The organism is Blautia sp. AM47-4, assembly GCF_003479865.1.
GTDB lineage: Bacteria > Bacillota > Clostridia > Lachnospirales > Lachnospiraceae > Fusicatenibacter > Fusicatenibacter saccharivorans.
In genome coordinates, this window is record NZ_QUHY01000009.1 from 57672 (window position 1) to 114146 (window position 56475).

Here is a 56475-nt window from a genome sequence, read left to right on the forward strand (position 1 = left end):
CGATCAGGCCGCAAAGAACGACAACATCTCTACCATCTTTGTTGTCAATGCGCAGCAGAAATTTTACGGAGCGATCGATCTGAAAAACCTGATCATCGCAAGACGCGACGAGACGCTCGAGGATCTGACCGTAACTTCTTACCCGTACGTATATGCAGAGGAGCCGATCAACGAGTGTATCGAAGAACTGAAGGATTATTCCGAGGATTCTATTCCGGTCCTCGACAATGACAACCGCCTGCTCGGTGTCATCACATCATCAAACATCATCGACCTGGTTGATGATGAGATGGGTGAGGACTACGCGATGTTCGCAGGTCTGACCGCAGAGGAGGATTTAAAAGAGCCGTTAAAAGACAGTATGAAAAAACGTCTTCCATGGCTGATCATCCTGCTCGGTCTTGGCATGCTGGTTTCTTCTGTAGTCGGTATTTTCGAACAGGTTGTCACAACCCTTCCGATCATCATGACCTTCCAGTCCCTGATCCTTGACATGGCCGGAAACGTTGGTACCCAGTCCCTGGCTGTTACCATCCGTGTCCTGATGGATGAGTCCCTGACCGGAAAACAGAAATTACAGCTTGTTTTCAAGGAAATGCGCATCGGTTTCTGCAATGGTCTTCTGCTTGGTGTTCTGTCCTTTGCTGTCATCGGACTTTTCATCTTCTTATTCAAGGGAAAGACCATGATGTTCGCATTTTCCGTTTCCGCCTGCATCGGCATCGCACTGCTGCTGGCAATGCTGATTTCCAGTGCCGTCGGCACCTGCATTCCGCTGTTCTTCAAAAAGATCCACATCGATCCGGCGGTTGCTTCCGGTCCGCTCATCACGACGGTCAACGACCTTGTCGCTGTCGTTACATTCTATGGCCTGAGCTGGCTGTTCCTGATCGAGATGCTGCATCTCGCAGGCTGATCTTTTGATACGACTGAAAAATTTTTAAGAGGCAGATATCAACTTTTTCTGGTTTCGGAAAAAGCTGATATTTGCCTCTTATCTTTTCTCTTCCCTTCTTTACATTCCAAACAGAAACCGATATAATAGCAGGTAACGGTGCTTTTATGCTTTGACGTTTCACAGTGCCGCAAATATTTTGAAATGAGGGTTTTTGAAAACATGATTGTCAATCTCATCACCACAGTCTACAACTTTCTCTGGGGCGATCTTTTTACGATTCCGCTCCCGGGCGGCGGCAGTCTCGGAATCTCCCTTTTGATTCTTCTGCTGATCCCAACCGGCATCTATTTTACGATCCGGACACGTTTTCTTCCTATCCGTCTGTTCCCGGACATGATCCGTGCCCTGTCGGAAAAGAAAAATGAAAAAAGCAGCCTTTCTTCTTTTCAGACACTGATCGTTTCCACCGCAACGCGTGTCGGTATGGGAAATCTGGTCGGCGTTGTCGCTGCAGTCTCCGCCGGAGGCGCAGGTGCTGTGTTCTGGATGTGGGTGACGGCTATCATCGGCTCGTCTACCGCGTTTATCGAAGCTACGCTCGCACAGCTTCACAAAGAAGAAGATCCTCTGTACGGCGGCTACCGCGGCGGTCCTGCTACTACATTCACGATCTGGTTGAAGACCACCTCAAGAAGAAAAAACGATACGTTCTGCCGGCTGTTCTGTTTGCCATTGCCGGTCTGGTCTGCTGGTGCGGTATCAGTCAGGTAATCAGCAACTCCGTGGCTTCTTCTTTTAAAAATGCATTTTCCATTCCGCCGCTTTACACCAGTATCATGCTGGTGATTCTTTCTGCAATCATCGTACTGCGGAAAAATGCAACCGTAAAGGTGCTGGATTTTATAGTTCCTGTCATGGCAGTCTGCTATTTCTTTATCACACTGTTTATCATCGCAGTCAACCTCCGTCAGATTCCTTCTGTGTTTGCACGCATTTTTGAGGAAGCCTTCGGACTTCGTCAGATGGCAGCCGGCGGTTTTGGTGCTGTTCTGATGAACGGTGTAAAGCGTGGTCTGTTTTCGAATGAAGCCGGTTCCGGCTCCGCTCCATGCGCCGCTGCCGCCGCAGAATGTGACCGCCCGGCCAAAGCAGGCCTTGTACAGGCGCTCGGCGTTTTTGTTGACACAATCGTCATCTGCAGCTGCACCGCAATGATTATGCTGCTTGCACCAAAGGATCTGATTAATGGCCTTTCCGGCATGGATCTCTTGCAGACCGCCATGCAGTATCATCTGGGAAAATTCGGTGTGATTTTCATTGCACTTACGCTGTTTTTGTTCAGCTTTTCCACGTTCCTCGGCATTTTGTTCTATGCCAGAAGCAACGTTGCCTACCTGTTCGGTGACAAGTGGTGTTTCCAGACCGCTTACAAGGTTCTTGCACTTGTAATGCTGTTTATCGGCGGTATTGCCGCTTACACATTTGTGTGGGATCTCGGTGATGTCGGTATCGGGCTGATGACAATTTTCAACATTATTGCACTGTATCCGCTTGCCGGGGAGGCACTTTCCGAGTTAAAATCATATGAGGAGTCGAAGAAATCGTAAATCCTGTGGATTGCTGTTTCGGACCGAAAAATGGGTTTTTGAAAAAGGAGGTTTTTACACATGATCATTGAACCATCAAACTACACGTATGAGACAATGCCGGACTACACAGACGCGGTAGACGGCGCCGTGGAAATTCCGGTGACCGGAGAGGAAATTGAGATCCGCTATGCGCATGAAGTTGTCTACGACGAGGCGCACAATCTTCATCTGGAAATTTTCACACCATTCCAGATGGCGCACCCGGAGCGCACCTGGCCGTGCATCACATTTATTCAGGGATCCGCCTGGATGAAACAGTATGTCTACCAGAAGGTCGGCATGATCGCCCGTCTGGCGCAGCGCGGCTACGTTGTTGCAATCGTCGAATACCGTCACAGCGGAATCGCACATTTCCCAGCGCAGATCATCGACGCAAAAAATGCGGTACGTTTTCTGCGTGCGCATGCGGAGGAATACAAGCTGAATCCATCGCAGATGTTCCTGATGGGAGATTCTTCCGGCGGACAGGTTTCTTCCGTTGCCGGCATGACCGCAAAGAGCGGAAAACTTGACGAGCCGATCAATGAGGAAAGCTGCGAGGTATGCGGTATTATCGATCTGTACGGAGCTGTTGATGTGACACTGCCGTACGGCTATCCGATAACGCTGAACCATCAGAAACCAGACAGCCCGGAGGGCATGCTGATGGGCTATGACATTACCGAGCATCTTGAGGAGGCTAAGGCAGCCTGCTCCAAAACATACGTGAACGAGGATTTCCCGCCGATGCTGATCGCACACGGCACCAAGGACACGATGGTGTTCTGCCAGCAGAGTGTCGATCTCTACCACGCATTAAAGGATGCCGGAAAAGATGTACAGCTGTATCTTCTTCGCGGCGCAGACCACGGCGGTGCCGCATTCTGGACCGAGGAAATGATTACCGTTTACGATAACTTCTTCAAAAAATGTTTGGGTGAATAACATGAGAATTGCTTACTGCGAAGATGAACCGGCGCAGCGTTCCCGGATGGAACTGCTGCTCCGCACCTTTGCGGAGCGAAAAAGGCTTCCTCTGACCGTGGAAGCCTTTTCAGACTCCGCCGCTTTTCTGTTCCAGTATCCCGGCTCGTATCCGTTTGATCTCATCTTTCTCGATATTGATCTCGGCGGAATGGACGGCATGGCGCTGGCGCGGAAAATCCGTGAAACGGACAGTGAGGTGCCGATTCTCTTTCTGACGAATCATAAAGAATATGTTTTCGAAGGATATGAGGTGCAGGCGTTCCGGTATCTCTTAAAGCCGGTGACAGAGGATACACTGTTTCCGCTGCTCGAGGAGCTGCAGGCGATGCGCGGACAGGAAAAGCCGCATCTGCTGCTTTCACTTGGCGGGGAGACGCAGAAGCTGTTTCTCTCCGACCTGCTTTTTGTGGAATCCGATAATCATTATCTGACGCTGCATACAGCCGCCGGAATGGAAACTTTTAAGAAAAATCTGTCGGAGTTCCGCGAAGAACTTTCTGCCGCATGGCAGGCTTCTGGTGAGACGGGGGAATGTTTTGCGGCCGCACACCGGAGTTATCTTGTGAATCTCGCTCATGTGGAGCGGATCACGCGGACGGAATGTCTCTTGTCGGACGGAACAAAAATTCCGGTCAGCCGCGGATGCTATGCATCACTCAACCAGGCATTCCTGCAGTTTTACCGGCCGAATGCGTTTTAAAGGTTTTGCATTTTTTAATTTCCAATTCCGAACGAACCGAGGTGATGTTTCATGGCGCACATTCCTTTTTTATCCCATTATCTGGAACGCAAAAATATCGAATACCAGAACCAGCTTCTCGCCCGCCAGGTCGAGGAAGTGCAGAATATCTATCTGACAATGCGCGGCTGGCGCCATGATTACCACAATCATCTGCAGTCAATGAAGGCATATGTTGAGATGGGACAGTATGATAAGCTGCAGGAATATCTCGGGCTGCTCGAAAATGATCTCGATCAGGTCAACCAGCTCTGCGACTCGGGGAATGTGAATCTCGATGCGATTTTAAATTCCAAAATTTCACTCGCCGAAAAGAACGGCATCCGCGTGGATTACAAGGCAGCCTGCCCGGCCAATCTTACGGTGAGTGATATTGATCTCTGCGCGCTGATCGGAAATCTGATTGACAATGCGGTGGAAGCATGTGAGGGCCTTGCGGATCCCTATATCCGGCTTTATATTGGTGTGCTGAAAAACCAGCTGTATATTTCCGTTACGAATGCAACAAAGGATACTGTGCGGAAGCTGGACAGCGAGTATATCACCACGAAGCGCGGAAATCACGGGCATGGGCTGAAACGGATCAATCTTGTTGTGGAAAAGTACGAAGGATATATCAACCGGCAGAACGAGCCCGGCGTTTTCGTGACGGAGATTATGCTGCCGCTGTAAAAAGCTCTTTCCAGAATTTTTTGATTTTGTCCGATGATTCTACAGAAAAATTTTGCAGAACGTGAACACTTTTTTTGCTGTTCGCGTTCTTTTTTGTTCCATTTACGTACTTTTCCCCCGTGTTTTGCATGAATATGGTAGGATAACTACAGTTCACGAAAGACATGTGACAGAGGAGGTCTTTATGTATTCATTATGGTCTAACTACATTTATATTCATCGGGAGCTGTGGCATTACAGCAAAAAGCCGTTTCTCTTTCAGGCACTCGAAATCGTCTCACAGGTGCTCACCGGCTTTTTCGGGATTCTGCTTCCTGCCGGGATTCTCCTGTTTCTGGAACAGAGCAGCGGCTTTTCCGGATTTGCACTTGGAACGCTCGTTCTCTTTCTTTGCTATGCCGTTGTTTTTGTCAGCCACACCTTTCTGCAATCGCGGAACACCTGGCAGTATACCGAATTCCGGACCGGCTTTTTTACGCGCCGCCTTCTCTGTCATTTCATGCAGATAGATTATGCGGTTCTGACAGAACCAAAAACGCTGCAGCTCGCCGAAAAAGCCGTCGGAGCCACCTGCAGCAACTGGGTCGGCGTGGAAGGCATGTTCCGATACGATGTCACAATTTATTCTTCGTTTCTTGGGCTGATTCTCTACGCAGGACTGATCGGAACCGTCCATCCGGCTATCATTCTTCTGCTGCTTGTGCTCTCGGTTCTGCAGTTTCTCAGCTACCGCCGCGCGGCTTCTTACGAAGTCCGCCGCAGAGACGATCTGTCTGAAATTGAAGTATCGCAGCGCTATTTCCAGAAACAGTCGTACAACACATCCGCCGGAAAGGATATCCGTCTGTATCAGCTGAACGGATGGCTCGATGGTGTTTATCGCCAGCTCAACAAGCGGTATCAGAAAATTCTGTTCCGCATCCGCAGCGCCTACTTTGCAAATGATCTGCTGACACTTACACTACAGCTTCTGCGCGACGGAATCTGCTATGGCTTTCTGATTTACCGTCTATCCCACGGCACGATGACCGTATCCGGCTTTGTGCTTGCGCTCGGTGCCGTCTCCGGTTTTTCTTCATATTTTAACGAGATCACCGCCGCGCTCTCCAAATCCGTGCTCTGTCTCGAGCAGATCCGCTGGCTGCGGGAATTCTTCGATCTCCCGTTCCCTGCAGGCCACACGCTGCCGTTCCGGCCGGAACTTGCGGAAGAAAAACCGCTGGAAATCTGCTTTTCCCACGTCTCGTTTTCCCATCCGGGCGGCGATAAAAGGATCCTCGATGATGTCAGTTTTACACTCCATGCGGGCGAGCATACGGCACTTGTCGGCATCAACGGCGCCGGAAAATCCACCATTGTCAAGCTGATCTGCGGGCTATATCAGCCAACGGAAGGGAATATCACCATCAACGGCATTCCCCTTGGCAGTCTGAATCCGGCACAGTATTACAAAGCAATCGCGGCGGTCTTTCAGGACCCGTTTGCACTCTCGTTTTCGATTGCAGAAAATGTGAGCTGCTCCCCACTGGAAGAGACCGATCGTAACCGTTGCCGAGAAGCACTCATCCGCGCCGGACTCTGGGAAAAAATTGCAAGTCTGCCGCAGAAAGAAGAAACCTATCTTGGCAAGGATATGGCGGACGACGGCATTACGCTTTCCGGCGGTGAAATGCAAAAACTGATGATGGCGCGGGCACTCTATAAAAATTGCCATCTGCTCCTGCTCGATGAGCCGACGGCTGCGCTCGATGCAATCTCGGAAAATAAAATGTACGAAACCTACAGCACACTGCTGAAAAATAAGACTGCGCTTTTCATCTCGCACCGTCTTGCATCGACACGCTTCTGCGATACGATCCTGTTTCTCGAAAACGGAAAGATCAAAGAATGCGGAACCCACGATGAGCTGATTGCCCTTGGCGGATCGTATGCGCATATGTTTGAGGTGCAGAGCCAGTATTATCAGGAAACGGAGGAAGATATCTGATGAAAATGAAAGAACGGTTTCATGCCATCTGCCGCTTTTTAACTATGGTGAGCCAGGGCAATCACCGCGTGCTGTTCTGGCTTCTCGGAAGCGCTTTTGCAGCTGCAACGCTGCCGTATTTCTCCTTGTTTTTCTCGGCGCGAATTTTGAATTTACTGCTTGCAAAGTCGTACCGCGCCTGTCTGTATACTGTTGTCGTCTTTCTGCTTACGCAGTATGGGCTGGGATTGTTTGAAAAAATCTGCCGTCAGTATCTCGACGGCCAAAAAGAACTCTGTCTTGCACGCACGGAACAGAAAATCACCGCAAAGGCGCTGGAGCTGGAGTTTGAGAAATTCGAAAAACAGAGACGATGGATGCCATCCGGCGCACCAACGTCTCCTCCATGGGATCGGGAAATGTGGGTGACCAGCTCATTGTCATTCATACGCTGATCACTTCCCTGCTCTCGGTTCTCTATGCCCTGTTTTTCCTGCTCCGTCTGTTTCTTCTGTCCGACAGCAGCAGGAATAACTTTTTCACCTCGTCGTTTTCGATGCTTGCACTGCTCCTGCTCTGTGGTGTGCAGCTTGCACTTTCCTCCCGCATCAACCGCAGGAGTACGCAGAAAAAGATAGAGCTGAACCAGGGCAACGACCATTCCAACTCGGTTGCCAATTATCTCGTTAATGTGATGCTTGAAGAACGGCGCGCGGACGATATCCGCATCGGTCATCTCGATCATTTTCTCGACGTACAGTTTGGAAAAGCCATGGAACACTTTCTGCCGATGTACCTCGACTTCGCCCGCTTCTCCGCCATCACAGACGGAAAAAACGCGCTGCTTTCGCTCCTTTCCAATTTCGCTGCGTACCTTGTGATCGGCGCCAGGGCTCTGTACGGCGTTCTCCCCATTGGGGATGTTCTTCTGTATGCCGGTTCCGTGACACGCGCCATGAGTGATCTTCAGACATTTCTCGCAACCGGATCGGAGTTCGACTATATCAATTCCTATCTCTCGACCTATGAGGATTTCATTGCGCAGCCGTCTATGGCCTACGACGGTACACTGCCGATTGAGAAACGCGACGACGGCCAGTACGAATTTGCGTTCCACGATGTCTCATTCTCTTATCCCGGTACGAATATTCCGGTACTCGAACATGTGACACTGTCCTTTGCCGTCGGCGAAAAAACCGCCCTCGTTGGCCGTAACGGAGCCGGAAAGACAACACTCATCAAGCTGCTCTGCCGCCTGTATGAGCCAACTTCAGGTTACATCACCCTGAATGGCATTGACATCCGCAAATATAGCTACAAAGAGTACACACAGGCATTCTCCGTCGTTTTCCAGGATTTCCACCTGTTTTCCCTCCCGCTCGACGAAAACATCGCCGCCGGAACCGAGATTGATGAAGCTGCTTTGCAATCCTCTCTTGCAAAAGTCGGTCTCACCGACCGTGTACAGCAACTCCCGCAGGGCGTCCGCACCCGCCTTTACAACAACAACGGCTCCGGTGTCGACCTTTCCGGCGGCGAGGCCCAGCGCACCGCCATCGCCCGCGCCCTCTACAAGGATGCCCCGTTCGTCATCCTCGACGAGCCGACCGCAGCCCTCGACCCGATCGCTGAGGCTGAAATCTACGAACAGTTCAGCCAGATGACCGCCGGCAAAACCGCTGTCTACATCTCCCACCGCATGAGCAGCTGCAAATTCTGCGACCGCATCATCGTCCTCGACCACGGCCGCATCGCCGAAGACGGAACCCACGACACCCTCCTCGCAAACCACGGCATCTACGCCAATCTTTACGAAACCCAGGCCCAATACTACACCTGAGTCCTCACCCTCCCGTCCCCCACAACGTAAATGGGAGTCAGAAAAACACAACCCCTGGCAGTTCGTGCTAAGAACTTCCAGGGGTTGTGTTTTTCTGGCTCCCCCCACTTATTTCAGGAATGCAAACGGCTCCTCATCATGAATAAAATGCATCAGATGATAAGAACACATAATCGCTACATTTTCTTCCTTTAAGATTCTCTTTGCCTCCTCGCGGTCAGCAAGGACAACTTCGATCACTTCGCTCTCTTCGAGGTATTTGCGGCTGATCTCGCCCTCGCACCAGCCGTAAACGGCAGAGCATGCTTCATCGGTCAGGCCGATTGTGGTGAAGAACGGTTTCTCGTAGCAGGGATCTACTTTCAACGGGTGAAACGTAAGACCAGTCTCCTCATGCATCTCGCGCACGGCGGCCTCGTGGAACTCCTCGCCCGGTTCTACCAGCCCTGCCGGGAATTCATAGATGTAGTCGTCAATAGAAACGCGGTACTGGCGCACCAGAACAATTTTGTCGCGCTTTTCCCCGTACAAACTGTACATCAGCACGCCGTCCGGCGTATTTTTTCTTGTTTTGATCTTCATCTGCTCGATGGATTTTGCGCGGGAAGCCACATAATAGCGGAAGTGATGGTTTACTTTGTTTGTTCCTTCCACCAGGTAAAGATTTACGAACGGATTTTCCGTCTGTTTTGTGATTTTTTCAACATTCGGCATAAGTAACAACCTCTTTCTTTTCTCTTTTACTGGTCAAAATCAGCCTCAAACACGCCCTCCGGGGTGCGCATCGTCAGCACGCCGAGGTTGAATTCATCATCCATCACCGTGATGTGGTACTCGAAAATCACATCATCATCAAATTTCGATAATACCACATAGGAACCGTTCTCTTTTCCCTCGATCTGGTCGCAGATGTCATCGTAAACATCGCTTCCCGAAATCGGCCGCGGATAGCCGGATTCTTTAATTTTCTTTTCAATCATTTCATATAATTCGTTCATGTTCTGCCCTCGTTTTTCTTTTTATCGGTTATGTTTCATTGTACCACGAAAAGACCCGCGGGGACAATCCATTGCGGCGATTCACCGTGAACTTTTTTTATTTTCATACATCTTCTGGTCCGCCTGTTTCATGATGACGGATTCCGAGATTTCCATGTTTTCCCGGACCATTCCGCCGACGGTGCCGTTGATTCTGTTGTACGCCGTCATGATGCCCTCTGCACCGCTCTCCTCAATACATCTGCGGAACGGCTCGAGATACAGCTCATATTTATTCCGCGGGTCAATCGAAGAGTTCTTCCAGCCGCGGCCGACCTCGGTGTTGTTTCCATAGAAGTGTTTCAGGGTTGATGCACAGCGCAGATATTTTGGATCATCGCCCTGCATTCCCTCGATGTAAGCGCCGGCCATTTTTCCGGTCAGCACAGGGTCCTCGCCGTAGCCCTCCTCGTTTCTTCCCCATCTCGGATCACGCTCGAGGTCAACGGTCGGTGCCCAGCGGCTGAGGGAAGGATGTCGTCACGTCCGGCTTTCCTTTACGATCTCAACCGCCTCTTTCACCAGCTCTTCGATGCGGTCGAATTCGTTGTTTTCAATCATCGTATTTTTTACCATCCAGCTTCCGCCGCATGCTGCGATGCGGTCGTATGCCAGGTATTCTCTTACATTCTGCGGGTTGATGCCGCCGGTCGGCATGAATTTCATCATGGTGTACGGTGCTGCGATGGCACGGATGTATTTCAGTCCGCCTGCCGGTTCTGCCGGGAAGAATTTCACCATGGTGAGCCCAAGACCGATCGCCTGCTCCATCTCAGTCGGGGTCACGATGCCCGGGATCACTGGTACTTCGTGTGCCTGACACCATTTTACTACCTCCGGGTTGAGACCCGGGCTGACGATAAATTTTGCTCCGGCTTTTACGGCGCGGTCCGCCTGCTCGGTTGTGAGCACAGTTCCGGCTCCCACCAGCATCTCCGGGAATTTTTCACTCATAATGCGGATGGATTCTTCTGCCGCATCGGTGCGGAAGGTCACCTCGGCGCAGGCAAGTCCGCCCTTGCAGAGAGCTTCGGCAAGCGGCTCTGCTTTTGCTGCATCCTGTAAAACGACAACCGGCACAATGCCGTATGTTCCAAGCTGTTCGAGAATCTGATTCATGATAGCTGTTCCTCCGTTTTGATCTTTATCTGAAATTTATTCTGCATTCTGTTTTTATTTTATTCCCTTGTATCATAACCGGACAAGTTGTTTTTTTCTATTGTGCGGATTGCCGAATACATTGTAAAACTTGCTGTTTTGTGATATGCTGGGAATTGTTGTTATGGTTCAAAAATATCATTTTTTTGCAAGGATGCTTTTATTATGAAAGAAAAACTGCAGACGAAATTTGCCACCCGGCAGTACATGATTTCGGATACGTTTGAGTTATACTATTACAGCACCGACGATGTGCCCGGCGTAAAAGAACATACGCATACGCATTATGAGTTCTATCTCTTTCTCGAAGGGGCGATCTCACTGGAAATCGACGGAGTGCTCTACACACCGACGCCCGGCGATCTTCTTCTGATTCCGCCCGGCGTGCCGCATCATCTGGTGATGCACGACCTGTCTGTGCCGTACCGCCGCTTTGTGTTCTGGGTCAGCGCCGCTTTTGCAGAGCAGCTCCGCGCCCGTTCCGCCGACTACGTTTACCTGATGGAATACGCTGCCGAAAATCAGAAATATCTGTTCCCGCTCGATTCCGTCGAGTTCAACACGATCCAGTACCGCACCATCCGCCTGATCGAAGAAATGCGGTCCGATCATTTTGGAAAAGAGACGCAGATTTTTCTCTACGTCAGCGACCTGCTGATGCAGATCAACCGAACGGTGTATGAGCAGCATCACCCGCTCACCCGGAAAGCACAGCTCTCGCTGTATGAACAGCTCTGTTTCTATATTGATGAGCACCTGTCCGAGGATCTGTCGCTCGAACGGCTGGCGGCGGAACTTTTTGTGAGCAAATATCACATTGCACACGTTTTCAAGGATGAAATCGGCATGTCGATCCACCAGTACATTTCCAAAAAGCGGCTGGCAAGGTGCCGTGAAGCGCTGCTCGGCGATGTACCGGTCACGAAGGTGTATCTGCTGTTCGGATTTCACGACTATTCGAGTTTTTACCGCGCGTTTAAAAAAGAGTACGGGATCTCGCCGAAGGATTTTAAAGAACTGCATACCGTTACCAGCGATTAACACGGTCGTTCCAAATGCACTGTTTACTTTGTACTTTTCAGGAGGATTTTTAATATGTTTCAGATGTGGGGAAAATTAGTGGAAAACCATCATATTCTTCAGGATCTTACCGTCTGCATCGACGATGAGGATACCAGAACGCACAAGGTCTTCCGTGCGCTCGATGAAATCTGCGATGCCTGGAATCTGGCGAAGCCGATCTGGCTCGATACGAATATTTCGGAGTTTAAACGGAGATCGAAAACGCGGTTCACACAGGATAATTTTATTGAATCGCTGGAGTTTGATTATCTGGAAATTCAGATTACAGAGGAATAATGTTCTCTCGTTTTTGCAGCAATAAAGCAAATGCAAAAGCCGGGCATCCGGCGGAACTTGGGAGTGGCTGTTCTTACAGTCCCCTCTGCGGTTCCGTCGGATGTCCGGCTCTTTTTATGTATTTTGTCCCTGGCTTTGTATCCCTTTTATACCACGCGGTTTTCCATGCCGCCTTCCAGGTACGAAGCAATATTTTTCTGCACCAGTCCGATCAGGCGCGTGCGGGCTTCCTTCGATGCCCAGGCGATGTGCGGCGTGATGTACAGGCGGTCGGCGTCCGCCATTTTCAGCAACGGACTGTCACTGCGGATCGGCTCGCTGGAAAGTACATCGAGCGCTGCTCCGGCGATCAGGCCCTCGCGCAGGGCACAGCAGAGGTCACGCTCATTCACGATCGAGCCGCGGCCGACGTTGATCAGAATTGCGTTCCGCTTCATGTTGGCAAACGTTTCGATATTCATCAGGTTCTCGGTCGCCTCATTTAACGGGGCGTGGATGGAAACCACATCAGAATCCTTCAGCAGACGATAGAGATCGACCCGCTCGTAGTCCGGATCGTCGTGTGCACCGGAGGTGGAGTAATAGATCACACGGCAGCCGAATGCCTGTGCAATCGAAGCCACTTTTCTGCCGATCGCGCCAAGGCCGATGATGCCCCACGTCTTGCCCTCCAGCTCGGTGAACGGTCTGTCCATGCAGGTGAAAAGACTGCTGGCGGCGTAGCTGCCGTTTTTTACGTAATCATCGTAATAACGGAGTTTTTCTGCCAGATAGAAGTACATCGCAAAGGTGTGCTGGGCCACGCTGACGGTGGAATAGCCGGCGACGTTCGTCACGGCGATGTTGTGGCGCTTCACATAATCGAGATCGATGTTGTTGATGCCGGTCGCGGTGACGCAGATCAGTTTCAGGTTCTCCGCGCCGGACAGGGTGCGGCTGCACATGCGCACCTTGTTGCAGATGACGATATCCGCCTCCCGCACACGCTCCGGGCATTCCTCCTCCGTTGTTTTTTCATATACTGTCACTTCTCCAAAACGGGAAAAGCCGGACAGATCCATGTCCTTTCCCAGTGACTCTGCCTCAAGAATTACAAGTCTCATGTTGGTTCCTCCTTTTGCAGATGATGATTCTGCTTTATCCGGGAAAGCAGTGCCGCCTGTCTGTTTTGAAAGACAGCACTGCCTGAAATATTTTTATCTTAGATACCTGCGGACTGCCGATTCGGAAATATGGTCATGTCGATATGCCATGCTCCCCGGCCTGATCCCCTGGTATTTACACGTATTCGCTGATAATTTCCCTCATCAGCTTCTCTTCCTCGGGCGTCAGCATTCCGGCAAACCTGCTCTCGGCCGCGGCGGTCTGGCGGATGCCCTCCCTGACTTTCGAAATCCTCGCTTCTTTTTCCGGGTCTGCGAACAGTTCATTCCTCTCTTTGGCGGACTCGCTTCCCGCAGTCTGCGGTTTTGCTTTCGCCGCTCCGGTTCCTTCCTGAGCCATGGTTTCCGCCTGCACCGGCTGCCATTCGGTCTGCTGTACGGTTTCCAGCACCGCACTCTGTTTCGTCGCTGCAAACTCATTTTCCAGATAGTCTGTCCAGCCGTTCAGCAGAATTTCCTCTTTTCCGCCGAAATCCAGACAGAGCCGGAAAAAGACAAGGCCTCCGGCGAGCGCGGTGCCCGTTCCGAGGTAGCGCATCAGCTCCGCCTCTCCATAACGGTATCGGTAGATCGCCCACAGCGAAAGAATCGACAGCGCCAGAACCGTGAGGATCATATTCTGGCTTCCGCGCAGAAGCGTCGGGACTGCCATTCCCGCTGACCTGCCCTGTGCAATCTGGCTGCGCATAAACGCCCCGGCATTCGAAAAGGGATGCGCTTTTCTCTGACACGTTTCCAGCACCGACCTGGTCCATTTCGACTTTGGTTCCTTCAGCCTTCCGAGATCGCGGATGGCCCGGGTGTAGAAACGGTTATTCCAGAACAGGCACCACACACCGGCGATTCCTGCTGCTATCATTGCGTATAAGAACACATTTTGTTTCACACAAAACTCCAGCATTCTTATTCCCCCTGATGATTTTTGAATTTGCCTGTCATGATCATATGCCGGTGCTCCCGTTCCGTTGCGGTGCATCGGCGGATGCCGCGGCAGAATTTGCGCGCACAGGATTCTTCCGCAGACATATCGGCAGTGGAGACGTGTTACAGTTCCCAGGTACCTGTGAACTATAACATTCGCAGCCCTCATTGAAAATTTTGCTTCGCAAAAGGAGGGCTGCTCACACCTGAATCACTTTCTTACGCAGCAAAACAGCAAGTGTTTTACTGCTGAGCAATCCGTAGTGAGCATCTTCTTGTTCCGATGTGCCACAGTATAGCACTGCCGGAAAAATTTGGAAACAAAAAACGTTCGTCAAATTCTTTGTGATTCTGTGCTTTTTCGCGTGAATTTTTATTTTTCGTTCCTTCAGGGGACTGCTTTCGTGCCGGTTCGCGTGGTTTCGCTGGTTTTCGCCTGTCCGTTTGTCGATTTTTTCTTCTTGCTTTTTTAGATTACAGGCGTTTTACCATTTCCTGCAGCAGGTTGACACAGTGGCGGGCTGCCTCGCTCTCAAAGGTCGGGTAGTCCATCGTTGCGCTGTCGTCTGCTTTATCGGAGATGGCGCGGAGTACGACGTATGGAATCTTGTTCAGATAAGCGCCCTGCGCAATCGCAGCGCCTTCCATCTCGGCGCAGGAACCGTTGAATTCCTCGATCAGATGGTTTTTCACTTCTTTGCTGGAAATAAACTGGTCACCGCTGACCACGCGTCCGCGGAATACCTGGATTTCCGGATTGACTTCCTTGCAGACTTCCTCTGCCACCTCTGCGAGGTGCTCGTCTGCCGGGAAGCTTAAAACACCCATCTGCGGAATCTCGCCGAGCGGGTATCCGAAGATGCGCACATCCATGTCGTGCTGAACAGCATCGGTCGAAATGACGATATCGCCGATGTTAATTTCATTCCGCAGGGAGCCTGCAATTCCGGTGTTGATGACACAGTCCACGCCGTAATCATCTACAAGAATCTGGGTGCAGATACCGGCGTTTACTTTGCCGATTCCGCTGCGCACAACAACCACTTCTTTTCCGTTCAGGTAACCGTGGTTGAACTCCATGGATGCCTTCGTGCTGATTGTAACATCCGTCATCATTTCCTTTAAGCTTGCAACTTCAACTTCCATTGCACCGATAATTCCGATTAACTTCATGTTTATGATATCCTCCAATAACTTTACATGTACTCCCCGATTCTTTCTGTTCTTGCTTTTATGAAATCATTTTTGTCAGCGGTCAGCCGCTAAAGTAAGAACGGAAAACTCCGGGAGTCCATTTTCTTTTCCTTCTGGTTTCTTTGTAATTCCTGTTACAGTATACAATAAATTTGGGATCTGTGGTATCTTTTTTCTTTGCTGTTTTCGTAATCTATGATATAATAGCAGGAACCGAAGAATTATCGTGGCTGAAGTTCACGATAATGTTCTAATTTTTTATTCACAAAGGAGGATCCTATCGATGGAATATACAACAAAAGGTACCTGTTCCAGAAAAATTCTGTTTGAGGTAGAAGACGGTAAAGTACACAACGTGCAGTTCGTAGGCGGATGCAACGGAAACACACAGGGTGTTGCAAGACTCGTTGAGGGCATGGACGTAAACGAAGCCATCTCCCGCATGAAAGGCATCGACTGCAACGGACGCGGAACATCATGTCCAGACCAGCTTGCAAAAGCACTGGAACAGGCTATTCAGAAATAACTTTTTTTACGCTTGCTCTTTTTTATTATAATAACTCCCCGGGGAATGCTCACCCCGGGGAGTTTGTAATTTATCCACTTCTGTTTTTTCTTTTCTGATGCAGCACAGCTTCCCTGCCGCCTGCTTTCTTCCGGTTTTTCTTCTATATTAATAGCACAGTCTTTCTTCCAGCCACCGGACTGCTTTATCTGTCCCATTTGTCGCAGAGACTGTTGATCTGATCGGCAAATTTCGAAAGGTCTTTGTTAGCACCGCCTTTGTTTCTTGTAATGACGGTGAGCAGCCGCTGACCAGCCGCAACGAGACGATCGAAGACGGCATTTCCGCTGCTTCTCGTGCGCAGTGTTCCAGCGTTTGCCGTTGTTTCCTTCTGGATCGGAATGCCAACGGTTTTTTCGATGAATTCATTTTCTTTCAGGTCAAATACCGTGCCGGAGAACGGAGCCATCGCCGGGTAGCGGAATTCGTCCCACAGTTTTTCTGCAAAAATTTCCGTCACTTTATCTTCGCCGTGCGTTACGAAAACGCGGTCCGGTTTTGCCCGCAGACTGCCCGCCCATTTGAGCAGTCCTTCCTGATCTGCGTGGCCGCTCATGCCCGGGAACTGGATGATGTGCGCGTTCACATGAACCTCTTCCTGGAACAGTTTCACCTCCTTCGCGCCTCCGATCAGCGCCCGTCCCAGCGTGCCGACGGCCTGATAGCCGACGAAGAGAACCGTACTCTCCTGCCGCCAGAGGTTGTGTTTCAGATGATGCTTGATTCGTCCTGCATCGCACATGCCGCTCGCGGATATGATGACCTTCGGGGTTTCGTTGAAGTTGATGGCTTTCGACTCATCGGATGTAATCGAGAGCTTTAAGCCCGGAAACAGAATCGGATTAATGCCCTGCGCAAGGAGCGCAGCTGCATCGGAATCGTAGCACTCTTTCTGATGATCGCGGAAAATATTGGTTGCCTCAACGGCAAGCGGACTGTCCACGTAAACCGGGAATTCGCCGTGGCCGTGAACCAGATGCTCTGCCTTAATTTCACGAATAAAGTACAGCATCTCCTGCGTTCTTCCAACAGCAAACGACGGGATCACGAGGTTGCCGCCGCGGTCGAGCGTTTCCTGAATGATTTTTGCCAGCTCCGGTACATAATCCGGTTTCGGACCGTGGCTCCGGTCACCGTAGGTGGATTCCATAATCACGTAATCAGCGCTCTCTGGGTACTCCGGGTCGTTGATCAGCGGCTGATGGATATTTCCAATATCGCCGGAGAAGAGCAGTTTTTTCGTCACACCGTCCTCTGTCAGCCACAGCTCAATGGATGCGGAGCCGAGCAGATGACCGGCATCGAGGAAACGGATCTGAATGCCGTCCGATAGTGTCACACGCTGATGATACGGAATGCCCTCCAGTAAGCGGATCACGCCGAGGGCGTCCTCCATCGTATATGGCGTAACGTAATCTTCTTTTCCCGCCCGGCGGTTTTTGCGGTTCCGCCACTCGGCCTCGGCGAGCTGAATGTGTGCGCTATCGCGGAGCATGATGTCCGAAAGCGCTACCGTCGCCGGGGTCATATAGATTGGACCGCGGAAGCCGTGTGCATACAGCAGCGGCAGATTTCCGGTGTGATCGATGTGCGCGTGCGTGATCAATACAAAATCCAGCTGGGATGCCGGGACCGGAATCGGCTTGTTTTCATAAATATTCGGTCCCTGCTCCATACCGCAGTCCACTAAAAACTTCTTCCCGGCAGCCTCCAGATAATAACAACTGCCCGTCACTTCATGTGTTGCTCCAAGAAATGTAAGACGCATAAGATGCCTCCTGTTCTCCCGTTTTGTTCGGGGACAAAATGTTGTCACTGCGGGTCAAATCACGCGTTATACGTTTGGCCCGTTATCGCGGCCAGCAGTCGTCAAGTTCCCATGCCAGCATGGTCTTTGACGCGTTGTCCGCGAAAATAATCTGAAATTCCTTTTGTATTTTATGCTTATTCTCTCTTTTTTGATTATTATAGCATAATATCTGGCAGATTCCAACGGAATTTTAAGGCAGATTGCACAACAATCTTGATATTTTTGTTCAATTATGGGCATCGGCCGCCGGAAGTGCATAGAAAAGAGGCACCGGTATTCCTGCAGTAATACCGATGCCTCACTTATCGGGGCCAGCCGATGTTCCGTATGATCACTCACACGCTGAACATAGTAACACATGATGACTCAGATCTGTGTTGTGGTTGGAAAAAGGAATTTCGACGCGTTGAAAATCCTGAAAGATCTGCGTTTTCGTCTTAATATATTCATTGTTATAAGGTTTCTATAGGGGACTGGCCCCGAAAGGGGATGAAAGGAGCTTGTGAACTGCCGGATTAAAAATCATTCCCGTTCGTTTTCGTCACCTCTCCTGTGCCTATATAAATAACAATACGTTCGCTCGCTTTAAATAATTTTAATACTAATTGATTTTACGTTTGGATTAGCCAATATAGATACCGTTAGTTGAACTTCCACCATTTTCAGTAACACCACTCTTAGTACATGAATGATATCCTCTTAAACGATAGTAGTAACCTTTTTCTACTTTCAATTCCTTACTCATGTATAAAGATGCAGTATTATAATCCACATTTTCCCACTTTTTATAGCTATAAAAGTCTTCTGGTCCACTCGAACGTTCCAGGTAAATATTCAACTTTACGGTATTGCAAGTAACATTACATTCTGTTCCGCCAAATATTCCAATATATCCATTTCCATTATTGGTAATTCTTACAAACCCTTCTAACAAATATTTACTTCTAGCAACGCTTTTATATGTTCCTACTGCTTCATTTTCATTTGTTAATACAGACCCGTCTATCGTATTACCCAAATAATCTAATGCTCCTGCTTGTACATTTACTGTATTAAACGCCATTACAAAAATCATCATGAAACAAAAAAACATATTTTTAAGACTAATATACTTTTTCATATACCCCTCTTTCTCTCGTTTTCACCACTCACATTATATATACGTACATACTTTAAAGAAATTACATATTATACTGCATTTCATTTAATATTTTTATTATTTCCTCTTTCTCAATATTCCCACCTATCTGATAATATGCATCTTTGTACTTCCATGCTGCATAATAGCATTCCTCATTATTTTCTAACAAGTTCCCCATCTCAACATCAATTTCTTCGTCTAATGTTTCGACTTTTATCTGTTTTCTATCCTTCCAACTTCCTTGTGATAAGTCTTTTTCATTTGCTGCCAAATGAAAATATACAAAATGATTATTATACTGATATCTAATAATCGCCATTTGTGTTACTTCTGAGACAATCACATTGTCATATTGCATCCCTTTCGGGACATAATAAAACTCCGGAACCGCTATATGTATAGTATCCCGTATTTCCTTTTGGGCTTCATCTAAACTGCCTTCTGTATATTTTCTTTCCTCTCCATTATCTACCCATGTAGTGTCTCCCGTATTCCGAACCCCACTAATCGTCTCCACCAACCGAATCCGATTCGCCTCACTCGTCATACTAGCCCCAAAGATGCACGCCCCCACAACCAACACAACACCAGCCGCCTTTGCCGTCCGTACCCAGTGTTTTGTTGTTTTCGCTCTCTTCGCAATCTTCTTCTGTCTCTCCGCCTGCTTCTCGCGTTCTGCCTTTTTCTCCACGATCTGGCGGCGGATCTCCAGTGTTTTTTCTGTCGGGTTGCCTTCCGCGTCCGCGAGTCCTTCCTTCTGGAGTCGCTGCTGGAAGCGCTCGTACATTGCGTTCAGTTCTTCCTCTGAAAGCGCAGGCGCAGCCTCCTGTTCTGTTGCTGTGTTTCCTTCCTCTGCCTTTACAACTGCCGATTCCCCTTCCACCGTTTTCGAATCCGCAGCCATTTTTTCTTCCATCGTCTGCTCCAGTTTCTTTTTCAGCTGTTCTTCTTTTTCTATCTTTTTCATCTTCTTCCGTTCCTCGGCATTTTCCATGTTGTAACCGCTCTTGACTTTTTTTCTTCTTGAGGGGATAATAAAAGCCAAATGATATTATCAAATTCCAGGGAGGAATTCTCATGAAGCATATTGTTCTGACAGGCGGAGGTACCGCCGGCCATGTTACCCCGAATATTGCCCTGATTCCAAAATTAAAGGAAGCAGGTTATAAAATCTCTTATATCGGTTCCTACGACGGTATGGAGCGCAAGCTGATCGAAGATCTCGGCATTCCGTATTACGGAATTTCATCCGGAAAGCTGCGCCGCTACTTCGATCCGAAAAACTTTTCCGATCCATTCCGCGTCGTAAAAGGCTACTTTGAAGCAAAAAAACTGCTCAAAAAGCTGAAACCAAACGTTGTCTTCTCCAAAGGCGGCTTCGTTTCGGTACCGGTTGTCCTTGCCGCCAAAGCATGTAAAGTCCCGGCGCTCATCCATGAATCGGATATGACGCCTGGCCTGGCAAATAAGCTGTGTATTCCGTCCGCTGCAAAGGTCTGCTGTAATTTCCCGGAAACCGTTAAATGTCTCCCGGAAAACAAAGCCGTTCTGACCGGAACGCCAATCCGCCAGGAACTGCTGTCCGGCGATGCACGGGAAGGCCTGAAGTTCTGCGGATTCAATGCCGCAAAACCGGTTATTCTCGTCATCGGAGGAAGCCTCGGTTCCGTCGCTGTCAATCATGCGGTCCGTTCTATTTTACCAGAACTTCTGAAAGATTTCCAGGTGATTCATCTCTGCGGTAAAGATAAACTGGATGCATCCTTAAATGGTACCGAAGGTTACGTTCAGTTCGAGTACATCAAAGATGAGCTCCCGGATCTCTTCGCCGCAGCAGATCTGATCATCTCCCGCGCCGGCGCAAATGCGATCTGCGAAATCAGTGCTCTGGCAAAACCAAACATTCTGATTCCGCTTTCTGCCAATGCCAGCCGCGGAGACCAGATTTTAAATGCGCGTTCCTTTGAGCGTCAGGGTTACAGTAAAGTTCTGGAAGAAGAATCCGTGAATGCGCAGACTCTTCAGTCCGCAATCCGTGAGGTTTACGAAAACCGTCAGACCTACATCAATGCGATGAAGAAGAGCGGCCACACCGATTCCATCGGCCGCATCCTTTCCCTGATCCAGGAATGCGAACGCAAATAGTAACTACAGAAATCCCCTTTCTCTGGCTTTGTCAGCAAAGTGCTGGCAAAGCCATTTTTTCGTCCGAGTCATTTTCACCCGCAGATTTCCGATGGTGATACCCATTTCGGATGCTACTTCCTTTTCCGAACGCTCATGCACCTTGATTTCACGCGTAATATAATAACCCGATTCATCATGATCTTTCAGTGCATCCATCACTTCCTGAAAAAAATGATTTCTCTCCTGCTTTTCTTCCTCTGCAAGCGTCGGAAGTTCCATCTCTTCCGCCCGAAGATCCTCATCCAGTTCGTTCCAGTCAAAACGTTGTGTTTTTCTTTGATAATCAATTCCCAGATTCTTTGCAGCGACACGGACCCAGCCTTCTACTCTGTCTTCATCCAGCGCATCAATATTCAGGTACAGTTTCACCATCGTTTCCTGTGCGATATCATCCGCATCGGCTTCATTGTGCACCACCTGCATTGCGGCTGAATAGGCTGTCATTACATACTTTTTATATATTTCTGAAAAGTTATTTTTGTCCATTGTTCTCCGCCCCTGTTCGTCTGTCATTGATTCTTTTTCTGGCTGCTGCCAGCCTTTTCTCAGGCCTTCAGCTCTGCCGTCACGCTCTCAATGATCTGCTCTTTTACCGCATCCTCGAGAGTTCCCTGCTTCCATGCAGCAATACCGGCATTGTCACCTTCATATCTTGGAATCAGATGCATATGGAAGTGGAATACCGTCTGTCCTGCTGCCTCACCATTGTTCTGTACCAGATTGAAGCCATCAGAATGAAGCGCTTTCGTCATGGCCGTCGCCATTTTTTTGCCGAGAATCATTGCTTTCGCTGCGGTTTCATCCGGAATTTCATAAATGTTTGCAAAATGCTGTTTTGGAAGAATCAGCGCATGTCCTTTCGTTGCCGGTCCCTGATCCAGAATGACACGGAACTCATCGTCCTCATACAATGTCGCGGTTGGAATTTCTCCGTTTGCTAATTTACAAAAAATACAATCCATGATCTTTTTCTCCTTTACTTTTTTTAATTCTTCTGTTGTTCCGAATCCCGTTCTGCACGGTTCCGAACAACTCTATTTTCTCACTATTTGTCGAAAAATGTCAAATAATGCAGAACGCTTTTTGTTGCGCGCTCCCCCTTTTCAATGCTAAACTTTTGCCTAATCAAAAATCATTACCTACGCATCATAAGGAGGATACGGCTATGTCAAAAGAACCAACAACCAATTCACAGGGCTTATCGGAAGAATGTCACGCTATGATTTCCCGGATTTCACATGAGGTTCGAAATCCTGTTGCGGTTATCCACAGCTTTCATCAGCTTCTTCTTTTAGCGCATCCGGAGCTTTCCAACGATCTCTATTTTCAGAAAATCCAGGAAAATATGGCTTTTCTGAACTCCCTGCTCGATGAGCTCTCCTGCTATAATCATTCATATCGGGCGGTACGCGCTTACGTGAATCCTTATCTTCTGCTCCAGAATCTCTGTGCCGATACCGGCGTTCTCCTCGAAAAACAACAGGTTTCCATTGAACTTGTCAAGGAATCTGCCATTCCGCGCTTTGCCCTTGATACCACGCAATTTCGTCAGCTTTTTCTGAACCTGATCCGAAATGCGGCGGAAGCAATGCCTTCCGGCGGAACGATCAAAATCTCTCTCTGTTTCGACGGTGACTTTCTGACCATCCGTGTGCAGGACACTGGCTGCGGAATCCCCGCCGAGGATCTGCCGACTCTCTTTGACCTTTTTGTCACACATAAGAAAAACGGAACCGGCCTTGGACTTGCCATCTGCAAGGAAATTGTAACCGCACACGACGGCACGATTTCCGTTTCTTCCGTTCCCGGGGAAGGAAGCACCTTTACGGTCGTTTTCCCCTTTTCCTGATCCTTGCCATTCCCGGATAGAGAACCGCCATCAGGACTGCACCTGCCAGAAAACCGCCGATGTGTGCGAAGTTGTCCACATTTGAAGACTGGAATCCGACCAGCAGCGAAAGGACAGCCATGACGGCCATCCGCCGGAAGGTGAGATCCTCCAGCCTTCCTTTCCGAAATGCCAGAAGAACAAGCATCGCTCCGACTGCAGAAAAAATCGCTCCCGAAGCGCCGGCGGAAACTGCCGGTGCTTCCCCTGTTTTCATCAGGAACAGTTCATGCAGATACGAGCACAGATTTCCGACAAGTCCGCCACCCAGATAGATGACCAGATAACGGATCTTTCCAACTGCGCGTTCCAGGTAATCCCCAAGGAACAAAAGAAGCAGCATGTTGTTGATCAGATGCTGGATGCCAAAGTGAAGAAACATACTCGTAAACAGGCGATAGTATTCTCCGCTCTCAATCAGCGGCGCATACGCCGCACCGCAGTCCATCATATGTCTGGAGCTCTCTGTCCCTCCGGTCAGTGTGACTGCAAGGAATACCAGAATATTGCATACGACGATGACCAGATTGATGCTGTTTTTTGACCTCTTCCACATACGGTCCACGATATCTTCGTTCGGATCGTAACTGTTTTTCCTTTGTTCTTCCATTACATCATTTCCTTATCTGTGCTATTTTTTTATTATAATTTAATTCACTTGTAAATGCAAGAAATCGTCAAATTTTTTTCTTTTTTGATAAACGTTTTTCGACAATTATTGACGCTTCACGACGGCTTTCGACGTTTTATGACATTATTTTTTACATTATTTCTTTTTTTAATTTTATGCATAATTTTCTTTTCTATAATATTTTTGTTTCATTCGCATAACTTTTTTCTTTGATCATTCTGCCATATTAAAAATAACGCATCCAGCGCTTTCTCCAAATCGAAAAAGTGTAATGCGTCATTTTTCTCTAATTTCTGTTTTTCTCTCCCGCCTTATACCGGTATTTCTTCCCGGCAAATGAGATATCGTCTCCATCCTCCAGCTTCTTTTTTGTCTCGCCCATCAATGGAACGCCATTCACCGTTGTTCCGTTCCGCGAATTCAGATCCAGCAGATAATCTCCCTCTTCTGTACTGACCAGCTTTGCGTGAAGGCGGCTTACCGTACGGTATGGCAGAATTACATCTGCCGCCGCTGACAGTTTTCCAATCAATGTGCTTCCGCGTTCAATCGGAATCAGCGGAAGATCAATCGGATCTATCGGAATCAGATATGCCCTTCCCTCATCCTCCGGGCTGGTCAGCAGTTCCGTTTTTCCAAACAGATCCTCTTCATGCCCCTCCAATTCCATCAGGCTGTGCATCTTTCTGTTTTCCTGTTCTTCATTCTTTTCCCATGTTTTCTCTTTTTCGACTGAGGAATCCCTTTTCCATCCCTGCTGTTCTGTATCGCTTTTCGGATTCCATGTTCCATCTTTCTGTTTTAAGCCCTTCCGATTCTGATATTCCGAAAATACATCTCCTGTTTCTCCTTGTTTCCGGATTCCTGCGGCCTTCCCATAGCTTCCTGTTTCTGTTCCCGACTGCCGCTTTTCCATCGGCTGGCAAGTTCCAATGCCAGACTTACAATTCCTACAACAGCCGCCGCTCCTCCCAGCACCAGATACCAAACAGTTTCGGCCTGTGTCCACCGCAGTGCCAGCACACCTCCCAGAAATCCGATGCAGATCACTGCTTCCACAATATTTTTCCAGCGTCCTTCATCCTTTTCTTCCTCCGCTTCCACAAAAAAATTTTCCGCCGCTTCCGCTTCTTGTTCTCCCCAAAGTGTTTCCTCCATCTGTACAGGCGGATTTTCTTCCCTAGGACGCTCTTTTCCCTCCTGCTCCGTCGTTTCTTTCTTCTCTTTCCCTGTCTGATATAAGAGTGCCTGAATCATCTCAACCGAAAAGATCTCCGCCGAAATCTCCCGATACAGTCCATACCCGAGTACCACCGCATCCTGCTCCTGGTGATCCAGCTTCGGCAGCAGATATTCCATCAGCTCCCGGATCTGCTTCTGAAAACAGCCTGTGTGTCCCTGCTTTCCCGGCAGATAACAGAAGGAAAAGTTCTCCAGATTTGCATCTGCAAAAACCAGCTCCGGCTGCAGAACGAGACCGTCCGGTGCAAGCAGGTACTGCCCCAGTTCTTCGAGAAGATCCAGCAGCTGTTCAAACAGTTTCCGCAGCGCCTCCGCCCCAATCGAGCGCTGTTCAAACACACTCTGAAGCGACTGCTTTGATGTCACCTCATAGTAAAACAATGTTTTATCATCCATTTTCCCGATTTTGCAGTCCAAAAGCCCTGGGATTGTGTTTGTCAGCAGCATACGGATCTGATACGACGCCGTGTCCGGCTCTTTTTCCTCCTGTAAAATAACATATGTATGATTCAAATCTCTTTTATAATCAATCTGCATTTCTCCGCTTCCGTCCTTACTTCTGGTTCCAGATCTGTTTTACTGCCCGTATCTTCCGGATCGTTTTCACCGGATTGTTTCTCCTGCTTTCACTCAAAACCGAATATTCCCACGCGTTCCGGCTCCAGATTGGCAGAATGTTTCCTTCTGCTTTTATCTGAATCTCTTTTTCTCTGCATTCCGTCTGTACAGTCACCGGTTCAGCCGGAAGCGGTATCTGGGAAATCCACCATTCCATCCGGCTTTGGGCGGCTGCCTCTCCTTTTTCCACAGACAGACGGCCTTCACTGGCGGCAAGCATTGTGCTTTCATATGCCGCAAATGTATACCAGCTCCGTGCGTGTACAAAAAAGGTCAGCGACAGCAGAAGAAAAATCACCATCAGAACAAGCGGCACGACCAGAACTGCCTCTACCGTAATACTTGCTTTTCTCATTTTCACTTTCAAAGCATTCCGCACCTCCCCACAAATCCAAGCAGCAGAAACGGCACCAGCGGTATGGAATCCTGTTTCCGTATTTTCTTCCGCATCAGAAGGACTCCGCAGAGTACCGAACAGAGAATGAGTCCCAGCGTCAGAACGCCGAACGTCTGCCCAAATCCCAGCCAGATTCCAACCGTCAGAAGCAGAAGGCCGTCCCCGTATCCCACCTGTTCCCGTGATATATAACTGAGCGTCAGAAATCCTGCTCCCGGCAGCAGGGACAGCAGCCATTCCAGCCACGATGTCTGTTCCACCAGAATCTGCCATCCAATGCCTGTAAGGAATAAAACACCGGTCAGGACAAGGCTGATCTGCCGTTTCCTCACATCCATTCCGGCAAGAATCCCCAGATACAGCAATATAATTGCACTCTTTACTTCTTCCTGATACACAGCCGCGGCCTCCTTTCCGCAAACCCGAGTTTCTGTTTACCGTCCTTCTTTCCGGTCTCACCCGGAAAGAATACACCTGCTCTGCTCATATCCGGCTTTCTTACGCCGCCTTTTTCGCGCATTTCGAGCACTGCGGCAGTCCATCCGTCTGTTCCAGTGCTACAAGTTTTACTTTACGTTTCAGCCCTTTGCAGGAAAGACTGTTATGATACCGGTTTCCGTATTTCGTATAGTAAACTTCCGCACCCGCAGCGCCATTTCCCACGCACTGTTCGCATTCCTTATATTTTTCTCCATCCTGATTCCGTTTCCACGCAAGCGCACCCGGTGAGGAAACCTGGATCGAAAGATTGATATGACTGCACGACGAATCGGTATGATACACACTGCCGTTCTCAGTCACCCACACCATCTGTTTTGCTTCGCCCTCTTCTTCATCCGCCTCCTCTTCTGTCTTTCCGCAGAACAGATGCACTTTCGCACACGCTGCAATTCCCCGGTTCCGCACCGGAACGAGGCGGTTTCCCATTTTCGGCCAGTAAATCGCTTTCAGTTCCAGCCATCCATTTTTCACACGGCTTCCTGCCAGTGTCACCGTTCCATTTTCGCGGATTTCTTTTGGAATCTTTGCTTCTGCATAAGCAATGCACGCGGCCGTTTCTGGTATTTCATACGTTTCTTTTCCCGTCTCATCCACCGCGTAGGCACAAACGGAAAGATACCGCGCGGACTCCTGCAGAGATACCGTCAGCATTCCATGCAGCCGGTAAAGATCCACGATTTTTAATAACACAAGAACCGCGATCAGAAAAACAGGAAGTGCCAGTGAAGCTTCCACCGTCAGGCTTGCCCTGTTCCATTTTCGTTTTACAAAAGGCTGCTCTCCTGATCCGGATTTATAAAAATTCCCGGAAGAGTGGATAAGTTTTTTGATAAGGTTCCAGAAATAAATGTGCCGTTCAGAAGAACACCCTTTTGTATCCCTGCCGGAGTCATCCCATTTTTCAGGCTGCTCCCTGCATCTCATATCCATAATTTCTCGTAATCTCATACTCTCGTTTCCCAATTACCGCCGTAAAACCGGCTTCCAGTTCATCGACACAGCAATCCAGTCGGAAACCCGGCTGCTGCTGTTCTGTCCGCATATTGTATTCCACCAGATCCATCGCTCCAAACGTTACCGCTTTTCCCGATTTCTGCATCAAAAGCAGCCGCAGATAATCGGAATACTCCATGCCGCCCGGTGCATTTTTTCTGCTCTGATCCCCTGTTTCCAGCAGTTTCGGAAGCTGTTCCAGAGAAAGCTGCCACGATTCTGCCGTTTTGAACAGCGCTACTTTTCCACCATCCAGCAGTTCCCGCAGATCCAGAATGCTTTCTGCAAATGCCCAGCACACGGCAAGTGCCATTTTCACAACCGGCATCGCCGCCGGAACTCCAAACGACGCGGCAATTACCCCCGCCATTGCTTCCATCTCGCCCTGCTTCTGCGCATCTTTCGCCAGATACACCAGATTTGCCGCCTCCCGCAGCGCCAGCAGACGGTTCACGGTTCCCGCCAGATTATCCTGATCACTGTTTTTTCCGCAGAGCACATATTCCACCTGGCACTGCAGCTCTTCCTTCTTCTCCTTGCTGGTATAGCACGGAAATTTCCACAGAATATATTCGGACGAAAGCATCTTATCCACAAAGCTCAGTTCTTTTCCACACTCTGCCATGCCAAACCCGCTCTGCAGCTCCCGTTTTGATGCAAGAAACGATACATCCGTTTCCCCCTGCGACAGTGCCTGCCCTTCCGGGAGGACCAGTCCTAAAATTCCCATTTTCATTACTTTTTGAATGACCTCAATCGGATTCACAAAATCTTCCGGTACCGGCTGCTTCTGATCCGGTTCCGAAGGCGTGCCGTTTCCAGATTCTCCTTCACCTTCTGTTTTTTCTGTTCCCTCTTCTGGCTGTTTGGATTCTTCATACTGTTTTAAAACCTCCTCTTCCTCGTAACCGCTCTGTCCGTCCTCCTGACGTTTCACGGTTTCCTGTTCTCCTCTTAATTTCTGGGAAAGCTGCTGTATTCCATAAGTTCCAAGGCTGGCTTTCATTGCCTCACAGATCTGACGGGAGAAAGCACTTCCCTCCTCGTCTGTCGCAAGACGATAGCCGCCGAGATAAACTTCTGTAACCTGTCCGCCAGATAAACTGCCTGATAGAATTCCCATCCCCGATGCAGTGGGGGACAGAACTTCTCCCGCAGTTTCTGCGACTTTTCTGCTCATGGTTTCAGGTTTCCAGACACCGCTCTTATCCCCGCCGTTATAAAAAAACAGCTCGTACTGTCCCAGCAGTGTTCTGTCATACCCGGCAAACAGAGAATACAGTCCCTGTTCCATTGCGCAGGCCGTCATCACCCGTGCATGGGCATTTCGCACCGACGCAATTGTCCCGGAAATCAGGGAAAGCATCAGTATCAGAACGAGACACAAATATGCTGTTATGCTTCCGGCTGCCCATCTTTTCTGTCTTTCTGTTTCCCTCATGGGATACAGCTCCTTCCACTTTACTTTTACTTTTTCGAACTTTAGATGCCGTGGATCGGATAAAGGATATACCGAGACACAGATATGCAAATGACATATAGGTCCGTACCGGCTTCTAAATTTTTCTTTGGAGTTCCGTATTGGACATTTTCCCGTTTATACGGTGTTGCTCTGGTTTGTGACCTTCTCCATCAGACTGTTGACCAGACTCACAAGCTGCTTTTTAAAGATTAGTACGAGTCCGATCAGCACAACGAGAATCAGAATCACTTCCACAACCCCCACCGCATCTTCCTCTTTCCAGAACTCCGATATCAGCTTCATAATTCCCACCTCCTCTCTTTACCAGCTGTTTGTTGTGGGGATAAAAACATCCCCTATGCATAAAAGGACAAAAATGCCGGAACCGTGAGTATGACCAATACAACCGCAAGCATCATGCCCATCGGAAGAAGAAGCTTTGTCGATGCCTTTTCTCCTGTTGTTTTCGCCTGCCTTCTTCTCTCCTCAAAGGCCTCCTGCGATTCCTGTTTCAATAATTCCAGCAGTCCTTTACTGCCTTTTTTCAGATTCTGCGTCAGCAGAACAGCAAGGGAACGATACGCTCCGGTTCCCATACGCATTCCCATGCGCTGGTACGCTTCCTGCTCGGAAACACCGTTTTCCATCTCCTGGCAGGTAAATACAATCTCTTCATAGGCAAAACGTTTCTGCCCGCCAAGCGCCAGATTTTTCCGGTAATCCACTGCAATCCGCTCGAGTACTTTCCGCATCCCAAGCCCGGCACCCAGAAGAAGAACCATTTTGCTGACAATTTCGGGATAATCCCGCAGCATCTGTTCTTCTCTTTTCTGCCTTGCTTTTTCTTGTTCCCTTCCTTTTGCCGCCCAGCAGACTGCTCCTGCCGCCGCGGCAAGTGCCATAAGTTCCAGACCTGTCAGATCCGGCACTTTTGACCATGTTACAGTTTCTCCGTTCAGTGTCTCCGGCAGATAATAGGCTGTTTCTTCGGGATGCGCTTCGTTTTCTTTTTCCACTGCTTTTTTCAGTGCCCTAAAAACCGCATCCCGCCCTTTTATCTCCGGTGGATAGACCTGAACCTTCCGTATATATTCTGTTGTTTCCCCCTGAAGTTCCAGTTCCGCTTTCAGCGTAACCTCCACTCCTTCTTCGGGAATCTCGTCTGACAGCAAACCCCGGCTGTCAATCAACAACGGCCTGTCTGTTTCCCAGCTAAGCGCCACCGGGCTTCCCGGTATTTCCGTAACCAGATCCATGTTTCTGTTTACCGTATGAAAAGACAGATTCTCACCTAAGATGATTTCATCCAGCGCCTCTATCGCCGCACTGAACGCCTCTTCTATCTCTTCTGCGCTGTAAGCTCTTGCAGGTACAGACAGTGTAATTCTTTCCGGTTTCTGATTTCCAACAGAAACCTCAAGTTTTTCCTCTGTCGGTTGGCTGCCTAAGGCACCCCGTTCCAGTTGAAGTTCCGCTTTTTCATCTCCTGAAACTTTTCGCACTCCGATCGGAAGGCAGAGTGCAGTGCCCGCTATAAACCCTGTCGCTGCAAGGCAGAAAATCCGTCTCACCAATTTGTGATCTTCCGCCTTTTTTCTCATCCGGAAATACCAGATGAACAGCCCCGCCCATGCGGTCAGACAAATCCACAACATTTGATTCCTCCCCTTTTTTGCGGACGAATCGTTATGATTCGCAGTCTTACTTTTTAAACTTCAATTGCTTCTTAAAACTCAATGTCCAGAATCTTCTTTCCAAGCACCCATGCCGCCAGATACACGGCAAGGCATCCGCTCATGAAGAAAACCCCGATTACATTCCCATACATCACACTTAAGAATTCCGGAAAGGAAAGCTGTACATATCCCAGAATTCCAAACGGCACAACACTCATAATATTCTGCTCGAACCGCCGGGAAGAAACGCCCGCACGGATTTCCCGCATCGTGTCAATTCTCGTACAGAAAATATCCCACGTATTCTGAAAGATCTCGCAGACATTTCCTCCTGTCCGCTTCGCAATCACCAGTACACTTGCAAACGTCGCAATATCGTCAATGCGGCTTCGCACCGCAAGATCCTGAAACAGTTGTTCCACCGGCACGGAAATCATCATTTTATGACGCATCCGGCGCAGTTCCTGTACCAGAATGTTTTCTTTTCCCAGCGACTGTTCCAGCTGTCCTGCCGCCTCCAGCACTGCATTTTCCATGGAATAGCCGGAACGCAGTGCCGTGTGCATCCACGCAATCAGATCCCGGAAGCTGTCGTACAGCTCCTCTTTCCGTCTCTGAATCCGGTTTTTCCGATACGTGTGAAAACATACGATTCCAACCGGAACCACAGCAATGCATGCCCACCACGCCCGGTAACAGAGCAGGTTCACAGCGGCGGCAATCCCAAGACTGATTCCCGCTATTTCGAGATATTCCCGACCGGTAAATTCCCAGGTCTGATAGTCGATCCCCTTCGTCTCCTTCTCCTCTGCCATGCCCGTCTTTACCTGGCTTCCCTCACGTATTCTCATCCTGTTTTCCCCTCCAGTTTTTCTCTGTGTACCAGTTCGCCTGTCTTTTGCAGGCCTCTCCCATATTCTCTTCGAAACAAAGAAACCGTTTTGATTTCGTCCTCCTCCATCCCTGTGATCTCTGCGATCTCCTCCACCCGACGGCTTCCATCCTCCCCGCGTCCTAAATGCACGAGAATTTCGATTCCCGATGCAATCTGGCGGCGGATTGCTTCCAACGGGAGCTGCACTCCCATCAGCACCATCGTTTCCAGACGGGAGATCATATCTTTCACGCTGTTTGCATGTGCCGTGCTCAAAGATCCCGCATGCCCGGTATTGAGTGCGGATAATAATTCAAACGTTTCCGCTCCGCGCACTTCGCCAATAATTACGCGGTTCGGCCGCATACGCAAAGCTGCGCGGATCAGATCGCGGATCGTAATTTCTGTTCCTGATTCCAGATTTGCCTCTTTTGCTTCCAGCCGCACCAGATTCTCCACACCCTGGATCTGCAACTCTGCATTGTCTTCGATGGTTATGATGCGCTCGCCCTTTGGAATGTAGGCGGAAAGCGCATTCAGAAATGTCGTTTTGCCAGATCCGGTCGCCCCGCCGATCATCATGCTGTAGCGGGTCCGGACGAGAGCCTGCAGAAACTCTGCCGCCTCTTTTGTAATACTCCCGATGGAGACCAGAAATTCCATCGTCACCGCCTGCTCCGGAAAGCGGCGGATGGTCAGAATCGGCCCATTTAACGCGACCGGTTTCATGACAACGTTGACACGGTCTCCATTTTCCAGCCGTGCATCCACAATCGGGTTCTGTTCATTCACCACGCGGTTGCACCGGCCTACAATCTGCTGAATCACATCCTCCAGTTTTTCTGCGGAGGTAAAGCTTTTTCCATATCGTTCGATTCTGCCGTTCCGTTCCACGAAAATATGCTGATAACCGTTCACCATAATTTCTGTAATTCCAGTATCTTCCAGAAGTTCCTGCAGTACATCCAGCCGCCGCACACTGTAAAACAGCTGCCTGCGCAGCTCTGCTTTCTGTGACACCGGAAGATACCTTGTTTCTTCTTCTCCCAGGATCAGACGGTCAATCTCTTCCAGCACTTCTCCATCATCCGGCTCGGATGCAATATCGATCCGTTCCATCAGTTTTCTTCGCAGAATTTCTGACATTGTCATGTTTCTTCTCCTCTTCTGCCATCCCGCAGAATCTGACGCACATAGTCGCCCAGCTCGCTCCAGACGAGTTCCTCAAAATATGCTTTTCCCGTCCTGTTTGCCGTGTGAAACGGAACGTGAATTTTCCGCATCTTGTCCAGCACCGACTGGCAGTCCCACCGGCGCAGCAAATTTTCAAACTGCTCCATTTTTGCTGCAGAAATCACATCATTCCTTGTCGGAACGTAAATTTCATTGCAAAAATCCAGGATCTGATACAGATCCGCCACGCCATCCCCCAGGTCGAGAATCAGCACTTCATAGCTGCTGTTCTTCTCAATCTCCTGAAACAGCCATTTCCATTCTTCATATTTTGCAGTCTGAATGTCCATCGGCGATGCGGCGGGCGGCAGATAATCCAGGTTCTGCATTGACTGGACCATTCCGCCCAGTTTGTAGATGATGCCCTGATTTTCCTGTCTCGCATAATACAGAATATCGCTCATTCCCCTGTCGTAGCTGCATTCCAGCAGCCGTTCAAATCCGGAATAGCTCTCCATATTGAGATACAGCACTGCCCGCTCCTTCGCCAGAATCTGCCCCATCGTCAGGGCAAACGAGGTCTTCTGCGTCCGTCCGACCGGCGAATAAATGCCGATAATACGCATTTCCTTTTTCGGCAGCAGTGCAGGCGATGTATCGACACCATTTTCTACGCCGTAGCACGCCATGACCTCGCGGATCACCTTTTCCGACGACTGGTATTTGTAGACCGCCGGATACTGATCCAGCACCGGACTGTGTACGCCCTCAGACAGAATGATAATCTGACGAATCGGATACCGGCGGATCTCTTCTTTCATCGCTTTATCCGAAATCAGAAGAATCTCTGTTTCGTTATTCTTTGCGAACTCCAGAAACATCTCCGCACTGGAAAACGCATGCACTTCGAACGGAATATTTCTCTTCTGGTTCAGATATTCCATAAAATTGCGTGCATATTCCATTTCCGTGTCACAGACTGCAAAAACACTCTTTTTCTTTGCAGTATTCAATAAAATCCCCCAATCCAGAGCAGCACTCCCATCAGCACGGGAACGGAAAAATGGATGCACTCCATGCCCCACTTCCCATCGTAATAGGGAACCGGCTCTGTTTTTTTCTGGTATTTTCTTTTGGTAAAATAAGTTTGGAAATAATTGAAAAATTTGGTAAGACGCTGCGGTAAATTTCCGCAGACGAGAATGATTCCGATAGATAAGACCGCTCCAGACAGGAACGACACAATCATACATTTCAGGATCGCTGGCACACCGAGAAAGCCTCCAACAGCGGATAGGAGTTTGATATCTCCCGCGCCCAGCATATGAAAATAGAACAGAATGTAAAGTGCGAGTATCGGGAAAAGCATCCCAAAAAGAAAAATACCCGCTCCCGCGGCGCCATAGCGGATGAGCTGTGTAACCAGCCCGGCGATCCATGCGGTGATAATCCATTCATTTGCAATTCTGCGTGTTCTTAAATCCATCCATACCGCCCCTGTCGCAACTGTCAGTACCAGACAGTGCTGCAAAGACATCTTGTTTCTCACCTCCCGTTTCGTTTGGCTTAACTTGATTGTGAGGTCATTATAGTTTCCCCATCTCGATTTGTCCAGCGGTTTTCGCCAAGTTTTTCCGGTTTGTGAATTGCTTCCAAAAATGAGAGGAAAAATTCTCACGCCAATTTGAAAAGTCGTGTGAAAGCTTTTCCGATTTTCACGGATCCGTAGAATCGTATCGCAATTTCAGCACTGCTTTTTGGCTATTATTTTCTGTTCTGTTTTTGAAAGAAATTCATCTTAACCCTGCCTGCTTTCTACATCTTTCGACTTTTTCACGGATCGTTCTTCTCGGATACGCCCCCGGTAAAAAGAAAAAAAACAGACCAGAACCTTTTCTTTGATTCTGGTCTGCATAAATATATTTTTTTCGATTTTACTGTATAAAATCCGCATACTCCGCCCTGCTGACCTTCTTCAGGTCTTCCGGCGCCATGCACAGTGTCGTTCCGATTCGTCCTCCGCTCACGTAAACCTTGTCAAAGTCTGCCGCGCATTCCTGGATCACAGTCGGATACTGTTTTTTCATGCCGATCGGGCTGCAGCCGCCACGGACGTAGCCGCTGACTGCGGTGATGTCTTTCACATGGATCATCTCAATGGATTTTTCCCCTACCGCTTTTGCCGCTTTTTTCAGATCCACTTCCTCTGCAATCGGAAGAACCAACACATAATACTGTTTACTTTTTCCCTGTGCCACAAGCGTTTTAAACGACTGCTCGACCGGCGCACCGGTTACTTCGGCAGTGTGGAGACCATCGATAAATTCATCGCATTCGTACTGAAGAACCTCGTATTTGACCTTCTGCCGGTCCAGAATACGCATTGCATTTGTTTTAATTTCTTTCTCTTTTGCCATATTTGCTTTCTCCCTGTTTTTGCTGTCCTACATCATATGCTTCTTCACAATCGGGAATTTTATTTTTTTCTCTCCGGTGCTCCCTGCAGTGTATACAGTTCTTTTTTGAGCTGTTTCATTTCTTTTTTCATCTCAATATTTTTCTGTTTCAGCCGTACCACGCATCTCCGGCCTCCTCCGGTTTTACGGAAAGCAGACGGGCGATGCCAAGTGTATTAACATGCTTTAAGCAATAATCCGCATACGCTTTTTCACCGGAAAGCATAGCGACGCGGACGCCGCCTTTGTATTTCTGAGCGCTTAGGATTTTAATCAGACGGATTTCTCCTGTTTTTGCAACATGGGTTCCGCAGCATGCACAGCGGTCATACCCCTCGATGGTCACAATCCGCACCTGCCCCTCAATTTCTTTTTTGCTGCGATAATCCATCGTTTCCAGCTCTTCCTTTGACGGATAGCTGATGGTAACCGGAACATTGCGAAGTACAGCCTCATTGGCCTCCTGTTCTACATCGTAGAGCTGTTCCTCGGTCAGAACGCCGTCAAAATCAACGGTAGTCACATCACTTCCCATATGGAAGCCAACGTTGTTGAAGCCGTAAATCCGGTGGATAATGCCTGACACGATATGCTCTCCGCAATGATTCTGCATATTGGAAAAACGTTTTTCAAAGTCAAGCTTTCCGACCACCATTTTGCCCGGCTCAAGCGGTGCTTCCACGGTATGCCAGATTTCACCGTCGATTTCCTGTACATCTGACACAAAAATGCCATCCAGCGTTCCCTCATCTGATGGCTGACCGCCGCCCTCCGGGAAAAATGCGGTCTGGTCCAGCAGCACGCGGTACATGCCGCCCTCACAGACGCTTCGTTCTACGGTTGCCTCAAATTCACCCAGGTACGCATCCTGATCAAATAATCTTGTTGTGCTCATTGCTCTTCCTCTTTTCTGTCTATTCGTTTATGACGTCAATCTGGCACATTTTCATAGCTTCCAATGCATTTTTATGACTCTTCGGCGTTACGCCCGCGCACGCGGATGCATCGACCGAAATCGGCACTTCCGGATAAAATGCTTTCAGCAGCATGGCATTGGAAATCACGCAGATGTCGGTGCAGAGTCCCACGAGTTCAATGGATTCCGGCACGCCGCCTGCCAGTTTTTCGATCTCCTCCGGCAGATTTTTTGCACCGAGGGTGATTTTATTCATCACCACGACCTGTTTTTTCTCTGCCATTTTCTGAATTGTATCCTGCAGTGCATGACCCTTCGTTCCTTCGATACAATGCTCTACCGGAAGTTTTCTGCCCTCGGAAGTGTTCAGATAGTCTGCAAAATGTGTATCTCTGGTGCAGATGACGGCTCCGTCAAACGAATCCATCACCTCTGCAACACGGTTCACAATTTCAACCGCTTCTTTTGTGCCAAGACTTCCGTCAATAAAATCATTCTGCATATCTACTACAATCAATACCTTCATGCTATATTATCCTTTCGCCTGCTGTCATCCTGTTGATCTCATGCCGGATTTTTTTCTCATTCCGGCAGCCTTTAAAATTCCGTTTTTATAAATGCCGCATCCAGTCAATCGCAAGAGAAATCCAGCTCTGGCACTCTTCGCGCACGGCATTTTGATACTCATAGCTCTGTGTCTCTTCGTTTGCAAGCCCAAGGCCATGGCCGCCGACCGGATAAATATGCATTTCTACCGGAATCTCCAGTGCATGCAGTGCTGTAAAGAACAGAATGGAGTTTTCTACCGGCACACAGTCGTCCGGCGCGGTATGCCACAGAAACGTTTTCGGTGTATCGAGAGTGACCTGATTTTCCAGAGACATTTCATCTACAAGGTTATCATACTGATCGCCCAGCAGATTTTTAAAGGAATCGCGGTGTGCCTTCGGACCGGATGTGATTACCGGATAGGATAACAACAGTCCGTTCGGGCGAAGCTGCTTCGCGTCTACTTCAAGCTCTTCTGCAAGAAATGTTTTCTTTTTCCAGAATACACCGTACGATGCCGCCAGATGGCCACCTGCGGAAAATCCGGCTACTACTACTTTGTTCGGATCAATGTGATATTCTGCCGCATGCTCCCGCAGATACGCAACAGTCCAGGCAAGCTGGCGAAGTGCGGTCGGGTAATGAGCTACCGGTGCAACGCTGTAGCGCAGAATAACGGCATGATAACCTGCTCCTAAAAACCTCATCGCAATCGGCTCTGCTTCGCGGTCGGAGACCATTCCATATCCGCCGCCCGGGCAGATCACGATGACCGGACGCACACGGTTCGGATCAATTTCCTGTGAATTGTCCAGAAAATACGTGTATAATTTTCCGATTTCTTCTGTATCCTTTACTTTGACATCTAATACCTGATAATTCATAAGTTCTTCCTTTCCCCCATTTTTCCTGGCACGGCCACAGCCGTCCGTTTTTACTCTGTTGTCATTATACCGTATCAGCGCAAAATATCAAGCGTATCGCACCAGGCACTTTTTTCTTTTCAAACCCAACTGCTCATAGTATAATAAATTGTAACTGTTCAGAGCCAAATAAAATTTCAAAAAACAGGTATAAAATGCTTGCATTTTTAAAACTGTTTTTGAAATTTTATTTGACGGATACGCCACACCGACGAAATGCGTAGCATTTTGGAGGCTGACTCTGAACAGTTGCAATAAATTTATATTTGCATGTTTTTGAGCGGCAAAAATAACACATAAAGGAGTATATTGCAATTATGGATTCCAATCTTATTGTCCTTACCGATCAGGACGGAAATTCTGTCCGTTTTGAGCTTCTGGATATCGTAGAATACAAGGAGGATGAGTACGCCGTTCTCTATCCGGCCGACGGCGGCGATGACGAACCGGTACACATTCTGCGCATCATTTCCGAGAATCTCGATGTCAACGAAGCCGAGTTCGAAGGCCTCGATGACGATGAACTGATCGACACCATTTATCAGATCTTCCGCGAGCGCAACGATCTGGACGACTGATTCTGCCACGCAAAAAGAGCAGCATTTTTACCTTTCACACGTCGGTAAAATGCTGCTCTTTCTTTATTCTAATTTTTCCTCTTTCTTTGTTTCAATCCACAGTCGGTAATTTCACAGAGTCTGACATGTCAGCAAAATGCTGACTGTGGTTTGCCTCATGTCAGTGGGGGATACCGATTTCTCTCCGCCCGCCACTGCCGTTAACTTTCTTATTTGCAATTCATCTCACCACCTATAGAGGTGAGAGAATCCTTGCTATTATTTGTTGAATATTTTTCCAATATCGCAGCCAGTGGAGAGAATATCTCTTTCTGAGGGACATTACAATTTATACTGCATAAAATTTCCATTATGCACAAATCCAAAATCTGTATACAACTTAACGCCCATATCCGATGCCGTAATCTGTATTGTTCCGCATCCATATTCTTTTGCATCTTCTATCACACGGGACAGCAATTCTTTTGCAATACCTCTTCTTCGATACGCCGGATCTGTAAACATACTGGACAGTAATCCAATTCTGCCGCTCGGGCATCCAAAGTATGGAGGTTTTTCTACAAATGACATTCCACTTGTTGCGATGATGCTCTCTCCGTCAACAGCAATCCAAGATACAAAAGTACCATCCGCCATATGACGTTCATAGTAATCTTTTAACGCAGGTGCTAAATCAATTTCTTCTTTTGCCCCCTCTTCGCGAAGCTGATGGATTCTCATCTGAATGAAAAAATCCAGTTCCTTTTGGGTAAGTCTTTTATATTCGATTGCCATTTTTATTTCCTTCTGCTTATTTTCTCACATCCAGCACCTGCACATACGGGTCGTCCTTTGTGCATGGTTTCCAGTCGTCTTTTCCCTCTGCGTTCGGGTTTCCGGTTTTCATGAAATTGGTCCAGTCGTCCATCATTTCTTTGCTGAGGGCATAGTCGCCTCGGTTTTCGGGCGCCAGCTTCGGCCCAGAGTTCCGAACATGTACCAGAGTTCGGAAGAATGGAACGCTCCGGCGTCGTCACCTAACAGGGCACGGGTGAAGTAGTAAACGTAAGCCGGTTTTCTTCCGAGTTTTTCCAGCGCAAGGCTCCAGTTGATGCATCCCTTATAGATGCCGCCGTGCTCGCCTTTTTCTTTCATCTCCGGGAACACGCCGATGTCGTCTGCGGTTGATCCGAGCATGTATGGGATGTCCTTGATTTTTCCTTCGGTTACGGCATCGTTATAGCCGCAGGTCAGCAGATGATTGTCGATGTTCGGCACGAAGCTCAGCATTCTCGATGGATTTACGCGGTCAAACTCCTCCTGCAGCTCCACAATTTTCTCAGCCGGAATCGCACGCAGTTCTTCCAGCGATTTTGCTCCGCTAAGCTCTACAAATTCCTGGCCGATCATTTCCGCCTCAGAAAGCAGCATATCGCGGTTCAGTCCGGTGTCGTAGCCGCCGGCGCTCTGGAAAATGGCTTTGCTGATCCAGTTTTCAGTCAGCGGAGAACTGATGAGTGTCTGTACGCTCATGCATCCCGCGGACTGGCCGAATACGGTGATATTTTCCGGGTCGCCGCCGAATGCTGCGATATTTTCTTTTACCCATTTCAGTGCTGCGATCTGGTCGAGAATCGCGTAGTTTCCGCTTCTTCCGACACCGCTCTCCTCGGACAGCCACGGATGTGCCAAAAATCCGAAAGCACCGAGACGGTAATTGATCGTAACGAGAATCACTCCGCGTTCGCAGTAAGCAGCTCCATCAAATTCGGATTCGTGGCTGAAGCCGTGCATAAACGCGCCGCCGTGAATCCAGAAAGCAACCGGCAGTTTTTCATCCACTGTATTTGCCGGTGTCCAGATATTTAAGTACAGACAGTCCTCACTCTGCTTCATGCCGAATTCCGGATCGAGATAAAATTCTTTTCCATAGAAGGAGTCCGGCTCATGCTCGGTCTGCGGGCAGACGCATCCGAAATGATCCGCCTCGTAAACCCCCTCCCAGCACTCCGGCTCTTCCGGCGGGCAGAACCGTTTTTCGCCTACCGGCGGCTTTGCGTACGGAACGCCGCGGAATACCGTGTAACCGTCTTTTTGCACACCATGAACCTGTCCATATTTTGTTTTTGTCTCTGTAATTGCCATAAGTAAAAATCCCCTTTCCGTTTCTTATAACTGTGATAAAAACCCTCATACAGCTTCAGTATAGCAAATCTTTTTCTTCGTTTCTATATGCACAATTCCAAATAATGGCACCCAGTTTTGTAACTATTGATTATTGGTTATGCAGACATTTAAAAATCCTCTTGATTTATTAGCACACAGAAATAATAATATTTTGTATATAAGATTGACTTATTATCACTGACAAAAACCTTTCATGACTGATCTGGTTTACTTTGACCGGTTTTGGTGCTACACTTTTCTTTGCTTCAAAACGACATATTTCATAGTGAGGAGGAGTATTTAGTATGAAAGCCATTTTAACAGATCTTCTGGCAATCATCGGCGTTGTGCTGAATGGTCTGCCGCAGGGTCTTCTTGCTCTGACGTTTGGATTTGCATCGGTTCCGACGGCGCTGGCATTCTTTGTTGGTGCGGTGGGCAATACGATTACGCAGAGTGTCGCACCAATTTCCTTCCAGGCGGAGACGATCACTTACGCCGGAACGGCTGGAAAAGACCGTTCGGAACGCTGTACGATGATTTTTATCGGCGGTGTGATTATGGCTCTGATCGGAGTGTTTGGACTGCTGACAAAAATCGTAAACTTTGTAGGTGAGGATGTTGCCTATGGAATGATGGCCGGTGTCGGTATCATTCTGGTAAAGGCCGCGATCGATATGATCAAGAGTGATGCCATTTCCGGCGGTGTTTCCCTGGCCGCAGCACTGATCACCTATTACTTTACCAAAGACAGTGCCAATACCCTGGTTTATACCATCGTCATTTCCGTTGTAGCATCCTGCATTGCCAATGCATTTTTCAACAAAGAGAAATCCAGCATTGTCGTAGAGGATGATAAATTTGTCCGCCAGAAATTTACAATCAATGCCAACGTAATTCTCGGCGCACTCGGTATGGTCTGCCTGAACATTGGTTCCAACATTTCCTTCGGCGGAATTACCGCAGGAATGGCAACCGGTGGAAATTACAACGTCGATAACCTGACCGTGATTTCTTCCCTGGCCGATATGTTTTCTTCCTTTTTCGGAGGAGCCCCGGTTGAGGCAATCATTTCCGCAACTGCCAATGCACCGCACGCTGTATGGGCTGGTGTCATCATGATGGTTGTGATCGGTGTAATTCTGCTTCTGAAACTGCTTCCGAAAATCGGAAAATTTGTTCCGTCTTCTTCGATCGCAGGTTTCCTGTTTGTACTCGGTATCTTCAAAACCGTTGTACTGGATGCGCCGTCTGCCTTCGCTGTCAATGCAGCCGTCGGCGGAACCACAATGGTTGTCACTGCAGTAACAAACCCGTTCCTCGGAATGCTGGCCGGTGTTGCTGCAAAACTGCTTGGATTATAACTTCAGTAACATAAGAGGAAAATCGTATGAAAGAATACAGCATGGAGCTCTGCGGAGTGAAAAGAACACTTCCATTTATCCCGATCAGTGAGGAGATGGCGTTTGCAAGCTTTGTTGTCCTTGGTGACACCGAGCTGGTAAGTGCATGTGCGCCGGAGCTGGCCGCAAAAATCGGAGAAGTCGATGCCATTGTCACCGCAGAAGCGAAAGGTATTGCCCTAGCGTATGAAGTAAGCAAAGAGCTGGGCCATAAAGAATTTATCGTTGCACGAAAAAGCACAAAATCCTACATGAAAGATGTGGTTTCCGCATCCGTTCATTCGATTACAACAGCGGGTGAGCAGCATCTTTATCTGGATGGAAAAGACGCAGATAAAATCCGCGGCAAACGTGTCTGCCTGCTGGATGATGTCATTTCCACCGGCGAGTCCCTGCACGCACTGGAATGCCTGATGGCGAATGCCAGTGCAGAGGTTGTAAAAAAAGCAGCGATCCTTGCTGAGGGCGATGCTGCTGATCGAAAAGATATTGTATTTCTGCAGAAGCTTCCGTTATTCAAAAAGACGGGCGACGGAGAGTACGAAGTCATCGAATAATTGCCAATCCTTCTAATGCATATAGAGAATAGAAAAACGGTGCAGTTCTGAATTTCTGCCATGAATTCAGAACTGCACCGTTTCTTTTTAAAAGAGACGCAGAAGCATCATATACGAAATGGTTCCAAGAAGGATGGAGACGAGGGTCTGGTGTTTCCATTTGTAGGTGATAAAAACGACCGCTGCTGCGAGCAGTTTCGGTACTGCGGCAGAGATACCGCCGGTGGGAATATCTTTCATACAGTAAATGATCAGTACCGCCATGATGGCAGACGGCAGTGCCTGGCCGAGTCGTTCGAGTGATGCGGGCATTTTACGGCTGCCGGAAAATGTAAGAAACGGGAGTGCACGGAGTCCGAAGGTGATCAGAGCGGAGACAGCGCCAGCGTGTGCTTCTCTGCTTTTTCCCATTGGTCAATGAAGATAATGAGAAACAGGGCTGTCATACAGAAATCAAGGCCCGTCAGGTCAAATGGAATGATCTGGCCTAAAATGTCGCCAAGAACCGAACCAACTATCCAATAGTAGCGGCTGAACAGAGCGACGAGGAACATGGTGTCCTCTTTTTCTTTTTTCGGAAGATCTAAGGTACAGTTTACGGCGTATGTCTCATCGGTCATCGTGTGAATCATGTACAGCTTGCGGCGCCCCATCTGTTTGAATTCCTTCAGGAAGGTAATGCTGTAAAAACTCTGGCGGCTGTTCATCAGAAGTGCAGTGAGCGCAATGGTGATGAGGGAAGCGCCGCTAGAAAGAAACGTAATCAGAACGAACTGGAACGCGCCCGTATAGACCGTCAGACTTACCAGCAGTGAATCATACCAGGGAAAGCCGGCGGATGCCATCATCATGCCGTAGGCCATGCTGACGAAAACGTAGCTGCAGAAAATCGGGATGGATTTTACGAAAGCAGTTTTTAAGGTAGTGGAAGAAAATCGTTTCATAGATAAAATATCCTCACGTAAAAATAAATTTTAAAAATTAAATTTATCATACTATCTATATCATAGTGAGTCAATAGGAATACCATTTTACGCCAAAAGAAACGGATGACCTTCATCACCCGTTTCTCTCATTCTGCTCCAATCAACACATTCTTCCCCGCAAATGCAAACCCATAATGCCGGATCCTTTCCTGCGGCACGCCAAGGGCCACCAGTTCTGCGTCGTATTTTTTATCCACGATCTGTTTTAAAGCCTCCTGCACCGCATCTTCCAGTGTCTCCTTTTTTACCCGGCTGCAGACTTTAAATTCAATAATAATCGCCGGATCTTTTTCTCTATTCTTCGGAATCATCATCACATCATACCGTCCAAATCCACTTTCCCGATTCGACCGGATCTGATAACACTCTGCGCGTTCTGCCATCAGTCCCAGGACGAAGCCATGATAGAATCGTTCCGGCTCCAGGCTTTCATTTGTTTCCCCGCCGACATCAAAATGGCTGAAGGTCGCAAGGGACACTTTATTCATATAATAATTCATCGCTTCCAGATCGCCCTGCATCAGTGCTTTCACAAAGCTGCTGTACCCAGCTTCCGATGCTTCAAACCATCCGCTGAACATATCATCAAACATGCTCACCGTTTCCAGATTGGTGATACGGAGCTGATACCACGGCTTCAAAGTAATTCCGCGATACTCCACCTCTTCCGCTTTCAGATAACCGCTCGCGAGCAGCAGACTCCAGATTACATTTTCATTGTAACCCAGCTGTTCAAACACCATCTGCTCATCAAAGTTCACCGTGACTGCCTGTCCGTTCAGTAGATCTTCCATATACTCTTTGATTTCCGGCGAGGCGGTGCGGATCAGCTTTCCCACCAGACCGTTCGAACTCGTATCTGCCCAGTACGGGCGCAATTTCTTTTCTTTTAAATAATTGGTAATCGACCATGGATTGTAGATATCGCGGTGTCCGCCGAAGATAAATCCATCATACCACTGCTTCACAACATCCTTTTTGTCTCCCATTCCGAACTCGTCCAGAGATGCAAAAACTTCCTTTTCGGTAAATCCAAAACAGTCCGCATACAGATCCGATGTCGTCGTCACCACACGCAGATTATTTAAGTCAGAAAAAATACTTTCTTTCGAAACCCTCGTGATTCCGGTCATCATCGCACGTTCCAGATAAGGATTCGTTTTAAACGTCGCATTAAACAGACTCCGCACAAACGTTGTAAATTCCGCCCAGTAGCCATGGACATACGCTTCCTGCATCGGCGTGTCGTACTCATCCAGCAGAATAATCACTCTTCTGCCGTAATACCGCGCCAGATACATACTCATATTATTGAGTGCCGCTGCGGCCTCCGCATCACCCATATGCAGATTGACCTCGTTGTATGCTTTCTTCTCATTTCCGCTCAGCAGATCCCCATCCAGAAGATAACGGTTTTCTTCATACACTCTCGCAATCTGCTGTTTGATCTGAATTTTTGCTTCCGAAAGCTGATCTGCTTTCACGGCTGCAAAACTCAAAAAGATCACCGGATACTTTCCCTGCAGTTCCCGATATTTTTCTTCTTTCCAAACGCCAAGTCCTTCAAACAGATCGCCCCGGGCGGCATATTTATTAGAAAAAAAGCAGTCCAGCATGCTCATATTCAGTGTCTTGCCAAAGCGGCGGGGGCGGGTGATCAAGGTGATTTCATCCCCGTTTTCCCACCAGTCCTTGATGAAGTGAGATTTATCCACAAAGAAATAATGGTTTTCCCTTAAGGATGCAAAATTCTGTTTTCCTATACTGATTACTTTTTCCATCCATCACACCTGCTTTCGGAATTTGTCCTTTTCTCGATTATACACTATCCTTTCCTGAATTCCAATCTTAAAACATCCCATTCGCCGCAAACGTAAAAAACAACAACGCCAGAAACAGCACTTCCAGCACCGCTCCCAGAATGGTAATGATCTTTCCCGTCTTCTCTTTCCAGATTTTTTTCATCCCCAGATACAATAGAATTCCGATCACCGCGCCAAGCGTATTATCGATCACATCCGTAATATCACTCGCGCCGATCGCAAAAATATACTGCGTCACCTCAAAAAACAGGCTCAGTCCCGATGCAAGGAGAATGCGGTTCTGGATTTCGCTGTCCGGATAGAAGGCTGAGATGCAGAGGCCGAACGGCAGAAAGACCAGCATATTTTCGATAATTTCACTAATCTGCACTTTCCCGTTCACCACAACCGACGCCGCATATGGAATCAGATTAATCCCCCGCAGGTGCGGAATTTCTTCCGGGCGCAAGGCGAATTTGAATAAAATGCACCAGGCAAGCAGCGCCAGGTAAATGCCGAATACCACAAGTAATGCTTTTGATTTTTTCTCGTTTTTCCAGGTCATGTTCTTTCCCCTCTCATCTTCACTTGATAAGAGGATTCTACCAAAACATTCTTAGGATTCCGCTTCTTCTTTTCCAAAGAAATCCCAATAGATTTCCTAAGATTTTCTGATGCTCAGATTCTTTTACATTTCTTCGTCATGCTAATTTATTATATCTTTCATATCAATTATATCTTTTACATATCGCAAAAAACTGTGTATAATACACCGTGTGTAGAGAAATGAATCAAAATGAAAATCCCATGTTCCCCTGGGACAGCAGTATTCTCCCCACTGCTGTCCCTCCTTTCAGGGAAACTGTTACTGACAGTTTTCTTTGGTGTAGACGAAAAGAGGAGGCTGTGCAGCGAACACAGCCTCCTCTTTTCTATCTTTTTCGTTTTTCTTTTTGTTTATTTCTTAATCTCATATCCGCAATACTGCATGACCAGCTCACAGAACATTGCGTTTGCCCAGGAGAACCACTCTCTGGTGTAAACGGTCGGATCATCTACGAAAACACCCTCGTGCATCAGTCCTGTACCGCCGTCGGTTTCCATCAGTTCGTGGATCATCTGATGTTTCTCCTCTTTTGTCGGTGCGGTCAGTCCCTCGATGGCTTTGGAGATGTGCCATACGTAGCGGACCGGTGTGTGCGGACTTCCGATTCCGGAAAGCTTTGTTCCGGAATAGTAGAACGGGTTTGCCTCGCTTAAGATCAGCTTTCTTGTGTTGTCAGCCACTTCCTGGCTTTCCGGCTCGTAGCCGAGATAGCTCATAGCCAGAAGACTCGGTACATTGGCATCATCCATCAGATTATACTGTCCAAAGCCGTCTACCTCGTAAGCATAAACATCGCCAAGTCCCCAGATATGGGTGGTACCGTAAGTCTCGATGGCCTGTTTTACGGTCTTTGCCATCTCTTCTGCTTTCTTTGCAATTTCCTCTTTCCCGCCGACGAAATCCGCGATCTCTTTCAGATAATTCAGAACAACAACCGCAAACATGTTGGACGGGATCAGGTAACCGTAACGGCAGGAGTCATCGCTTGGACGGAAGCCGGACCAGATCAGGCCGATGCCGGATTTTACCTGCGCACCTTTTCCATCGCGGGAAAGCGTATCGGTGTAGGAGCAGTTTTTACGGATGAAGCTGTACGGGGATTTCTCCTCGTGGTTCATTTCAGTCTCAAATACAGTCAGGATTTTGTCAACACCTTCCCAGAAAACCTCGTCAAACTGATCCGTTCTTCCGGTGTTCTTCCAGAACAGATAGGAGAACTGCAGCGGATAGCAGAGAGAATCGATCTCATACTTTCTCTCCCAGATCCACGGTCCCATATCGGTCTCGTCCTTCTCCCAGCAGTTGCCGTTCGGTCCTTCGTTGAATGCGTTTGCGTATGGATCGATGTTGATGCACATAAACTGGCGGCGGATGAGGCCTGCGATCAGGTCAGCCAGCTCCGGGTCATTCTGTGCCGGCACCAGGTAAGGGCGCAGCTGTGCTACCGAGTCACGCAGCCACATGGCCGGGATATCTCCGGTGATGACGTAGGTGCTGCCGTCCTCCATTTTCTTCACGGTCGTATCGAGGGTGTTGGAGTAGCATCGCTCAAACATATCAACGATTTCCGGCTCGTCTTTCAGTTTTTCTCTCAGGCTTAAAATCAGCTCCTGAACGGACTTTGGTAAGGTCTCTTTCATTCTTTTTTCATCCTTTCGCTCAATTTTTCTCATTTCCCGTTATTCTACAACAGGCATCTCCGCAATCGAAAATGCCCTGTTGTAGTTCTTATAAAATTAATGTATCAGACTTATTTCTGTGCGTCAATCTGTTTCTGAGCTTCTTCGCGGATGGTCTCCCAGCCTGCGGTCTCAAGCTCTGCATCGATTGTTTTTACAAGCTCTCTCGGATCCTGTGCGCCGGTGAATAACTCAGAATAGTATTTCTCATATACGGCACGGCAGTTTGCAAGCTCTGTTTCGATGTTGGAGGTATCAAGGTTGAATCCAAGCATCTCAGACGGAGTTGCTTTCTCGTTCAGCTCTTCTACTTCATCCCACTGGTTGAAGTCAACATCGTCTGTCTGTGTTACATTGAAGAAAGTACCCTGGGTATATCCGGCCATGCCCCAGTCAGTGGTCAGGCGGTGTACTTTATTGTCATCGGTGTACTCGAAGTCTTTTCCTTCTGCTCCATAGTAGAACCAGTCACGCACTTTGGAATCGGTGTTTACCAGGTTCAGAAGCTGAAGTGCTTTGTCCGGGTGTTTGCATCCGGAGTAGATACCATTGATGGAACCACGTACGGTTGTGTTGGAAACGACTGTGTTGCCATACTGTACTGCTGAACAATTAGCGATACCATTGTTCGGACCCCATGTTGTTTTTGCAGCGCCGCTCCATCCCTGTGCAACAAAGAACATTGCGTATTTGCTGGAATCATCTGCTGTCGGAGCGTCTCCGTTGATGATGCCCTCCTGATACATTTTACGAACGATATCCAGGTTGGAAAGGATTTCTTCGTCATCCAGCGGATTGACAACGGTCTTGCTGTCATCGCCGTATTTAACGCCGATTGCCGGAAGTCCGGAGCTTAAATCATCGTAGTTCAGGTTCAGCAGGAAGTTTGCACCATTTTTGGACATGAAGTACGGAGATCCGCCTTCGCCCTCTTTTACTGTCTTCAGAGCATCGTACAGAGTATTGAAATCTGTTACAGAATTTACATCAATGTTATATTTGTCTGCAATATCCTGATCCCATACAAAGTACTCGGAAAGGGAGCTGTCTTTGTAGGTCGGTACGCCGTAGATTTTTCCATTTACTTCTACTGCTTTCCAGTAATCTTCCGGAATCATGTCATACAGCTCGGAAGCGTTGTCTTTGAGCAGATCTGTAATGTCCATCAGTGCGCCGGTGTTAACCTCGGAAGAGTAACGGTTCTGGTCTGTGAACAGGATATCGAAGTACTCGCCGGAGTTTGTGATAACGCTTCTTCTGTTATCCCAGTCGCCCCACGGAACGATCTCCATGTCTACATTAACGCCGATTTTCTCCTCCAGATATGGGTTGATCTGTGCAAGCCACTCATCATAATCCTTCGGCATTCCGTTACCAACCTGAATCCATTTCAGTGTAACAACTTCATCTTTTGCATCACTCTTTGAAGAGCTGCTGCTTCCGTTGCTGCTTCCGCAGCCTGCCAGCATGCCACCGGCCATAACAGCAGAAAGTGCAAGAGCTAAAAACTGTTTCTTTTTCATTGTAGCATCCTCCTGATATAAAATATAGAATGTTGAAATTATCCTTAACCGAAGCCTTTTGCTTCAGTATGAGATCCATAAAGGTAAATGGTCGATCAGCCTTTTACCGCACCGACCGTCAGACCGGAAATGAAGTATTTCTGGAAGAACGGATAGCAGCATGCGATCGGGATGATGATGATGATTGCCATCGCCATACGGGCGCCCTCTTTTGGCATCGAGTTCATGTACTGTGCCGTGGTAACGCCAAGGGACGGGTTATTTGCCATCATCTCAATGTTTCTCTGTACGTGATCCAGCAGCGCCTGCAGAGAATACAGCTTGGTATCGCTGATGTACAGGGAAGACTGGAACCAGTCGTTCCAGTAACCAAAGGTGAGGAACAGGGCGATCGTTGCCATCAGCGGTTTCGACAACGGCAGGGCGATCTTTCCGAAAATCTGGAATTGAGTTGCTCCGTCGATCTGTGCTGACTCAATGATAGATTCCGGAATGTTGGTCTTGAAGAACGTTTTACAGATGACAACGTTGAACGAAGAAACACAAAGCGGAAGAATCAGCGCCCATATACTGTTTTTCAGATTCAGAAACTGTGTGTTGACTACATAAGAAGAAATCATACCACCGTTAAAGATCATTGGAATGAAAACGACCATGGTAAAGAATCCGTTCAGTTTGTAGGTGCTTCTGGAAAGAACGTAACCCATCAGCATCGTAAGGGCAACTCCGATTACCGTACCGATAACCGTTACCGCAACGGAAACGCCAAGTGCTGTCAGGATCATCTGTCCTTCCCGAAGAAGGAATTTGTAGGAATCCAGCGAGTATGCACTCGGAATAAACTGGTAGCCGTTCATCTTGATCGAATGCTCGGAAGAAATCGAGATCATAAAGATGAATACCACCGGGATAATACAGGCCAGGGCGAGGATCACAAAAATAACATTGAAAATTGCATTTGTAGATCCCTGGATCTGATTTAAGTGTGAAGAGGAAGCCAGATCAAGATCTTTTTTCTTTTTTGCCATTTTCGTACCTCCTTAAATAATCGCGCTGTCTTCATCAATCTTCTTCACAATGGCATTGGCAAGAAGGATGGTGATGCAGCATGCAACAGACTGGAAGAATGTTGCCGCAGAAGTCATTCCGATCGGAGTGGAAGACTGCAGTGCGTTGTATACATATGTGTCGATAGTTGCTGTCGTTTTGAAGATCGAACCGCTTGCTCCCTGAGAAAGCTGGAAGAACAGTCCGAAGTCAGAGTAGAAGACCTTTCCGACATTCAGAATGAACATCATGATGATGACACTCTTTAAGCAAGGCAGGGTAATGTGCCATACCTGCTGTCTCTTGTTGGCGCCGTCCATAACGGCTGCCTCGTACAGTGTGGTATCAATACCGGAAATGCTGGACAGGTAGATAACCATGTTGTATCCGGTAGATTTCCATAGATACATGAAGATCAGGATAAATGGCCATACACCGGCACTCATGTACCACTGAATCGGTTCCTTGCCTGCATTTCTCATTATACTGTTGATTAGACCGTTGTCCTGGTTCAGGAATGCATCCAGGAAGTAGGAAGCTACAACCCATGACATGAAGTACGGGAAGAACATCATGGTCTGATATACCTTCGATGCTCTTTTGTTGTGCAGCAGGCTGATCATGATAGCCAGTCCTACGGAAAACACCATACCCAGGGCGATAAATGCCAGGTTATACAGGATTGTATTTCGCAGAATGACGAACAGATCATTGGATCTGATCAGGAACGAAAAGTTTTTAAATCCGGCCCAGTCACTGTGGAGCAGGTTGTAAATGAAACTCTTTCCACCGGTGATTTTGTAGTTCTTGAATGCAATAATCAAACCGAACATAGGCAGGAAGCTGAACAGAATGTACCAGACTGTGGTAGGCAGCGCCATGACGGTCAGCTCCGTGTCATTCTTGGTCCAGCGGTTTTTTTTCTTTTTGCTTGGTTTACTCAAGATTTTTTCCTCCTTCTCCCGATTGCTCGGCTTATCACTTTATCCGTTTATCTTACAAACGGATTCCCGGTAAATAATCTTTCCGGGAATGCGGTATACCTCGCCGCTCTTTTTCTGCGGTTCATTCATATGTTTGATCATACGTTTTGCCGCAAGACGTGCAATCGCGTCGGTGTCAACCGCAACCGTGGTGAGCGGCGGACTGCACAGCTGTGCATAAATGGAATCATCAAAACCGGTCACGGAAACATCCTCCGGTACGCAGATTCCACGCTCTTTTAATGTCTGCACTAATTTGAATGCGGTGGCATCGCAGTTACAGACGAATGCGGTGGGCAGCTTCTCCGGCAGCAAAAGCGGAATGGCAATGCTTCATCGCTTCGGTCCGGGATTCTCCACTCATTTTTCGGGGAAATTCCCTCCTCCAGCATTCTCCGCAGATATCCGAGATATCGGTCGGAAATACTGGTTGTACTTCCTACGGTTCCGACAAATCCGATGTCTGTGTGACCCTGCTGGATCAGGTAATTGGTCAGCTCATAGGAGCTGTAAATATTCTCGGTGATGACGGAATCGGATTTGTGGGTTTGATCGTAGATGTCCACATACACCTTCGGGAGATCAATCTGTGCAATCTGCTCCCGGACACCCTTATCGAGAATACCAAGAAAGATCAGGCCGTCGAACAGCCCTCTGGTCTGTATCGTGTTCATGTCCGACGGGAGTGTTGCTGTTGTCGGAGAAATCATGATACTCGAGCAGGATGCTCTCTGCAGCTCGTAGATGATCCGCTCGTACATTGCCATATAAAATTTTCCTTCGTCTCCGGAGCTGAACCGCGGACTCATGATGATACCGACTTTTTTGCTCTTCCGTTTTCCGTAGTCCGGAAGGACATAACCGGATTCTCTCGCAAGCGCAAAAATCTTTTCTTTCAGTTCTTCTCCCACGCCGTCTTTTCCGTTCAGCGCCTTGGAAACTGTTACTTTACTGATGCCCAGCTTATCTGCCAGATCCTGCATGGATACTGATTTTCTCTCTGCCATGTTACCAACAGCCCCTCTATTTGTTTCTTAACTTGTGTTTAGATGTTAACATCTTTTAGAAAGATTGTCAATAGCCTTTTCGTTATTTTGTATATTAAAATTCTTATTTTCCAGTCCTAATTTGTATAGATCGAGGAGTATTCTTCTGTTTCTTTTGATTTTTTAGACAGAAAATCTGTGTTCTTGTGTTAAGTCACATAACATCTTAATATTAACGCAGTACTTTTTCGCCTGTTTTCATTTTTAACGAAAAAGCAGCGGAAAGTCTGATTTTTTCGTCTAATTGTCATACTCCCCGCTGTCTTTTTTCATCTTCTGCTGTTTTTCATACTACCGCCAGACAGCCATGACCTCATTGCCTGACACCGCCGTAAAACCGCGGAACAATGATTACCCGCAAATAAAGGTAACCACACCCTTGTCATTATCTGACAGGCTTTCCATATCTTTCTCTGCGGTTCCCTGCTCCACAATCTCCACTCCATAACGGAACTCACTGAATCCGGACAGGTCCATCTTGAAGTTTGTTTCCCATGTGTTATTCATAATCCAGCTGTAAACCGGCCGTTTATTATTCTCCTCTTTGTTATCGCACAGAAGGATTGGGTGGGATTCCATCTCCCCCATGTAAAGTAACGGTGTGTCAAAAGTATTAACCAGAATCGTCTGATCTTTTGTCCGGTAAACGAGCCCTTCATCCGCAATATAGTATTCCATATTGGTGCCAGGAAGCTGATCAATACCAGGGCGCATGGTAACACCTCCGTTCTGGATCATCACTTCCGCATCCGGAAGATTTAACGATAACGGAAGGTACAGGCTTTCGATATCCTCGCTTAATGTTTTGGCTACCCGGTAAGAAAACTCAATTTTCGGAAGATGACGGTACATTTTGATCACAACACTGCTGTGATACGTTCCCTCCAGGGTAAAGATCAGTTCTACTTTGGTAAACACCGGTCCGTGATCCAGAATTTTCACATCCGTAAGGTCACCCTGATACTGCTCTGCGTGAAGTCCGCGGATATTTCTTCCGATCAGACTGCGTTCCGCATAAACACCCTTCCGTATTTCGGTGCGTTCATAAACCGGCGTGAAGAATGTTTCCAGACCGGATTTGCACATTTCTATTCCTGCTTTTTTATTATAGAAGGATGTGATGCCTTCTCCGACTCTCCATTTGATCTGGAAGAAATCATTTTCCAGACCGTAAGGCAGTTTGTAACTTTCCGGATCGTACGTGTTCACAATATCACGTACCCGCTCTGCGCCCACCCAGGCCGTTCTGGTAAACAGCGTCTGGGATGGAGCCGGCTGCTCTTCATAGGTAAATGTTTTTTCTTCCATCGGCTCGAATTCGGCCAGAAAGCTCACCAGCACTCCGCGCGGATGCGCCGACAGCTGCACTTCCATCTCCTGTTTTGTTTTGTCATCGGTTACTTTAACTGCAGAAAGACTTAAAGTTTCTACGTAAAATTCTACCGGAAATACTCTCTTTTGATGGCTTGTGGAGACCGCCTTCACTTTACCGGACAGATTATAATAGCGCAGAATATCACCCAGTTTATGGCACTGCTCATTTTTACGCATCGCTGCTGCCTCATGTGCTTTGGATGCATAACTGTTTTTCCGCATATCCAGATTTGTTACCATGGTATCGTACGGATTCGTTACCGTAGCAGAATGACCCCAGGTATGCTCTGCATACAAAAGAGAATTGTCGCCATAAGCCTGGATCAGTTCTTCGTTATGTACCCCTGTTTTTTCTTCCAGTCGGTCGCAGATATGGTTCAGTCGTACGGCTTCTTTGTAATGTTTTACCGCATATGGTGTACTTCCAACGCCATTGCCCCACCAGTCATTGATGGCACCCCGATACACTGGTGCATCCTGCACTTTATCCCGGATTTTGTCATACAATTCCTGAAGCGTCACCATATGCATGGTGACTTCTTCGCCATATTTTTCATTAAACAGCGCAACCGTATCTGCAATGGCCGGGTTGATCGGCGCATTATCCGAAAAAACGCCGGAAACACTGGTGATATAGAAATCGTACGGATAACCGTTTTCTTCATATTCCTTTATGCTCGCAGCCAGATTCGTGTGCAGATTTTCCAGAAGTCCTGTCACATCACCATTCTTTTTGCCGAAGTAATTTTCTGTCATAAAGTTAACATTTTTATTCAGGACGATGCCGAGGGCATTTCCCAGGTTATAATGCTCACCATTCCATACCAGCAGACGCTGTCCGTTCTCATTTTCCCAGAAATACGGTTTCTGGTTCTGATACAGCGGATACATGCCGTGATGGGTATGGATATTGGTATACAAAAATTCTACTCCGTTTTCGATCAGGGCATCGCGCTGTCCCATGGAGATACCATTAATATCTGCAATCATGGCTGTTTTGATCTGGATTCCTTTTTCACCGCAGATTTCCTGTATCGTATGGATTTTTTCTTTCAGATATTTGCAGTCGGCAAGATCATTAAAGTTCAGATAATTGGCAGACAGACCGATATTTCCTTTTTTTACCAGATCGAAAAACTTTTCTTTTTCTTCCTCCGTTGCCATTTTGAAGAACTGCTCCACGCAGTACCATGTCTCACAGTTCCATTTCAGATCTTTCTGGGTTGTGTTGTTTTTGATTCCATTTTCAATCAGTTCGACTGCCCGGCGGATGTTGTTTGCCTGATTGTAGATAACCTGCTCCTGCAGATCGGTGTATCCCACGTCGGTGTGGGAATGATGTACGATGTAGACTTCTCTGATTTTGTGTGTCATGATAATTTCTCCTTTTCCTGTTCTATGTTGCTCAAAATTTTTATCTCTCTTTACCCCACAGATGCCACCAGCATTTTAATCATTTCGCCCTCTTCCGGTACAATCCGGTATGTTCCGACCGCTGCAGGAACGATGGCGGTTTCTGCGTAATGTACCGTGAACGGTGCAAAGCTGCCATCCATGCTCTCGATGCGGGCACTTCGTCCCTCCACGAGATTCATCACATGAACCGTGTCATCCATCGAGACGGTGTGCGGCCCGGAAAGTGTATAGCGGATTGTGTCGATAAACTCGCGGCTGTGCAGTCCGGTGCGCTCTACTTCACAGTTTTCTGTTTTTTCCAGCGTTCTGGTCTGGCCGACAATATTGTCGTACACCCATTTGGTATCGCGGTTCCACTGGATATTTTTCATACCGTGGTCGAGATGGATCGGACGCGGCAGTCCATCCATGCCAAGGCGGCCCCAGTCCCAGAGTTTGAAGGTAAAGATATACGGTGTCGCACTGATTTCCAGCACCATCGTGTTTTTTCCGGAACAGTGCACCGTTCCTGCCGGGATCAGCACATGATCGTGTTTTTTGACCGGAATTTTGTTGACATATTTTTCCGCAGGGAAAAGTTCTTCTCCTTTTTCTGCTGCACGAAGTTCCCGCCCCATCTCTTTTTTATCCACACCTTCTTTGAGGCCGAGGTATACATACGTTTCCTCATCTTCATCGGCATCCAGAAGATAGTAGCTCTCATCCTGCGTATATGGCATGCCGAATTTTTCATAGATATATTCGGTCAGCGGATGTACCTGCAGGGAAAGGTTCTGACCGCCCATCGTATCCAGCAGGTCAAAACGGATCGGGAATTCTGCGCCGAACCGGCCGTGGACTCTTTCACCCAGCAGTTCATGCGGCGCATAGAAGACAAGATCCTGTGCCGGTACTTTTAAGACTTTTCCGCCGATTTCCAGATTCAGGCTGTTTTCCTCCGGAACTCCGTCAAAGCTCCACGCGAAATTTTCCTTCGATGCATCCAGACCAAAGTTTTCCTTCATCCACTGACCGCCCCATACGCCAGGGTCGAAATACGGCTCCATACGAAATGGCTGTCTGGCAAGCTGCTGCAGTGCGCCTCGGAAGGCATTTCCCGTTGTAAGAACCGGTGCATTTTCTTTCTCCGTATCCAGAAGATACGTGAATTTTTCATACCGCTCTTTTTTATAGCGGTCCGCCAGACGCCATTCAATGAAAAATCCCCGTTTATATTTCGTCAGGATCGGATCATTATAATTGGTACTGTGCCAGTTTGGCATGCCGCTCCGGTAGCGGAGCTGAACTTCCCAGCGGGTCAGATCACAGTAAACAAGAACATCTGCTTCGGCCAGAAGCTCTGTCGCTGTACCAACGATCACGATCAGACCACCGTTTGTATCTTTTTCTTCCATACATTCTGTCTCAATTGCTTTTTTCATGGTTTCCAGCTTTTCGCTCTCAAACCAGGTATCTATTGCTTTATGACACATGATACCGAAAACACGGTCATCGGTGATGTAATCGTTAAATTCTCTTAACAACGTTTCTTCGTCTTTGGCACAGTCTTCGATATCAAAAATCCGGTCCGGCTGCAGCGCATTGGCCAGTTCCATTATTTCTTCTTTTCGTACACCCGGGTACAGATCAAAGGAAAGAATACAGGTTTTCTTTTCTTTCTGTTTTTCCTGAACCGCCCGTTTTAATTCTTCGATGATCTCCTTTTTTTCATCCCAGATTTCATTTTCGTATCCTGTGATCTTCATTTGCGGATGTAATTCGTAGT

The 56475-nt window shown here is 48.0% G+C and carries 59 protein-coding genes and 2 pseudogenes (2 of these 61 running past the window's edge); 16 read left to right on the forward strand and 45 right to left on the reverse strand.

Annotated elements, in window-relative coordinates:
* The 8 genes and pseudogenes from mgtE to DW965_RS08050 all read left to right on the forward strand — a co-directional run.
* On the forward strand, positions 1–916 hold the 3' portion of the coding sequence (mgtE, locus tag DW965_RS08020) for a magnesium transporter (RefSeq protein ID WP_022461398.1). It extends 479 nt beyond the left edge of the window; the window shows 916 of its 1395 coding nt (coding positions 480–1395); the start codon falls outside the window, past its left edge; its stop codon occupies positions 914–916.
* A 201-nt stretch (positions 917–1117) separates the two neighbouring features.
* Positions 1118–2505: pseudogene (locus tag DW965_RS22095) on the forward strand (alanine/glycine:cation symporter family protein).
* A 60-nt stretch (positions 2506–2565) separates the two neighbouring features.
* Positions 2566–3471, forward strand: a complete 906-nt coding sequence (locus tag DW965_RS08030; protein ID WP_055219163.1) for an alpha/beta hydrolase — start codon at positions 2566–2568, stop codon at positions 3469–3471.
* A 1-nt stretch (position 3472) separates the two neighbouring features.
* The gene (locus DW965_RS08035; protein ID WP_119198240.1) at positions 3473–4213 is read left to right on the forward strand and encodes a LytR/AlgR family response regulator transcription factor; all 741 of its coding nucleotides are present in this window, start codon (positions 3473–3475) and stop codon (positions 4211–4213) included.
* Positions 4214–4264: 51 nt separating this feature from the next.
* Positions 4265–4924: a sensor histidine kinase gene (locus DW965_RS08040; protein WP_055219159.1), complete on the forward strand. Its 660-nt coding sequence runs from the start codon at positions 4265–4267 to the stop codon at positions 4922–4924.
* A 184-nt stretch (positions 4925–5108) separates the two neighbouring features.
* Entirely contained in the window at positions 5109–6911 is a 1803-nt protein-coding gene (locus DW965_RS08045; RefSeq protein ID WP_119198241.1) for an ABC transporter ATP-binding protein, read from the forward strand.
* Positions 6911–7345, forward strand: coding sequence for a hypothetical protein (locus DW965_RS18955; protein ID WP_147398777.1), 435 nt, complete (start codon positions 6911–6913; stop codon positions 7343–7345). The genes DW965_RS08045 and DW965_RS18955 overlap by 1 nt, the downstream gene beginning before the upstream one ends.
* Positions 7264–8730, forward strand: a complete 1467-nt coding sequence (locus DW965_RS08050; RefSeq protein ID WP_119198242.1) for an ABC transporter ATP-binding protein — start codon at positions 7264–7266, stop codon at positions 8728–8730. The genes DW965_RS18955 and DW965_RS08050 overlap by 82 nt, the downstream gene beginning before the upstream one ends.
* Before the next feature lie 108 nt (positions 8731–8838).
* Here the strand turns inward: DW965_RS08050 and DW965_RS08055 are convergent, their stop codons facing one another.
* From DW965_RS08055 to DW965_RS08070, 4 genes and pseudogenes are all read right to left on the reverse strand, one after another.
* Complete coding sequence (locus DW965_RS08055) at positions 8839–9444, reverse strand: NUDIX hydrolase (RefSeq protein ID WP_055219153.1); 606 nt, start codon at positions 9442–9444, stop codon at positions 8839–8841.
* A 26-nt stretch (positions 9445–9470) separates the two neighbouring features.
* Positions 9471–9728, reverse strand: coding sequence for a hypothetical protein (locus DW965_RS08060; RefSeq protein WP_022461406.1), 258 nt, complete (start codon positions 9726–9728; stop codon positions 9471–9473).
* 81 nt (positions 9729–9809) lie between these two features.
* Positions 9810–10217: pseudogene (locus DW965_RS08065) on the reverse strand (glycoside hydrolase family 3 N-terminal domain-containing protein); the annotation flags it as partial.
* 30 nt (positions 10218–10247) lie between these two features.
* Complete coding sequence (locus DW965_RS08070) at positions 10248–10886, reverse strand: bifunctional 4-hydroxy-2-oxoglutarate aldolase/2-dehydro-3-deoxy-phosphogluconate aldolase (RefSeq protein WP_055265555.1); 639 nt, start codon at positions 10884–10886, stop codon at positions 10248–10250.
* A gap of 204 nt (positions 10887–11090) precedes the next feature.
* Here DW965_RS08070 and DW965_RS08075 point away from each other — a divergent pair, with 204 nt between their 5' ends.
* Together DW965_RS08075 and DW965_RS08080 are read left to right on the forward strand one after the other, a co-directional pair.
* Complete coding sequence (locus DW965_RS08075) at positions 11091–11966, forward strand: AraC family transcriptional regulator (RefSeq protein WP_055265553.1); 876 nt, start codon at positions 11091–11093, stop codon at positions 11964–11966.
* A 54-nt stretch (positions 11967–12020) separates the two neighbouring features.
* A complete protein-coding gene (locus DW965_RS08080) occupies positions 12021–12284 on the forward strand; it encodes a hypothetical protein (protein ID WP_119198243.1) in 264 nt (87 codons plus the stop codon).
* Positions 12285–12430: 146 nt separating this feature from the next.
* On the opposite strand, the gene DW965_RS08085 is transcribed toward DW965_RS08080, so the two are convergent.
* From DW965_RS08085 to DW965_RS08095, 3 genes are all read right to left on the reverse strand, one after another.
* Positions 12431–13387 (reverse strand): D-2-hydroxyacid dehydrogenase, encoded by a 957-nt coding sequence (locus tag DW965_RS08085; protein ID WP_119198244.1) that lies wholly within the window; start codon positions 13385–13387, stop codon positions 12431–12433.
* Positions 13388–13562: 175 nt separating this feature from the next.
* A complete protein-coding gene (locus DW965_RS08090; RefSeq protein ID WP_119198245.1) occupies positions 13563–14348 on the reverse strand; it encodes a hypothetical protein in 786 nt (261 codons plus the stop codon).
* A gap of 494 nt (positions 14349–14842) precedes the next feature.
* Complete coding sequence (locus DW965_RS08095) at positions 14843–15541, reverse strand: 5'-methylthioadenosine/adenosylhomocysteine nucleosidase (RefSeq protein ID WP_119198246.1); 699 nt, start codon at positions 15539–15541, stop codon at positions 14843–14845.
* 304 nt (positions 15542–15845) lie between these two features.
* Here DW965_RS08095 and DW965_RS08100 point away from each other — a divergent pair, with 304 nt between their 5' ends.
* On the forward strand, positions 15846–16088 hold the full coding sequence (locus DW965_RS08100; RefSeq protein WP_022461364.1) for a TIGR03905 family TSCPD domain-containing protein: 243 nt from the start codon (positions 15846–15848) through the stop codon (positions 16086–16088).
* On the opposite strand, the gene DW965_RS08105 is transcribed toward DW965_RS08100, so the two are convergent.
* The 4 genes from DW965_RS08105 to DW965_RS08120 form a co-directional block, all read right to left on the reverse strand.
* On the reverse strand, positions 16079–16285 hold the full coding sequence (locus DW965_RS08105) for a hypothetical protein (protein ID WP_118601521.1): 207 nt from the start codon (positions 16283–16285) through the stop codon (positions 16079–16081). The two genes, DW965_RS08100 and DW965_RS08105, sit on opposite strands and share 10 nt — an antisense overlap.
* The gene (locus tag DW965_RS08110) at positions 16273–17895 is read right to left on the reverse strand and encodes an MBL fold metallo-hydrolase RNA specificity domain-containing protein (RefSeq protein ID WP_055219142.1); all 1623 of its coding nucleotides are present in this window, start codon (positions 17893–17895) and stop codon (positions 16273–16275) included. Before DW965_RS08110 ends, DW965_RS08105 begins: the two co-directional genes overlap by 13 nt.
* 664 nt (positions 17896–18559) lie before the next feature.
* A complete protein-coding gene (locus DW965_RS08115; protein WP_119198247.1) occupies positions 18560–19057 on the reverse strand; it encodes a DUF6147 family protein in 498 nt (165 codons plus the stop codon).
* A 61-nt stretch (positions 19058–19118) separates the two neighbouring features.
* The gene (locus DW965_RS08120; RefSeq protein WP_158582821.1) at positions 19119–20045 is read right to left on the reverse strand and encodes a DUF4367 domain-containing protein; all 927 of its coding nucleotides are present in this window, start codon (positions 20043–20045) and stop codon (positions 19119–19121) included.
* 110 nt (positions 20046–20155) lie between these two features.
* Between DW965_RS08120 and DW965_RS08125 the strand changes: the two genes are divergently transcribed.
* On the forward strand, positions 20156–21223 hold the full coding sequence (locus DW965_RS08125; protein WP_118750016.1) for an undecaprenyldiphospho-muramoylpentapeptide beta-N-acetylglucosaminyltransferase: 1068 nt from the start codon (positions 20156–20158) through the stop codon (positions 21221–21223).
* Between the two features lie 3 nt (positions 21224–21226).
* Here DW965_RS08125 and DW965_RS08130 read toward each other — a convergent pair whose 3' ends face one another.
* Together DW965_RS08130 and DW965_RS08135 are read right to left on the reverse strand one after the other, a co-directional pair.
* Complete coding sequence (locus DW965_RS08130) at positions 21227–21751, reverse strand: RNA polymerase sigma factor (RefSeq protein WP_158568377.1); 525 nt, start codon at positions 21749–21751, stop codon at positions 21227–21229.
* A gap of 59 nt (positions 21752–21810) precedes the next feature.
* On the reverse strand, positions 21811–22227 hold the full coding sequence (locus tag DW965_RS08135) for an HIT family protein (RefSeq protein ID WP_172680766.1): 417 nt from the start codon (positions 22225–22227) through the stop codon (positions 21811–21813).
* A gap of 203 nt (positions 22228–22430) precedes the next feature.
* Between DW965_RS08135 and DW965_RS08140 the strand changes: the two genes are divergently transcribed.
* Positions 22431–23114 carry a two-component system sensor histidine kinase NtrB gene (locus DW965_RS08140; RefSeq protein ID WP_055219129.1) on the forward strand — a complete coding sequence of 228 codons (684 nt, stop codon included), beginning with the start codon at positions 22431–22433 and terminating at the stop codon, positions 23112–23114.
* Here the strand turns inward: DW965_RS08140 and DW965_RS08145 are convergent.
* The 17 genes from DW965_RS08145 to DW965_RS08225 form a co-directional block, all read right to left on the reverse strand.
* Entirely contained in the window at positions 23089–23763 is a 675-nt protein-coding gene (locus DW965_RS08145; protein WP_199681637.1) for a rhomboid family intramembrane serine protease, read from the reverse strand. The two genes, DW965_RS08140 and DW965_RS08145, sit on opposite strands and share 26 nt — an antisense overlap.
* A 307-nt stretch (positions 23764–24070) precedes the next feature.
* Entirely contained in the window at positions 24071–24466 is a 396-nt protein-coding gene (locus DW965_RS19110; protein WP_158576393.1) for an FHA domain-containing protein, read from the reverse strand.
* A gap of 119 nt (positions 24467–24585) precedes the next feature.
* Positions 24586–25563 (reverse strand): DUF6382 domain-containing protein, encoded by a 978-nt coding sequence (locus DW965_RS08155; RefSeq protein WP_119198250.1) that lies wholly within the window; start codon positions 25561–25563, stop codon positions 24586–24588.
* Between the two features lie 16 nt (positions 25564–25579).
* Positions 25580–26005, reverse strand: coding sequence for a TadE/TadG family type IV pilus assembly protein (locus tag DW965_RS08160; RefSeq protein WP_226906365.1), 426 nt, complete (start codon positions 26003–26005; stop codon positions 25580–25582).
* Between the two features lie 2 nt (positions 26006–26007).
* Positions 26008–26439, reverse strand: coding sequence for a prepilin peptidase (locus DW965_RS08165; protein WP_119198251.1), 432 nt, complete (start codon positions 26437–26439; stop codon positions 26008–26010).
* 100 nt (positions 26440–26539) lie between these two features.
* Positions 26540–27490, reverse strand: a complete 951-nt coding sequence (locus DW965_RS08170; protein ID WP_147398778.1) for a TadE/TadG family type IV pilus assembly protein — start codon at positions 27488–27490, stop codon at positions 26540–26542.
* Complete coding sequence (locus DW965_RS08175) at positions 27444–28976, reverse strand: DUF5702 domain-containing protein (protein WP_119198253.1); 1533 nt, start codon at positions 28974–28976, stop codon at positions 27444–27446. Before DW965_RS08175 ends, DW965_RS08170 begins: the two co-directional genes overlap by 47 nt.
* A gap of 156 nt (positions 28977–29132) precedes the next feature.
* Entirely contained in the window at positions 29133–29300 is a 168-nt protein-coding gene (locus DW965_RS08180; RefSeq protein ID WP_022461946.1) for a Flp1 family type IVb pilin, read from the reverse strand.
* Between the two features lie 53 nt (positions 29301–29353).
* A complete protein-coding gene (locus DW965_RS08185) occupies positions 29354–30652 on the reverse strand; it encodes a type II secretion system F family protein (RefSeq protein WP_119188969.1) in 1299 nt (432 codons plus the stop codon).
* A gap of 71 nt (positions 30653–30723) precedes the next feature.
* On the reverse strand, positions 30724–31524 hold the full coding sequence (locus tag DW965_RS08190) for a type II secretion system F family protein (protein ID WP_117761920.1): 801 nt from the start codon (positions 31522–31524) through the stop codon (positions 30724–30726).
* Positions 31521–32699 carry a CpaF family protein gene (locus DW965_RS08195; protein WP_199681639.1) on the reverse strand — a complete coding sequence of 393 codons (1179 nt, stop codon included), beginning with the start codon at positions 32697–32699 and terminating at the stop codon, positions 31521–31523. Before DW965_RS08195 ends, DW965_RS08190 begins: the two co-directional genes overlap by 4 nt.
* Positions 32696–33733, reverse strand: coding sequence for a hypothetical protein (locus DW965_RS08200; RefSeq protein ID WP_243036516.1), 1038 nt, complete (start codon positions 33731–33733; stop codon positions 32696–32698). The genes DW965_RS08195 and DW965_RS08200 overlap by 4 nt, the downstream gene beginning before the upstream one ends.
* The gene (locus DW965_RS08205; RefSeq protein WP_022461951.1) at positions 33730–34257 is read right to left on the reverse strand and encodes an A24 family peptidase; all 528 of its coding nucleotides are present in this window, start codon (positions 34255–34257) and stop codon (positions 33730–33732) included. The genes DW965_RS08200 and DW965_RS08205 overlap by 4 nt, the downstream gene beginning before the upstream one ends.
* A 397-nt stretch (positions 34258–34654) precedes the next feature.
* Complete coding sequence (gene ybaK, locus DW965_RS08210) at positions 34655–35137, reverse strand: Cys-tRNA(Pro) deacylase (protein WP_119198254.1); 483 nt, start codon at positions 35135–35137, stop codon at positions 34655–34657.
* A 148-nt stretch (positions 35138–35285) separates the two neighbouring features.
* Complete coding sequence (locus tag DW965_RS08215; protein WP_119198255.1) at positions 35286–36071, reverse strand: alanyl-tRNA editing protein; 786 nt, start codon at positions 36069–36071, stop codon at positions 35286–35288.
* A 19-nt stretch (positions 36072–36090) separates the two neighbouring features.
* On the reverse strand, positions 36091–36618 hold the full coding sequence (locus DW965_RS08220; protein ID WP_119198256.1) for a cysteine hydrolase family protein: 528 nt from the start codon (positions 36616–36618) through the stop codon (positions 36091–36093).
* Positions 36619–36703: 85 nt separating this feature from the next.
* Positions 36704–37525 carry an alpha/beta hydrolase gene (locus DW965_RS08225; RefSeq protein ID WP_119198257.1) on the reverse strand — a complete coding sequence of 274 codons (822 nt, stop codon included), beginning with the start codon at positions 37523–37525 and terminating at the stop codon, positions 36704–36706.
* A gap of 356 nt (positions 37526–37881) precedes the next feature.
* Here DW965_RS08225 and DW965_RS08230 point away from each other — a divergent pair, with 356 nt between their 5' ends.
* Positions 37882–38142 (forward strand): DUF1292 domain-containing protein, encoded by a 261-nt coding sequence (locus DW965_RS08230; protein ID WP_022461956.1) that lies wholly within the window; start codon positions 37882–37884, stop codon positions 38140–38142.
* A gap of 321 nt (positions 38143–38463) precedes the next feature.
* Here the strand turns inward: DW965_RS08230 and DW965_RS08235 are convergent, their stop codons facing one another.
* The 3 genes from DW965_RS08235 to DW965_RS08240 are packed head-to-tail and all read right to left on the reverse strand — an operon-like array spanning position 38464 to position 40266.
* The gene (locus tag DW965_RS08235; protein ID WP_117761906.1) at positions 38464–38916 is read right to left on the reverse strand and encodes a GNAT family N-acetyltransferase; all 453 of its coding nucleotides are present in this window, start codon (positions 38914–38916) and stop codon (positions 38464–38466) included.
* Positions 38917–38932: 16 nt separating this feature from the next.
* A complete protein-coding gene (locus DW965_RS19880; protein ID WP_243036518.1) occupies positions 38933–39049 on the reverse strand; it encodes a carboxylesterase family protein in 117 nt (38 codons plus the stop codon).
* On the reverse strand, positions 39049–40266 hold the full coding sequence (locus tag DW965_RS08240; RefSeq protein WP_243036519.1) for a carboxylesterase/lipase family protein: 1218 nt from the start codon (positions 40264–40266) through the stop codon (positions 39049–39051). Before DW965_RS08240 ends, DW965_RS19880 begins: the two co-directional genes overlap by 1 nt.
* Before the next feature lie 326 nt (positions 40267–40592).
* On the opposite strand from DW965_RS08240, the gene DW965_RS08245 reads away from it, so the two are divergent.
* Both DW965_RS08245 and DW965_RS08250 read left to right on the forward strand, forming a co-directional pair.
* A complete protein-coding gene (locus tag DW965_RS08245; protein ID WP_117509968.1) occupies positions 40593–41651 on the forward strand; it encodes a benzoate/H(+) symporter BenE family transporter in 1059 nt (352 codons plus the stop codon).
* A 26-nt stretch (positions 41652–41677) separates the two neighbouring features.
* Positions 41678–42247, forward strand: a complete 570-nt coding sequence (locus tag DW965_RS08250) for a phosphoribosyltransferase family protein (RefSeq protein WP_117509969.1) — start codon at positions 41678–41680, stop codon at positions 42245–42247.
* Positions 42248–42334: 87 nt separating this feature from the next.
* Here DW965_RS08250 and DW965_RS08255 read toward each other — a convergent pair whose 3' ends face one another.
* The 12 genes from DW965_RS08255 to DW965_RS08305 form a co-directional block, all read right to left on the reverse strand.
* A complete protein-coding gene (locus tag DW965_RS08255; protein WP_119198258.1) occupies positions 42335–42658 on the reverse strand; it encodes a branched-chain amino acid transporter permease in 324 nt (107 codons plus the stop codon).
* Complete coding sequence (locus tag DW965_RS08260; protein WP_119198259.1) at positions 42613–43191, reverse strand: AzlC family ABC transporter permease; 579 nt, start codon at positions 43189–43191, stop codon at positions 42613–42615. The genes DW965_RS08255 and DW965_RS08260 overlap by 46 nt, the downstream gene beginning before the upstream one ends.
* Positions 43192–43319: 128 nt before the next feature.
* Positions 43320–45014 carry an AAA family ATPase gene (locus tag DW965_RS08265; protein ID WP_119198260.1) on the reverse strand — a complete coding sequence of 565 codons (1695 nt, stop codon included), beginning with the start codon at positions 45012–45014 and terminating at the stop codon, positions 43320–43322.
* Positions 45015–45081: 67 nt separating this feature from the next.
* The gene (locus tag DW965_RS08270) at positions 45082–45600 is read right to left on the reverse strand and encodes a VanZ family protein (protein WP_117802471.1); all 519 of its coding nucleotides are present in this window, start codon (positions 45598–45600) and stop codon (positions 45082–45084) included.
* A gap of 392 nt (positions 45601–45992) precedes the next feature.
* The gene (locus DW965_RS08275; protein ID WP_119198274.1) at positions 45993–47282 is read right to left on the reverse strand and encodes a glycoside hydrolase family 125 protein; all 1290 of its coding nucleotides are present in this window, start codon (positions 47280–47282) and stop codon (positions 45993–45995) included.
* 110 nt (positions 47283–47392) lie between these two features.
* The gene (locus DW965_RS08280) at positions 47393–48844 is read right to left on the reverse strand and encodes an ABC transporter substrate-binding protein (protein ID WP_117509974.1); all 1452 of its coding nucleotides are present in this window, start codon (positions 48842–48844) and stop codon (positions 47393–47395) included.
* Between the two features lie 95 nt (positions 48845–48939).
* On the reverse strand, positions 48940–49872 hold the full coding sequence (locus DW965_RS08285) for a carbohydrate ABC transporter permease (RefSeq protein ID WP_055219078.1): 933 nt from the start codon (positions 49870–49872) through the stop codon (positions 48940–48942).
* Between the two features lie 12 nt (positions 49873–49884).
* Positions 49885–50835, reverse strand: a complete 951-nt coding sequence (locus tag DW965_RS08290; protein WP_119198261.1) for an ABC transporter permease — start codon at positions 50833–50835, stop codon at positions 49885–49887.
* A gap of 39 nt (positions 50836–50874) precedes the next feature.
* A complete protein-coding gene (locus DW965_RS19885) occupies positions 50875–51126 on the reverse strand; it encodes a substrate-binding domain-containing protein (RefSeq protein WP_243036525.1) in 252 nt (83 codons plus the stop codon).
* Complete coding sequence (locus DW965_RS08295) at positions 51126–51881, reverse strand: LacI family DNA-binding transcriptional regulator (RefSeq protein ID WP_243036526.1); 756 nt, start codon at positions 51879–51881, stop codon at positions 51126–51128. Before DW965_RS08295 ends, DW965_RS19885 begins: the two co-directional genes overlap by 1 nt.
* A 390-nt stretch (positions 51882–52271) precedes the next feature.
* Positions 52272–54668 (reverse strand): hypothetical protein, encoded by a 2397-nt coding sequence (locus DW965_RS08300; protein ID WP_119198262.1) that lies wholly within the window; start codon positions 54666–54668, stop codon positions 52272–52274.
* A 50-nt stretch (positions 54669–54718) separates the two neighbouring features.
* Positions 54719–56475: the 3' portion of a class I mannose-6-phosphate isomerase gene (locus DW965_RS08305; RefSeq protein ID WP_119198263.1), read on the reverse strand. Its footprint extends 25 nt past the window's final position; only the last 1757 of its 1782 coding nucleotides appear in the window; the start codon falls outside the window, past its right edge; its stop codon occupies positions 54719–54721.

Bases quoted from the DNA above. Each gene is read 5' to 3' on its own strand.
- DW965_RS08030 (WP_055219163.1), top strand. From the start codon at position 2,566: ATGATCATTGAACCATCAAACTACACGTATGAGACAATGCCGGACTAC.
- DW965_RS08035 (WP_119198240.1), top strand. From the start codon at position 3,473: ATGAGAATTGCTTACTGCGAAGATGAACCGGCGCAGCGTTCCCGGATG.
- DW965_RS08040 (WP_055219159.1), top strand. From the start codon at position 4,265: ATGGCGCACATTCCTTTTTTATCCCATTATCTGGAACGCAAAAATATC.
- DW965_RS08045 (WP_119198241.1), top strand. From the start codon at position 5,109: ATGTATTCATTATGGTCTAACTACATTTATATTCATCGGGAGCTGTGG.
- DW965_RS18955 (WP_147398777.1), top strand. From the start codon at position 6,911: ATGAAAATGAAAGAACGGTTTCATGCCATCTGCCGCTTTTTAACTATG.
- DW965_RS08050 (WP_119198242.1), top strand. From the start codon at position 7,264: ATGGATGCCATCCGGCGCACCAACGTCTCCTCCATGGGATCGGGAAAT.
- DW965_RS08055 (WP_055219153.1), bottom strand. From the start codon at position 9,444: ATGCCGAATGTTGAAAAAATCACAAAACAGACGGAAAATCCGTTCGTA.
- DW965_RS08060 (WP_022461406.1), bottom strand. From the start codon at position 9,728: ATGAACGAATTATATGAAATGATTGAAAAGAAAATTAAAGAATCCGGC.
- DW965_RS08070 (WP_055265555.1), bottom strand. From the start codon at position 10,886: ATGAATCAGATTCTCGAACAGCTTGGAACATACGGCATTGTGCCGGTT.
- DW965_RS08075 (WP_055265553.1), top strand. From the start codon at position 11,091: ATGAAAGAAAAACTGCAGACGAAATTTGCCACCCGGCAGTACATGATT.
- DW965_RS08080 (WP_119198243.1), top strand. From the start codon at position 12,021: ATGTTTCAGATGTGGGGAAAATTAGTGGAAAACCATCATATTCTTCAG.
- DW965_RS08085 (WP_119198244.1), bottom strand. From the start codon at position 13,387: ATGAGACTTGTAATTCTTGAGGCAGAGTCACTGGGAAAGGACATGGAT.
- DW965_RS08090 (WP_119198245.1), bottom strand. From the start codon at position 14,348: ATGCTGGAGTTTTGTGTGAAACAAAATGTGTTCTTATACGCAATGATA.
- DW965_RS08095 (WP_119198246.1), bottom strand. From the start codon at position 15,541: ATGAAGTTAATCGGAATTATCGGTGCAATGGAAGTTGAAGTTGCAAGC.
- DW965_RS08100 (WP_022461364.1), top strand. From the start codon at position 15,846: ATGGAATATACAACAAAAGGTACCTGTTCCAGAAAAATTCTGTTTGAG.
- DW965_RS08105 (WP_118601521.1), bottom strand. From the start codon at position 16,285: ATGGGACAGATAAAGCAGTCCGGTGGCTGGAAGAAAGACTGTGCTATT.
- DW965_RS08110 (WP_055219142.1), bottom strand. From the start codon at position 17,895: ATGCGTCTTACATTTCTTGGAGCAACACATGAAGTGACGGGCAGTTGT.
- DW965_RS08115 (WP_119198247.1), bottom strand. From the start codon at position 19,057: ATGAAAAAGTATATTAGTCTTAAAAATATGTTTTTTTGTTTCATGATG.
- DW965_RS08120 (WP_158582821.1), bottom strand. From the start codon at position 20,045: ATGAAAAAGATAGAAAAAGAAGAACAGCTGAAAAAGAAACTGGAGCAG.
- DW965_RS08125 (WP_118750016.1), top strand. From the start codon at position 20,156: ATGAAGCATATTGTTCTGACAGGCGGAGGTACCGCCGGCCATGTTACC.
- DW965_RS08130 (WP_158568377.1), bottom strand. From the start codon at position 21,751: ATGGACAAAAATAACTTTTCAGAAATATATAAAAAGTATGTAATGACA.
- DW965_RS08135 (WP_172680766.1), bottom strand. From the start codon at position 22,227: ATGGATTGTATTTTTTGTAAATTAGCAAACGGAGAAATTCCAACCGCG.
- DW965_RS08140 (WP_055219129.1), top strand. From the start codon at position 22,431: ATGTCAAAAGAACCAACAACCAATTCACAGGGCTTATCGGAAGAATGT.
- DW965_RS08145 (WP_199681637.1), bottom strand. From the start codon at position 23,763: ATGGAAGAACAAAGGAAAAACAGTTACGATCCGAACGAAGATATCGTG.
- DW965_RS19110 (WP_158576393.1), bottom strand. From the start codon at position 24,466: ATGCACAGCCTGATGGAATTGGAGGGGCATGAAGAGGATCTGTTTGGA.
- DW965_RS08155 (WP_119198250.1), bottom strand. From the start codon at position 25,563: ATGCAGATTGATTATAAAAGAGATTTGAATCATACATATGTTATTTTA.
- DW965_RS08170 (WP_147398778.1), bottom strand. From the start codon at position 27,490: ATGAGATTACGAGAAATTATGGATATGAGATGCAGGGAGCAGCCTGAA.
- DW965_RS08175 (WP_119198253.1), bottom strand. From the start codon at position 28,976: ATGAGGGAAACAGAAAGACAGAAAAGATGGGCAGCCGGAAGCATAACA.
- DW965_RS08180 (WP_022461946.1), bottom strand. From the start codon at position 29,300: ATGAAGCTGATATCGGAGTTCTGGAAAGAGGAAGATGCGGTGGGGGTT.
- DW965_RS08185 (WP_119188969.1), bottom strand. From the start codon at position 30,652: ATGTTGTGGATTTGTCTGACCGCATGGGCGGGGCTGTTCATCTGGTAT.
- DW965_RS08190 (WP_117761920.1), bottom strand. From the start codon at position 31,524: ATGAGAATACGTGAGGGAAGCCAGGTAAAGACGGGCATGGCAGAGGAG.
- DW965_RS08195 (WP_199681639.1), bottom strand. From the start codon at position 32,699: ATGACAATGTCAGAAATTCTGCGAAGAAAACTGATGGAACGGATCGAT.
- DW965_RS08205 (WP_022461951.1), bottom strand. From the start codon at position 34,257: ATGTCTTTGCAGCACTGTCTGGTACTGACAGTTGCGACAGGGGCGGTA.
- ybaK (WP_119198254.1), bottom strand. From the start codon at position 35,137: ATGGCAAAAGAGAAAGAAATTAAAACAAATGCAATGCGTATTCTGGAC.
- DW965_RS08215 (WP_119198255.1), bottom strand. From the start codon at position 36,071: ATGAGCACAACAAGATTATTTGATCAGGATGCGTACCTGGGTGAATTT.
- DW965_RS08220 (WP_119198256.1), bottom strand. From the start codon at position 36,618: ATGAAGGTATTGATTGTAGTAGATATGCAGAATGATTTTATTGACGGA.
- DW965_RS08225 (WP_119198257.1), bottom strand. From the start codon at position 37,525: ATGAATTATCAGGTATTAGATGTCAAAGTAAAGGATACAGAAGAAATC.
- DW965_RS08230 (WP_022461956.1), top strand. From the start codon at position 37,882: ATGGATTCCAATCTTATTGTCCTTACCGATCAGGACGGAAATTCTGTC.
- DW965_RS08235 (WP_117761906.1), bottom strand. From the start codon at position 38,916: ATGGCAATCGAATATAAAAGACTTACCCAAAAGGAACTGGATTTTTTC.
- DW965_RS19880 (WP_243036518.1), bottom strand. From the start codon at position 39,049: ATGGACGACTGGACCAATTTCATGAAAACCGGAAACCCGAACGCAGAG.
- DW965_RS08240 (WP_243036519.1), bottom strand. From the start codon at position 40,266: ATGGCAATTACAGAGACAAAAACAAAATATGGACAGGTTCATGGTGTG.
- DW965_RS08245 (WP_117509968.1), top strand. From the start codon at position 40,593: ATGAAAGCCATTTTAACAGATCTTCTGGCAATCATCGGCGTTGTGCTG.
- DW965_RS08250 (WP_117509969.1), top strand. From the start codon at position 41,678: ATGAAAGAATACAGCATGGAGCTCTGCGGAGTGAAAAGAACACTTCCA.
- DW965_RS08255 (WP_119198258.1), bottom strand. From the start codon at position 42,658: ATGGGAAAAAGCAGAGAAGCACACGCTGGCGCTGTCTCCGCTCTGATC.
- DW965_RS08260 (WP_119198259.1), bottom strand. From the start codon at position 43,191: ATGAAACGATTTTCTTCCACTACCTTAAAAACTGCTTTCGTAAAATCC.
- DW965_RS08265 (WP_119198260.1), bottom strand. From the start codon at position 45,014: ATGGAAAAAGTAATCAGTATAGGAAAACAGAATTTTGCATCCTTAAGG.
- DW965_RS08270 (WP_117802471.1), bottom strand. From the start codon at position 45,600: ATGACCTGGAAAAACGAGAAAAAATCAAAAGCATTACTTGTGGTATTC.
- DW965_RS08275 (WP_119198274.1), bottom strand. From the start codon at position 47,282: ATGAAAGAGACCTTACCAAAGTCCGTTCAGGAGCTGATTTTAAGCCTG.
- DW965_RS08280 (WP_117509974.1), bottom strand. From the start codon at position 48,844: ATGAAAAAGAAACAGTTTTTAGCTCTTGCACTTTCTGCTGTTATGGCC.
- DW965_RS08285 (WP_055219078.1), bottom strand. From the start codon at position 49,872: ATGGCAAAAAAGAAAAAAGATCTTGATCTGGCTTCCTCTTCACACTTA.
- DW965_RS08295 (WP_243036526.1), bottom strand. From the start codon at position 51,881: ATGGCAGAGAGAAAATCAGTATCCATGCAGGATCTGGCAGATAAGCTG.
- DW965_RS08300 (WP_119198262.1), bottom strand. From the start codon at position 54,668: ATGACACACAAAATCAGAGAAGTCTACATCGTACATCATTCCCACACC.